The sequence below is a fragment of the Actinokineospora guangxiensis genome, assembly GCF_042657845.1.
Lineage (GTDB): Bacteria > Actinomycetota > Actinomycetes > Mycobacteriales > Pseudonocardiaceae > Actinokineospora > Actinokineospora guangxiensis.
Genome location: NZ_JBHSKF010000004.1, coordinates 1 through 56,474, shown reverse-complemented (window position 1 = coordinate 56,474; position 56,474 = coordinate 1). Strand labels below are relative to the sequence as shown.

52 protein-coding genes and 2 tRNA genes (1 of these 54 running past the window's edge) are annotated in these 56,474 nt (G+C 72.4%); 23 read left to right on the top strand and 31 right to left on the bottom strand.

Annotated elements, in window-relative coordinates; genetic code table 11:
- The 7 genes from ACFPM7_RS10435 to ACFPM7_RS10405 all read right to left on the bottom strand — a co-directional run.
- Positions 1-211, bottom strand: the 5' portion of a protein-coding gene (locus tag ACFPM7_RS10435; protein ID WP_378246478.1) for a TetR/AcrR family transcriptional regulator. 443 nt of this gene lie to the left of the window's left edge; only the first 211 of its 654 coding nucleotides appear in the window; it begins with the start codon at positions 209-211; its stop codon lies off the left edge, out of view.
- Positions 208-618, bottom strand: a complete 411-nt coding sequence (gene ndk / locus ACFPM7_RS10430; RefSeq protein ID WP_378246476.1) for a nucleoside-diphosphate kinase — start codon at positions 616-618, stop codon at positions 208-210. Before ndk ends, ACFPM7_RS10435 begins: the two co-directional genes overlap by 4 nt.
- Before the next feature lie 85 nt (positions 619-703).
- Positions 704-1,093 (bottom strand): PaaI family thioesterase, encoded by a 390-nt coding sequence (locus ACFPM7_RS10425; RefSeq protein ID WP_378246474.1) that lies wholly within the window; start codon positions 1,091-1,093, stop codon positions 704-706.
- A gap of 9 nt (positions 1,094-1,102) precedes the next feature.
- On the bottom strand, positions 1,103-1,465 hold the full coding sequence (locus ACFPM7_RS10420) for a DUF4233 domain-containing protein (protein WP_378246472.1): 363 nt from the start codon (positions 1,463-1,465) through the stop codon (positions 1,103-1,105).
- Entirely contained in the window at positions 1,462-2,829 is a 1,368-nt protein-coding gene (gene folC, locus ACFPM7_RS10415; RefSeq protein ID WP_378246470.1) for a bifunctional tetrahydrofolate synthase/dihydrofolate synthase, read from the bottom strand. Before folC ends, ACFPM7_RS10420 begins: the two co-directional genes overlap by 4 nt.
- A 57-nt stretch (positions 2,830-2,886) precedes the next feature.
- Complete coding sequence (locus ACFPM7_RS10410) at positions 2,887-3,075, bottom strand: DUF397 domain-containing protein (RefSeq protein WP_378246468.1); 189 nt, start codon at positions 3,073-3,075, stop codon at positions 2,887-2,889.
- Between the two features lie 6 nt (positions 3,076-3,081).
- Positions 3,082-3,951, bottom strand: a complete 870-nt coding sequence (locus ACFPM7_RS10405; RefSeq protein WP_378246466.1) for a helix-turn-helix domain-containing protein — start codon at positions 3,949-3,951, stop codon at positions 3,082-3,084.
- Positions 3,952-4,058: 107 nt separating this feature from the next.
- Between ACFPM7_RS10405 and ACFPM7_RS10400 the strand changes: the two genes are divergently transcribed.
- Positions 4,059-4,391 carry a hypothetical protein gene (locus ACFPM7_RS10400; RefSeq protein WP_378246464.1) on the top strand — a complete coding sequence of 111 codons (333 nt, stop codon included), beginning with the start codon at positions 4,059-4,061 and terminating at the stop codon, positions 4,389-4,391.
- A 4-nt stretch (positions 4,392-4,395) separates the two neighbouring features.
- On the opposite strand, the gene ACFPM7_RS10395 is transcribed toward ACFPM7_RS10400, so the two are convergent.
- On the bottom strand, positions 4,396-7,020 hold the full coding sequence (locus ACFPM7_RS10395; RefSeq protein ID WP_378246462.1) for a valine--tRNA ligase: 2,625 nt from the start codon (positions 7,018-7,020) through the stop codon (positions 4,396-4,398).
- Between the two features lie 69 nt (positions 7,021-7,089).
- Here ACFPM7_RS10395 and valS point away from each other — a divergent pair, with 69 nt between their 5' ends.
- Together valS and ACFPM7_RS10385 are read left to right on the top strand one after the other, a co-directional pair.
- The gene (gene valS / locus ACFPM7_RS10390) at positions 7,090-9,555 is read left to right on the top strand and encodes a valine--tRNA ligase (RefSeq protein ID WP_378246460.1); all 2,466 of its coding nucleotides are present in this window, start codon (positions 7,090-7,092) and stop codon (positions 9,553-9,555) included.
- A gap of 222 nt (positions 9,556-9,777) precedes the next feature.
- Entirely contained in the window at positions 9,778-10,746 is a 969-nt protein-coding gene (locus tag ACFPM7_RS10385) for a hypothetical protein (RefSeq protein WP_378246458.1), read from the top strand.
- A 14-nt stretch (positions 10,747-10,760) separates the two neighbouring features.
- On the opposite strand, the gene ACFPM7_RS10380 is transcribed toward ACFPM7_RS10385, so the two are convergent.
- Both ACFPM7_RS10380 and ACFPM7_RS10375 read right to left on the bottom strand, forming a co-directional pair.
- Complete coding sequence (locus tag ACFPM7_RS10380) at positions 10,761-11,996, bottom strand: hypothetical protein (protein WP_378246456.1); 1,236 nt, start codon at positions 11,994-11,996, stop codon at positions 10,761-10,763.
- A complete protein-coding gene (locus ACFPM7_RS10375; protein WP_378246454.1) occupies positions 11,993-12,169 on the bottom strand; it encodes a hypothetical protein in 177 nt (58 codons plus the stop codon). Before ACFPM7_RS10375 ends, ACFPM7_RS10380 begins: the two co-directional genes overlap by 4 nt.
- A gap of 46 nt (positions 12,170-12,215) precedes the next feature.
- On the opposite strand from ACFPM7_RS10375, the gene ACFPM7_RS10370 reads away from it, so the two are divergent.
- Positions 12,216-14,510, top strand: a complete 2,295-nt coding sequence (locus ACFPM7_RS10370; protein WP_378246452.1) for an FdhF/YdeP family oxidoreductase — start codon at positions 12,216-12,218, stop codon at positions 14,508-14,510.
- A 90-nt stretch (positions 14,511-14,600) separates the two neighbouring features.
- Positions 14,601-14,849, top strand: coding sequence for a mycoredoxin (locus tag ACFPM7_RS10365; RefSeq protein ID WP_378246450.1), 249 nt, complete (start codon positions 14,601-14,603; stop codon positions 14,847-14,849).
- A gap of 6 nt (positions 14,850-14,855) precedes the next feature.
- Here the strand turns inward: ACFPM7_RS10365 and ACFPM7_RS10360 are convergent, their stop codons facing one another.
- Genes ACFPM7_RS10360 through ACFPM7_RS10350 form a run of 3 tightly spaced genes read right to left on the bottom strand, consistent with a single transcriptional unit; the run spans position 14,856 to position 17,436 of the window.
- A complete protein-coding gene (locus ACFPM7_RS10360; RefSeq protein WP_378246448.1) occupies positions 14,856-15,134 on the bottom strand; it encodes an SCO4225 family membrane protein in 279 nt (92 codons plus the stop codon).
- Positions 15,131-16,639 carry a phytoene desaturase family protein gene (locus tag ACFPM7_RS10355; protein ID WP_378246446.1) on the bottom strand — a complete coding sequence of 503 codons (1,509 nt, stop codon included), beginning with the start codon at positions 16,637-16,639 and terminating at the stop codon, positions 15,131-15,133. The genes ACFPM7_RS10360 and ACFPM7_RS10355 overlap by 4 nt, the downstream gene beginning before the upstream one ends.
- Before the next feature lie 17 nt (positions 16,640-16,656).
- Positions 16,657-17,436, bottom strand: a complete 780-nt coding sequence (locus ACFPM7_RS10350; RefSeq protein ID WP_378246444.1) for an SDR family NAD(P)-dependent oxidoreductase — start codon at positions 17,434-17,436, stop codon at positions 16,657-16,659.
- A gap of 117 nt (positions 17,437-17,553) precedes the next feature.
- Here ACFPM7_RS10350 and ACFPM7_RS10345 point away from each other — a divergent pair, with 117 nt between their 5' ends.
- The 5 genes from ACFPM7_RS10345 to ACFPM7_RS10325 all read left to right on the top strand — a co-directional run bounded on the left by ACFPM7_RS10345 (position 17,554) and on the right by ACFPM7_RS10325 (position 23,360).
- A complete protein-coding gene (locus ACFPM7_RS10345; RefSeq protein ID WP_378246442.1) occupies positions 17,554-18,861 on the top strand; it encodes an alpha-lytic protease prodomain-containing protein in 1,308 nt (435 codons plus the stop codon).
- 185 nt (positions 18,862-19,046) lie between these two features.
- On the top strand, positions 19,047-20,381 hold the full coding sequence (locus ACFPM7_RS10340; protein WP_378246440.1) for an alpha-lytic protease prodomain-containing protein: 1,335 nt from the start codon (positions 19,047-19,049) through the stop codon (positions 20,379-20,381).
- A 65-nt stretch (positions 20,382-20,446) separates the two neighbouring features.
- A complete protein-coding gene (fdhD, locus tag ACFPM7_RS10335; RefSeq protein ID WP_378246438.1) occupies positions 20,447-21,268 on the top strand; it encodes a formate dehydrogenase accessory sulfurtransferase FdhD in 822 nt (273 codons plus the stop codon).
- Entirely contained in the window at positions 21,265-22,395 is a 1,131-nt protein-coding gene (locus ACFPM7_RS10330) for a CaiB/BaiF CoA transferase family protein (protein WP_378246436.1), read from the top strand. The genes fdhD and ACFPM7_RS10330 overlap by 4 nt, the downstream gene beginning before the upstream one ends.
- A 125-nt stretch (positions 22,396-22,520) precedes the next feature.
- A complete protein-coding gene (locus tag ACFPM7_RS10325; protein WP_378246434.1) occupies positions 22,521-23,360 on the top strand; it encodes an alpha/beta hydrolase in 840 nt (279 codons plus the stop codon).
- A 324-nt stretch (positions 23,361-23,684) separates the two neighbouring features.
- Here ACFPM7_RS10325 and clpX read toward each other — a convergent pair whose 3' ends face one another.
- The 5 genes from clpX to ACFPM7_RS10300 all read right to left on the bottom strand — a co-directional run bounded on the left by clpX (position 23,685) and on the right by ACFPM7_RS10300 (position 29,047).
- Positions 23,685-24,977, bottom strand: a complete 1,293-nt coding sequence (gene clpX / locus ACFPM7_RS10320) for an ATP-dependent Clp protease ATP-binding subunit ClpX (protein WP_378246432.1) — start codon at positions 24,975-24,977, stop codon at positions 23,685-23,687.
- Between the two features lie 258 nt (positions 24,978-25,235).
- Positions 25,236-25,850: an ATP-dependent Clp protease proteolytic subunit gene (locus ACFPM7_RS10315; RefSeq protein ID WP_378246430.1), complete on the bottom strand. Its 615-nt coding sequence runs from the start codon at positions 25,848-25,850 to the stop codon at positions 25,236-25,238.
- Between the two features lie 14 nt (positions 25,851-25,864).
- Positions 25,865-26,467: an ATP-dependent Clp protease proteolytic subunit gene (locus ACFPM7_RS10310; protein WP_378246428.1), complete on the bottom strand. Its 603-nt coding sequence runs from the start codon at positions 26,465-26,467 to the stop codon at positions 25,865-25,867.
- A gap of 129 nt (positions 26,468-26,596) precedes the next feature.
- A complete protein-coding gene (gene tig, locus ACFPM7_RS10305; RefSeq protein ID WP_378246425.1) occupies positions 26,597-27,940 on the bottom strand; it encodes a trigger factor in 1,344 nt (447 codons plus the stop codon).
- A gap of 72 nt (positions 27,941-28,012) precedes the next feature.
- Positions 28,013-29,047: an LLM class flavin-dependent oxidoreductase gene (locus ACFPM7_RS10300; RefSeq protein ID WP_378246423.1), complete on the bottom strand. Its 1,035-nt coding sequence runs from the start codon at positions 29,045-29,047 to the stop codon at positions 28,013-28,015.
- Between the two features lie 143 nt (positions 29,048-29,190).
- Between ACFPM7_RS10300 and ACFPM7_RS10295 the strand changes: the two genes are divergently transcribed.
- Complete coding sequence (locus ACFPM7_RS10295) at positions 29,191-29,583, top strand: SCO5389 family protein (RefSeq protein ID WP_378246421.1); 393 nt, start codon at positions 29,191-29,193, stop codon at positions 29,581-29,583.
- A 19-nt stretch (positions 29,584-29,602) separates the two neighbouring features.
- Here the strand turns inward: ACFPM7_RS10295 and ACFPM7_RS10290 are convergent, their stop codons facing one another.
- Complete coding sequence (locus ACFPM7_RS10290; protein ID WP_378246419.1) at positions 29,603-30,004, bottom strand: NUDIX hydrolase; 402 nt, start codon at positions 30,002-30,004, stop codon at positions 29,603-29,605.
- Positions 30,005-30,178: 174 nt separating this feature from the next.
- Positions 30,179-30,249: transfer RNA gene (locus ACFPM7_RS10285), tRNA-Gly, on the bottom strand.
- 66 nt (positions 30,250-30,315) lie between these two features.
- Between ACFPM7_RS10285 and ACFPM7_RS10280 the strand changes: the two genes are divergently transcribed.
- The 3 genes from ACFPM7_RS10280 (at position 30,316) to ACFPM7_RS10270 (ending at position 32,556) form a co-directional block, all read left to right on the top strand.
- Positions 30,316-30,389 (top strand) — tRNA-Pro (locus tag ACFPM7_RS10280).
- Positions 30,390-30,461: 72 nt separating this feature from the next.
- Positions 30,462-31,691 carry a GNAT family N-acetyltransferase gene (locus ACFPM7_RS10275; protein ID WP_378246417.1) on the top strand — a complete coding sequence of 410 codons (1,230 nt, stop codon included), beginning with the start codon at positions 30,462-30,464 and terminating at the stop codon, positions 31,689-31,691.
- 58 nt (positions 31,692-31,749) lie between these two features.
- Positions 31,750-32,556 (top strand): hypothetical protein, encoded by an 807-nt coding sequence (locus tag ACFPM7_RS10270; RefSeq protein ID WP_378246415.1) that lies wholly within the window; start codon positions 31,750-31,752, stop codon positions 32,554-32,556.
- Here ACFPM7_RS10270 and ACFPM7_RS10265 read toward each other — a convergent pair.
- Positions 32,553-33,374, bottom strand: a complete 822-nt coding sequence (locus ACFPM7_RS10265; RefSeq protein WP_378246413.1) for an Fpg/Nei family DNA glycosylase — start codon at positions 33,372-33,374, stop codon at positions 32,553-32,555. The genes ACFPM7_RS10270 and ACFPM7_RS10265 overlap by 4 nt on opposite strands.
- 10 nt (positions 33,375-33,384) lie before the next feature.
- Positions 33,385-33,864, bottom strand: a complete 480-nt coding sequence (locus ACFPM7_RS10260) for a ribose-5-phosphate isomerase (RefSeq protein WP_378246411.1) — start codon at positions 33,862-33,864, stop codon at positions 33,385-33,387.
- Between the two features lie 63 nt (positions 33,865-33,927).
- On the opposite strand from ACFPM7_RS10260, the gene ACFPM7_RS10255 reads away from it, so the two are divergent.
- Both ACFPM7_RS10255 and ACFPM7_RS10250 read left to right on the top strand, forming a co-directional pair.
- On the top strand, positions 33,928-34,644 hold the full coding sequence (locus ACFPM7_RS10255) for a 2-phosphosulfolactate phosphatase (protein WP_378246409.1): 717 nt from the start codon (positions 33,928-33,930) through the stop codon (positions 34,642-34,644).
- Positions 34,641-35,330, top strand: a complete 690-nt coding sequence (locus ACFPM7_RS10250; RefSeq protein WP_378246407.1) for an MBL fold metallo-hydrolase — start codon at positions 34,641-34,643, stop codon at positions 35,328-35,330. Before ACFPM7_RS10255 ends, ACFPM7_RS10250 begins: the two co-directional genes overlap by 4 nt.
- Here the strand turns inward: ACFPM7_RS10250 and ACFPM7_RS10245 are convergent.
- Both ACFPM7_RS10245 and ACFPM7_RS10240 read right to left on the bottom strand, forming a co-directional pair.
- On the bottom strand, positions 35,311-36,732 hold the full coding sequence (locus ACFPM7_RS10245) for an aldehyde dehydrogenase family protein (protein WP_378246405.1): 1,422 nt from the start codon (positions 36,730-36,732) through the stop codon (positions 35,311-35,313). The two genes, ACFPM7_RS10250 and ACFPM7_RS10245, sit on opposite strands and share 20 nt — an antisense overlap.
- Positions 36,733-36,826: 94 nt before the next feature.
- A complete protein-coding gene (locus tag ACFPM7_RS10240) occupies positions 36,827-37,438 on the bottom strand; it encodes a mycothiol-dependent nitroreductase Rv2466c family protein (RefSeq protein ID WP_378246403.1) in 612 nt (203 codons plus the stop codon).
- A gap of 216 nt (positions 37,439-37,654) precedes the next feature.
- Between ACFPM7_RS10240 and pepN the strand changes: the two genes are divergently transcribed.
- On the top strand, positions 37,655-40,219 hold the full coding sequence (gene pepN, locus ACFPM7_RS10235; RefSeq protein ID WP_378246401.1) for an aminopeptidase N: 2,565 nt from the start codon (positions 37,655-37,657) through the stop codon (positions 40,217-40,219).
- Positions 40,220-40,329: 110 nt separating this feature from the next.
- On the opposite strand, the gene ACFPM7_RS10230 is transcribed toward pepN, so the two are convergent.
- Both ACFPM7_RS10230 and ctaJ read right to left on the bottom strand, forming a co-directional pair.
- Positions 40,330-40,824 carry a DUF5130 family protein gene (locus ACFPM7_RS10230; protein WP_378246399.1) on the bottom strand — a complete coding sequence of 165 codons (495 nt, stop codon included), beginning with the start codon at positions 40,822-40,824 and terminating at the stop codon, positions 40,330-40,332.
- Positions 40,811-41,065, bottom strand: a complete 255-nt coding sequence (ctaJ, locus tag ACFPM7_RS10225) for an aa3-type cytochrome oxidase subunit CtaJ (RefSeq protein ID WP_378246397.1) — start codon at positions 41,063-41,065, stop codon at positions 40,811-40,813. Before ctaJ ends, ACFPM7_RS10230 begins: the two co-directional genes overlap by 14 nt.
- A gap of 491 nt (positions 41,066-41,556) precedes the next feature.
- On the opposite strand from ctaJ, the gene ACFPM7_RS10220 reads away from it, so the two are divergent.
- Complete coding sequence (locus tag ACFPM7_RS10220; protein ID WP_378246395.1) at positions 41,557-42,213, top strand: hypothetical protein; 657 nt, start codon at positions 41,557-41,559, stop codon at positions 42,211-42,213.
- A 50-nt stretch (positions 42,214-42,263) separates the two neighbouring features.
- On the opposite strand, the gene ACFPM7_RS10215 is transcribed toward ACFPM7_RS10220, so the two are convergent.
- Entirely contained in the window at positions 42,264-42,899 is a 636-nt protein-coding gene (locus ACFPM7_RS10215) for an HNH endonuclease (RefSeq protein WP_378246393.1), read from the bottom strand.
- A 179-nt stretch (positions 42,900-43,078) separates the two neighbouring features.
- Here ACFPM7_RS10215 and ACFPM7_RS10210 point away from each other — a divergent pair, with 179 nt between their 5' ends.
- The 5 genes from ACFPM7_RS10210 to ACFPM7_RS10190 are packed head-to-tail and all read left to right on the top strand — an operon-like array spanning position 43,079 to position 47,985.
- Entirely contained in the window at positions 43,079-44,056 is a 978-nt protein-coding gene (locus ACFPM7_RS10210; RefSeq protein WP_378246391.1) for a mechanosensitive ion channel family protein, read from the top strand.
- Positions 44,057-44,077: 21 nt separating this feature from the next.
- Positions 44,078-44,470, top strand: coding sequence for a globin (locus tag ACFPM7_RS10205; protein WP_378246389.1), 393 nt, complete (start codon positions 44,078-44,080; stop codon positions 44,468-44,470).
- A 54-nt stretch (positions 44,471-44,524) separates the two neighbouring features.
- A complete protein-coding gene (locus tag ACFPM7_RS10200) occupies positions 44,525-46,108 on the top strand; it encodes a glycoside hydrolase family 13 protein (RefSeq protein ID WP_378246387.1) in 1,584 nt (527 codons plus the stop codon).
- Between the two features lie 40 nt (positions 46,109-46,148).
- Complete coding sequence (locus tag ACFPM7_RS10195; RefSeq protein WP_378246385.1) at positions 46,149-46,874, top strand: MerR family transcriptional regulator; 726 nt, start codon at positions 46,149-46,151, stop codon at positions 46,872-46,874.
- Positions 46,875-46,890: 16 nt separating this feature from the next.
- Positions 46,891-47,985 carry an alpha/beta hydrolase family protein gene (locus ACFPM7_RS10190; RefSeq protein ID WP_378246383.1) on the top strand — a complete coding sequence of 365 codons (1,095 nt, stop codon included), beginning with the start codon at positions 46,891-46,893 and terminating at the stop codon, positions 47,983-47,985.
- Between the two features lie 333 nt (positions 47,986-48,318).
- On the opposite strand, the gene ACFPM7_RS10185 is transcribed toward ACFPM7_RS10190, so the two are convergent.
- From ACFPM7_RS10185 to ACFPM7_RS10170, 4 genes are all read right to left on the bottom strand, one after another.
- Positions 48,319-48,951, bottom strand: a complete 633-nt coding sequence (locus tag ACFPM7_RS10185) for a DUF8010 domain-containing protein (RefSeq protein WP_378246381.1) — start codon at positions 48,949-48,951, stop codon at positions 48,319-48,321.
- Between the two features lie 29 nt (positions 48,952-48,980).
- Positions 48,981-49,412, bottom strand: coding sequence for an acyl-CoA thioesterase (locus ACFPM7_RS10180; protein ID WP_378246379.1), 432 nt, complete (start codon positions 49,410-49,412; stop codon positions 48,981-48,983).
- Between the two features lie 106 nt (positions 49,413-49,518).
- Entirely contained in the window at positions 49,519-54,453 is a 4,935-nt protein-coding gene (locus ACFPM7_RS10175; protein ID WP_378246377.1) for an NAD-glutamate dehydrogenase, read from the bottom strand.
- A gap of 328 nt (positions 54,454-54,781) precedes the next feature.
- Positions 54,782-55,315: a hypothetical protein gene (locus tag ACFPM7_RS10170; protein ID WP_378246375.1), complete on the bottom strand. Its 534-nt coding sequence runs from the start codon at positions 55,313-55,315 to the stop codon at positions 54,782-54,784.
- Positions 55,316-56,474 lie beyond the last annotated feature (1,159 nt).

The following is a 56,474-nucleotide window of genomic DNA, read 5'->3' as shown; positions in this document are numbered from 1 at the left end:
CCCGCGCCCGGCGCACGACCTCGGCGACCCCGACGTCGGCGTAGCCCAGCTCGGCGCTCGCGGCGATCATCGCCCGGATCAGCCGGTCGCGGTGCGCGGACCCGACCTCGTCGGCCGGGAGCCCGCTGCGCCCCCTGGGCAGCCCAGGCCGGTCCGCGTGGGTGCGGGCGAGCGAGCCGCCCGCGGTGGACGGCTCGCCCGCGCCGGTCACAGCTCCGAGAACCAGATCTTGATCTCGCGCTCGGCGGACTCCGGCGAGTCCGAACCGTGCACCAGGTTGTACTGGACCTCCAGGCCGAAGTCCCCGCGGATCGTGCCCGGGGTGGCCTTCTCGACCGGGTCGGTGCCGCCCGCCAGCTGGCGGAACGCGGCGACGGCGCGCTCGCCCTCGACCACGGCGGCCACGACGGGCCCGGAGGTGATGAAGTCGAGCAGGTCCCCGAAGAAGGGCCGCTCGGCGTGCTCGGCGTAGTGCTGCTCGGCCACAGACCTGTCGACGGCGCGCAGCTCCAGCGCGACGAGCTTGAGGCCCTTGCGCTCGATGCGCGAGAGGACCTCGCCGACGAGCCCACGGCTCACACCGTCGGGCTTGACCAGGACCAGGGTGCGCTCACTCACGGCTTTCCGTACTCCATTCCCTTTTGCTGGCCACACTCGTCTCGGCAGGCCGTGTGAGCAGGGTAACGGGGCCGGGTGGCGGGCTTCAGCGCAGGACCATCTGGGTCTGGGTGGTGCGGGAGATGTGCTTGCCGTCGGCGTGCAGGTCGGTCTGGACGACGATGGTGGACGAGCCGATGTGCACCGGGCGCGAGATCGCCTCGACGTCGGCGCGGGCGGCGCGGAAGAGGTTGGTCTTGGTCTCCAGGGTGCTGGTGCCCTTGGCGCCGTCGGGGAGGTTGAGGAAGGCGCAGACGGCGCCCGCGGAGTCGGCGAGGGTGATGAGCGCGCCACCGTGCAGGACGCCGCCGAGGGTGCAGCGGTCGGCGTGGAAGGGAAGGGTGGCGCGGACTTCCTCGGGACTGGCCGCAGTGATCGCCACCCCGGCGGCCACGGCGAAGGGCATCGACTCGGTGAGCTGCTCCGGGGTGAACATGGCTCGACCCTAGTCCTGCTGCTGGCTCGGGAGCCTTCCTTCGGCCATGCGCTTGGCGACGTCGTTGCGCATCCAGGTGACCCAGGCCCAGGCGAGGGTGAAGAGGACGCCGACGATGCCGATGGCGGGGGTGATGAAGAAGCCCAGGAGGAGCAGGCCTTGCAGGCCCAGGGCCGCGCCGAGGGCCCAGGGCTTCGTGGCCACCCCGCAGAGCAGGATCATGGCGACGCCGATGGCGGCGACGATCCACGTCTCGGCGGTGGTGATGTCGTCGCGCCGGGCGAGGAGGAGGACGGCGAGGAGGACGACGATGGCTTCGAGGATGAGCATCGCGGACATGACGCCGCGGAAGCCCTTCATCGGGTCGGTCACGCGGGCTCCTTGCCGAAGAGGGTGCGCGCGTCGCCCGCGGTGACGACGGAGCCGGTGATGACGACGCCGCCGCCCGCGACGGGTTCGTTCGGGTCGTCGGTCTCCTCGGCGAGGCCGACGGCGACCTCGATGGCGTCGTCGAGGCGGGGGGCCACGACGACGCGCTCGTCGCCGAAGATGTCGATGGCCAGGCCGGCGAGGAGGTCGGGGTCCATGGCGCGCGGGGAGCTGTTGGTGGTGACCACCAGGTCGGTGAAGACCGGCTCCAGCGCGGTGAGGATGCCCGCGACGTCCTTGTCGGCCATCACGCCGACGACGCCGACGAGGCGGCGGAAGTCGAACTCGCCGTCGAGGGCGGCGGCGAGGGCGGCCGCGCCGTGCGGGTTGTGGGCGGCGTCGATGAACACGCTGGGGGCGGTGCGCATGCGCTCCATGCGGCCGGGGACGACGAGGGTGGCGAACGCCTCGCGGACGGCCTCGATGTCGAGCATCCGGTCCGCGCCCGCGCCGAAGAAGACCTCGACGGCGGCGAGGGCGCGGGCGGCGTTGTCGGCCTGGTGGGCGCCGTGCAGGGGCAGGAAGATGTCGGTGTAGACGCCACCGAGGCCTTGCAGCGAGACCATCTGCCCGCCGACGGCCACGTCGCGGTGCTCGACGCCGAACTCCAGGCCCTGCCGGGCGACGGTCGCGTCGACCTCGGCGCAGCGCTCCAGCAGCACGCGGGCCACGCCCGGGTCCTGCTCGGCGAGGATGGCGACCGACCCCGCCTTGATGATCCCGGCCTTCTCGGCGGCGATGCCCAGCAGGTCCGGGCCCAGGTACTCGACGTGATCGATGCCCACGGGCCCGACGACGGCGACCTTGGGGATGATGATCGACGTGGCGTCCCAGGACCCGCCGAGACCGGTCTCCACCACGGCGACGTCGACGGGGGCGTCGGCGAAGGCGGCGTAGGCCATGGCCGTCAGCGCCTCGAACTTGGTGATCCGCACCTCGGAGTTGGCGTCGACCATCTCCAGGAACGGCTCGACATCGCGGTAGACCTCGACGTAGCGCTGCGGATCGATGGGCGCGCCGTCGATGCCGATGCGCTCGGTGACCAGCTGCAGGTGCGGGCTGGTGAAGCGCCCGGTCCGCAGGCCGAGCCGGGTCAGCAGGGCGTCGATCATGCGGGTGGTCGAGGACTTGCCGTTGGTGCCCGCGATCTGGATGGCGGGGTAGGTGACCTGGGGGTCGCCGAGGAGGTGGGTGAGCGCGCTGATCCTGGTCAGCGACGGCTCGATCTTGGTCTCCGGCCAGCGGGTGTCCAGCTCGGACTCGACCTGGACCAGTTCCGCCAGGACATCGGCATCGGCGGCGGGCACACGCGCTCCTCGTGGACGACCGGGGCTGTACCCGGCGAGTCTACGCGGCGGCCCGCCTCACCCGATGACCGAGCGCACCGCCTCGGTGAACGCGACGACGGGAAAGACGAGAACCGGACCGGCAGGGTTCTTGGAATCCCTGACAGCGGCCAGTTTCGGCGCGTGGGCCACTTCGACGCAGTCGGCGTTCGTGCCGCTGAAGCTGGACTTGCGCCAGTGGATGGCCAACGGGTCCACCGCGTCCATGACGCCTCACTCTCGATCGTGCTCCTGTGCGATCGCGGCAACGAGGTCCGTCGATTCCGACGGGCTCAGAGCCAGCTCCAGAAGCCTATCCGCCTCCCTCCGGTAGAACGCCACCTGATCCGGTTCCTCCAGGAACAGGCCTGAAATCTTGTGGTCGAGGTAGACGACGGATTTGAACCGCTCGAAATCCAGCATGGTGAACGAACCGTCGAGACCGGGGTGGCCGTGTAGCGACAGCGGCAACACCCGGAACGTCACCTGGGGCCGCTCGACGGCTTCGAGGACGTGCCGGAGCTGGCGGACCATGAGCCTGGGACTGCCCAGAACCCTGCGGAGCGCGCCCTCGTCCACGATGAAGGTCAGGGAAGGCGGATCGCCCTTGGTCAGAACCGATTGCCTGGCCAGGCGCGCGGCGACGCGAGCATCGCCGTCGGACTCGGGGACTTGGCCCGCCGCCATGAGCGCGCGGACATAGTCGCCGGTCTGGAGAAGGCCTGGGACCAGCAGCGGCTGGAAGGTGACGATCGCGGTGGCATCGCGTTCCAGCCGGATGAGGGTCTTGGATTCCGTGGACAGGGCCGAGGTGGCTTCCCAGAAGCCCAAGTCGTCGGTGCGCTCGGCGAGTTTGAGCAGGCGGTCGCGCTCCTTGCCGACGACGCGGTAGACCACCAGCAGCGAGGCCAGGTCGGCCAACCTGATCTGCTGGATACCGGTCTCCATGCGCGAGACCTTCGAGGCGTTCCAGCCCAGCTGCTCGCCCACCTGACGACAGCTCATCTCCGCCGTCTCGCGCAGGACGCGCAATTCGTCGGCGAGTCTGCTGCCCGAGACGGTGGACTTCTTCGGATACGGCATGATTCCTCCCCGCTCCAGCATGCCGTGATCCTTGCTCCCCGGCATTCACACGATCGAGTCATTGAAATTCCCGTGATTCCGCTGCCACCATCGAAGGCGGGAGTAGCAACGTTGCGACGGGAGAAACGATGACCGCGATTCCCCAGGTGCGGTTCGATGAGCGGGGCAAACAGCTCCCGTTCACCGAACAGGAGGTCGACACCCTCATCCCCCTCGTCACCGAGCACTACGCGCCGCGCCGTTTCGCGCTGTGCCAGGTGGTGCGCGATGACGAGGGGCACGCGTTCGACGTCTCGATCGTCGCCTGGGGCATCGAGAGCGACGACTCGGCCTCCGTCGTCGGCTACAGCGACGCCTACGGGCAGCGGATGCGCGGCACGTTCCAGTCGGCGGAGGACGCCGTCAGCCTGCTCGCCGCAGGCGGCGACCTGCGACTGGCGTGGGTCGATGCCGCCGACTGACCTCTCAGCCCTGGGGCAGCGCCGTCAGCCGAGCCTGGATGCGCTCGATGTCCGCCGCCGCCGTGTCCCGGCGGACGCGGATCTTGCCGACGACCTCTTCCGGCGCCTTGTCGGTGAACTTGGGGTTGCCCAGCTTGGCCTCGCACTGGGCGAGTTCCTTCTCGGCGACCGACAGGTCCTTGGTCAGGCGCTTGCGCTCGGCGGCCACGTCGACCGTGCCCGAGAGGTCCAGCTCGACGGTGACCGTGCCGCCGGGGAGGGCGACCTCCAAGGAGGCGCTGGCGGCGAAGTCGTCGGTCGGGGCCTGGAGTCGGGCCAGGGCGGTGATGGCGTCGGTGTGCGCGGCCAGGTCGACGGCGTCCACTCCGGACAGGCGCGCGGTGACGCGCTGGCCGGGCTTGACGCCCTGGTCGGCCCGGAAGCGGCGGATCTCAGTGACCAGCTTCTGCACACCCCGCACCCGCGCGCCCGCCGCGGGGTCGGCGACGGCTCCCGACGGCGACGGCCACGACGCCACGACGACGGACTCGCCGCCGGTCACGGCCTTCCACAGGACCTCGGTCACGAAGGGGATCACCGGGTGCAGCAGGCGCAGCAGCACGTCCAGCACGTGGCCGAGGACGGCCCTGGTGGAGTCGGCGCGCTCGCCGCCCGCGGCGATCTGGACCTTGGCCAGCTCCAGGTACCAGTCGCAGAATTCGTCCCACGTGTAGTGGTAGAGCGCGTCGCAGATCTTGGCGAACTGGAAGCTCTCGAACAGCTCGTCCACTTCGGACGTCAGGGCGTCGAGGCCGTCGAGGACCCAGCGGTCGGCGTCGGTCAGCGACGCGCGGTCGGGGACCGGCACGGCCGTGGTCGCGCCGTTCATCAGGGCGAAGCGGGTGGCGTTCCACAGCTTGGTGTTGAAGTTGCGCGAGCCCGCCGCCCACTCCTCGGCCAGCGCCATGTCGTTGCCGGGGTTGGCGCCGCGGGCCAGGGTGAAGCGGCAGGCGTCGGCGCCGAAGCGGTCGAGCCAGTCCAGCGGGTCGATGACGTTGCCGCGGCTCTTGGACATCTTCTTGCCCTGCGCGTCGCGGATGAGCCCGTGCAGGTACACGTGGTCGAAGGGCTGCACGCCATCCATCGCGACCAGGCCCATCATCATCATCCTGGCGACCCAGAAGAAGAGGATGTCGTAGCCGGTCGACAGGACGCTGGTCGGGTAGAAGCGCGCCAGGTCGGCGGTCTTCTCCGGCCAGCCAAGGGTGGAGAACGGCCACAGCGCCGAGGAGAACCAGGTGTCGAGGACGTCCGGGTCCTGGGTCCAGCCCTCGGGGGCCCGCTCGTCCGGGCCGACGCAGACGGTCTCGCCGTCGGGGCCGTAGAAGACCGGGATGCGGTGGCCCCACCACAGCTGGCGGCTGATGGTCCAGTCGTGCATGTTGTCGACCCAGTCGAAGTAGCGCTTGGCCAGCTCCGGCGGGTGGACCTGGGTGCGGCCGTCGCGCACCGCGTCGCCCGCGGCGCGCGCCAGCGGCTCGACCTTCACCCACCACTGCAGCGACAGGCGCGGCTCGACCACGGTGTCGCAGCGCGAGCAGTGGCCGACAGCGTGCACGTAGGGACGCTTCTCGGCCACGATCCGGCCGTCCTCGCGCAGCGCGGCGACCACGGCGGGCCGGGCCTCGAAGCGGTCCAGGCCCTCGAACGGGCCGTGCGCGGTGATCACGCCGGACTCGTCCATGACCGTGATCGACGGCAGGTCGTGGCGGCGGCCGATCTCGAAGTCGTTGGGGTCGTGCGCCGGGGTCACCTTGACCGCGCCGGTGCCGAACTCGGGGTCGACGTGGGGGTCGGCCACGACCGGGATGCGGCGGCCGGTCAGCGGCAGCTCCACCTCGGTGCCGATGAGGTGCTGGTAGCGCTCGTCGTCGGGGTGCACGGCGACGGCGGTGTCGCCGAGCATCGTCTCCGCTCGGGTCGTGGCGACGACGATCGAGGCGTCACCGGAGCCGTAGCGGATGGACACCAGCTCGCCGTCGTCGTCGGAGTGCTCGACCTCGATGTCCGACAGCGCGGTGCGGCAGCGCGGGCACCAGTTGATGATCCGCTCGGCGCGGTAGATCAGGCCCTCGTCGTAGAGCTTCTTGAAGATCGTCTGGACGGCCCGGGAGAGGGCGTCGTCCATGGTGAAGCGCTCGCGGGACCAGTCGATGCCGTCACCGAGGCGGCGCATCTGGTCGAGGATCTTGCCGCCGTACTCGGCCTTCCACTCCCAGACACGCTCGACGAACTTCTCCCGGCCGAGGTCGTGGCGGGAGAGGCCCTCGGAGGCCAGTTTGCGCTCCACGACGTTCTGGGTCGCGATGCCCGCGTGGTCCATGCCTGGCAGCCAGAGCGCCTCGTAGCCCTGCATGCGGCGGCGGCGGGTCAGCGCGTCCATGACGGTGTGGTTGAGCGCGTGGCCCATGTGCAGGCTGCCGGTGACGTTCGGCGGGGGCAGCACGATGCAGAACGGCGGCTTGCCGCTGTCGGGGTCGGCGGTGAAGTAGCCGGCGTCTACCCAGCCCTGGTACAGCTCCGCCTCTACCGCGGCGGGCTCCCAGGCCTGCGGAAGGTCGGTGGTCTGCGGGGCGGGGGTTTCAGTCACGGTCGAAGAGTCTACGAACCCCGCGAAATCCGGTGGAGGCGGGAGCTGACCAGCCCCTACCGTCTCGGCATGGAGCGACCTTCACTCGACGGGCTAGAGGCGATCTGGGCGCGGCGCTGGGCCGAGTCCGGCGTCTACCGCTTCCGCGGGACGGGCCCCCGCGAGTCGGTCTTCTCCATCGACACTCCCCCGCCGACGGTCAGCGGACGCCTGCACGTGGGCCATGTGTTCTCCTACACCCACACCGACGTGATCGCGCGCTTCCAGCGCATGCGCGGGATGGACGTGCTCTACCCGATGGGCTGGGACGACAACGGCCTGCCGACCGAGCGCCGGGTGCAGCTGCACTACGGCGTGCGCTGCGACCCGTCCCTCCCCTACGACCCCGGGCTGGCCCTGGACGGCGGCGGTGCCCGGAGCACCCGGCCCGTGTCGCGGCGCAACTTCGTGGAGCTGTGCGAGCGGCTGACCGAACAGGACGAACAGGCCTTCGAGGAGCTGTGGCGGCGGCTGGGCCTGTCGGTGGACTGGTCGCGCACCTACACCACGATCGGGGGACGTGCGCGGGAGCTGTCGCAGGCGTCGTTCCTGCGGCTGCTGGCCACGGGCGAGGCCTACCAGGCCGAGGCGCCGACGCTGTGGGACACCACCTTCCGCACCGCCGTGGCCCAGGCCGAGCTGGTGGACCGCGACACCGAGGGCGCATGGCACACCATCGCCTTCGAGACCGCCGACGGACCCGCCGAGGTGGAGACGACGCGGCCGGAGCTGCTGCCCGCCTGCGTGGCGCTGATCGCCCACCCGGACGACGAGCGGCACAGCGCGCTCATCGGCACGCGGGCCCGCTCGCCGCTGTTCGGGGCCGAGGTGCCCGTGCTGGCGCACCCGGCCGCCGATCCCGAGCGCGGCAGCGGACTGGTCATGTGCTGCACCTTCGGCGACCTGACCGACGTGCTGTGGTGGCGAGAGCTGGGTCTGCCCGCGCACACCGTGATCGGCCGCGACGGCCGCTTCCGCGCCGAGGCCCCGCCGGGGGTGGCGGCCGGGCCGTACGCCGAGCTGGCCGGCCTGACCGTGCGCAAGGCGCGTGAGCGGGTGGTGCAGCTGCTGGGGCTGAGCCCGCGCCCGGTGACCCGGCCGGTGAAGCACTACGAGAAGGGCGAGCGGCCGCTGGAGATCGTCTCCAGCAGGCAGTGGTTCATCCGGTCGACCCGGCACCGCGAGCGGCTGCTGGAGCGCGGCAGGCAGCTGCGCTGGCGGCCGGAGCCGATGCTGGCGCGCTACGAATCGTGGGTGGGCGGGCTGGCAGGCGACTGGCTGATCAGCAGGCAGCGGTTCTTCGGCGTGCCGATCCCGCTCTGGTACCCGCTGGACGCCGACGGCGAGCCCGACCACTCCCGCCCGCTGACCCCGGACGCGCTGCCGGTGGACCCCGCGAGCGACGTGCCGCCGGGCTACCGGCCCGAGCAGCGGGACCGGCCGGGCGGGTTCACCGCCGACCCGGACGTGATGGACACGTGGGCGACGTCCTCGCTGTCGCCGCTGCTGGTGTGCGGCTACGGCACCGAGCTGTTCGCCAGGACCTATCCGATGGACCTGCGCCCGCAGGCCCACGAGATCATCCGGACCTGGCTGTTCAGCACCGTGCTGCGCGCGGAGCTGGAGACCGGCGCGCTGCCCTGGCGCACCGCGGCGATCTCCGGCTGGGTGATCGACCCCGAGCGGCGCAAGATGGGCAAGAGCGCGGGCAACGGGCTCAGCCCCGACGCGCTGCTCGACCGCTACGGCGCGGATGCGGTGCGGTACTGGGCGGCGTCGGGTCGGCCGGGGGTGGACACCGCCTTCGACGAGAGCCGGATGCGGGTGGGTCGCAGGCTGGCGACCAAGCTGCTCAACGCCAGCCGGTTCGTCATCGGATTCCCCGAGCCCGAGTCCGACGCCCGGGGCAGGGCCGAGCCGCTGGACCTGGCCATGCTCGGCGCCCTCGACGCGGTGATCGCCGAGGCGACCGGCGCGCTGGCCGACTACCGCTACACCGACGCCCTGGAGCGCGTGGAGCGGTTCTTCTGGACCTGGTGCGACGACTACCTGGAACTGGTGAAGGACCGCGCGTACGGGGACCTGCCGGGCGCGGAGTCGGCTCGGGTGGCGCTACGGGCGGCGCTGTCGGCGCTGCAGCGGCTCCTCGCGCCGTTCCTGCCTTTCGCCGCCGAGGAGACGTGGTCCTGGTGGCAGGAGGGGTCGGTGCACACGGCCGCGTGGCCGGAGCCGGGTGGCCGCGCCGACACCGGGGCGCTGGCGGCGGCGGGTGCTGTGCTGGCCGAGGTGCGCGGAGCCAAGACCCGGGCGAAGGTGTCGATGCGGACCCCGGTCGCCCGGCTCGCGGTGACCGCGCCCGCCGATGTGCTCGCCGCGCTGCGGTCGGTGGAGTCCGACCTGCTCGCGGCGGCGGGGGCCGAGGCCGTCACCTTGGGCGAAGGCGCGGACACGACAGTGGATGTGACGCTGGCCACCCCGCCTGACACGGGCGGTTGAGGCCGAACGGCCCAGGGCGGCAGGGCCGGATGGCCGGACGTGCGGCCATCCACCCGTCAGCCCTGACCGTTGGACTGTGCAAGCCTGCCGTTCATCGCACGATCGGCGGTGAGCACCCGTGGAACTGTTAACACCGAGGTCGGCCGCATCGATGTCGTGGTCACCGGAGCAGCAACGACATCAGCGGGCGGGCGGGACAGCCCAGGCGCCCTTGGGGGGGCAGTGGACCATCGGGAGCACGGCGACAGCGCCGCGGTAGAGGACGCCGAGTGGCGCAGCCGCGTGCGTGAGTCGGCGCGGGCCGACGTCCGCGCCATGCTGCGCGCCAGCCGCAGGCGCAAGGCCGAGCGCTGGCTGGTCACCGCGACCGTCCTGGTGGCGATCGTCGCGGTCCTGATGCTGCTGGTCGGGGTCGGCATGTTCGACGGGCAGGACCGCTCCGCCGCCCGGCCGACGCCAGACCAGGGCCAGCAGCTGGTCCAGGCCGTCGACTTGGACGCGCCCTTCGCGGGCACGCCCGCCGAGGGCTGGGCGGACGGCGCCAAGGGCATCACCGCGCCCGCGCCGATGCAGGTCGGCGAGTTCTCCGCGGGCGAGGTCGCCGCCGCCACCGACACGGTCCGCGACGCGCTGATCGCCAGTCGCATCGACCGCACGATGCTCATCGATCACAACCCCGACTCCTACCTGCGACTGCTGGCCCCCGACGCCAGGAAGCTGCTCAAGCCCCTGTTCGGCACCGGACGCGAGCCGCAGGCCCAGGCGCTGGTCAGCCTGATCGCGCAGGGCCACCCGCTGCTGGACGTCGAGCCCAAGGTCACGGGCACGATGACGGTGGAGGCGGGCGCGCCCAACCAGCTGATCATCCACACGAACTACCTGTTCGCCTACGCCTTCGAGCCCGCGGACCCGAGCGCGGTCACCGACCCGATGGACCTGATCGTGCTGGTCCGCGCCCAGGTCGACTACCGGCTGCTCAAGGAGGGCTTCACCGAGGACAGCCTGGGGCTCTGGTACGGCCACGTCGGCGGTTTCGGCTACTCGATCGCCTGCGACTGGTACAAGAAGGGCTTCCTCGCGCCCGCGGCGCGCGACCAGTCGGCCACCCATGTGCAGCGCCCCGGCCACGACCGCGCCTCGTTCTTCGACCCGAAGGCCGAGCTGCCCGCCGAGAGCGGCTGCCCGTCCTGAGCGGACCGCCCGGCCTAGCCCGCCCGCTCAGCTCCGTCGGGCAGGACGACGGCTTGCAGGTGCGGAAAGCCGAGGGCGGCGCGCAGACCCCCGCTGAGGAAGGCGCTGTCGGGCACGGCGACCGTGCGGCCCGCGGTGGGCTCGAACACCAGCACCGAGCCGTCGTGGTGGCCGACGGCCAGCACGTAGTGGCGGGGCACCAGCGCGCCGACCAGCAGCGGGACGGCGAACCCGTCGTCCACGGCGGCCAGGGTGCGCCGCAGCGCGGCCGACACCGAGCGCGGGTCGCGGTCGTCCACCAGCCGCCAGCGGTGGCGCGCGCCGACGTGCCTGCTCAGCCAAACGGCCATCCCGCGCGGTGAGGTGCCCGCGAACTGCGGGTACCAGCGGTTGGTCTCGTCGTGGACGGCGGCGCGCGCGTCCCGGAACGCGGTGGCGAAGTCGCCGGAGGTCAGGGTGAGGGCGTAGCGGGGGTCGTGCTCGGCGCGGGCGACGATGAGGCTGGTGGTGCCGCAGGTCGTGGCCTCGTACTGGCGCACGGCGGCGCCGAGCCGGGTCTGCGGGCCGGGGGCGTGGCGGTCGATGAGGGTCAGCCGCTCGGCCAGCCAGGGCTCGGGGCGCCCGCGGACGGTCTCGGCGAACTCGGCGACGCCCGCGAGGTCCGGTGGGGCCGCGGCGATGGCCTTGACCAGCCAAGCCCGCTCGACCGGTGAGCCCGCCCGGTCCAGGAGACCGTCGGCACGCGCCCGCGCGGACGGGCCGAGTCCAGCGAGCCGGGCGGCCGCGGCGCGCAGGTGGCGGGGACCGAGGACACCGGAGTCGTAGCCGCGCCGGGCGGCCGAGGCGAGCGCGTCGGCCTCGGCCGCGGGCAGGCCGGACAGCACGCCCGTGCCCAGGACCGCGCGTCCGGCCAGGTCGGCGCAGCGGATGGCGAGCAGGTCGGCGGCGCGCGCGGCGGCGGTGTGCGCCTGGACCCGGCCGCGGGCCAGCGCGGTGATCGGCCGCGTTGCGGCGTGTGCGGCCTGGGCGGCGGCCAGCGCGGCGGCGTACTCCCGCAGCGCGGCGGCGGCGCGGGTGAAGGCGGCGGGGGTCTCGCGCAGGGGCAGGGCCTCGGCGGCGGCGCGGTAGGCCTCGGCCAGCGCGAGCGCGCCCGCCGGGTCACCGGCGGGGGCCGAGCGCACCTCGGCGAGGCGTCCGCCGACGCGGGCGAGGCGGCGCAGCGCGAGCAGGACGGCCGTGAGTTGGGTCATGGGAGCTCCCGGGAGGCGGCCAGCTCCGCGGCCCACACTCGCCGCATCCGCTCGTGGGCGTCGGCGGCATGGCCCAGGGCGGTGCTGTCCTCGGTCGCGGACAGCCACGCCGCGATCGCGGCGTCCGGCCCGGGAAGTGCTGTGGGCCCGGGGGGCTCAGGGGGCTCGGCCACAGGGGTCCTCCTCGCTTCCGGATCGATGGTGCCGCAGGATGGGGGCATGACGCGCGAGGCACCCGACGCGGATGTCACCGAAGAGGACCTGACCACCGGCCCGCCCAAGACGTACGCGGCAGGCCTGCCCGGCATCGCGGCGACGATGCGGCACAGCATCGCCCAGATGGGCGTGGCGCGCACGGCGCGCACGCTGCGGGTGATCAACCAGCGCGAGGGGTTCGACTGCCCCGGCTGCGCGTGGCCGGAGGGCCAGGGTGAGCACCGCAAGGCGGTCGAGTTCTGCGAGAACGGCGCGAAGGCCGTCGCCGAGGAGGCGACGCTGCGCCGGGTCGGGCCGGAGTTCTTCGCCGCGCACCCCGTCGCCGACCTCGCCGAGCGCACCGACTACTGGCTCGGCCAGCAGGGCAGGCTCACCGAGCCGATGGTCCTGCGCCCGGACGCGAGCCACTACGTGCCGATCGGCTGGGACGAGGCGTTCGCGCTGATCGCCGAGCACCTGCGCGCTCTGTCCACACCGGACGAGGCGGTGTTCTACACCTCCGGGCGCACCAGCAACGAGGCCGCGTTCCTCTACCAGCTGCTCGTGCGCTCCTACGGCACCAACAACCTGCCGGACTGCAGCAACATGTGCCACGAGTCCTCGGGCGCGGCGCTGTCGCAGACCACCGGCATCGGCAAGGGCTCGGTCAGCCTGGCCGACGTCGAGCAGGCCGACCTGATCGTCGTCATCGGGCAGAACCCGGGCACCAACCACCCGCGCATGCTCTCGGCGCTGGAGGCGGCCAAGCGGGGCGGGGCGAAGATCGTCGCGGTGAACCCGCTGCCCGAGGCCGGGCTGATGCGGTTCAAGAACCCGCAGAACGCGCGCGGGCTCGTCGGCAAGGGCACGGCGCTGGCCGACGAGTTCCTGCAGGTCCGCCTCGGCGGAGACCAGGCGCTGTTCCAGGCTGTCGGCAACCTGCTGCTGCGCTGGGAGGACGCGCGTCCCGGCACGGTCGTCGACGGTGAGTTCGTGGACACCAGGACCGTCGGCTTCCAGGAGTACGCCGCCCACGTGCGCGAGGTGGACTGGGACGCGGTCTTCACCGCCACCGGGCTGCCGCACGAGCGCGTCGAGCGCTTGGCGCGGCTGATCGCCGACGGGCAGCGGGTCATCTTCTGCTGGGCGATGGGGCTGACCCAGCACAAGCACGCGGTGGCCACCATCCGCGAGATCGCCAACGTGGCGCTGGTCCGCGGCATGATCGGCAAGCCCGGCGCGGGCCTGTGCCCGGTGCGCGGGCACTCCAACGTGCAGGGCGACCGCACGATGGGCATCTGGGAGAAGATGCCGGAGGCGTTCCTGTCCGCCCTGGAGACCGAGTTCGGCGTGCCGATCCCGCGCAAGCACGGCCACGACACCGTTGACGCGATCCGCGCCATGCGCGACGGCCGGGCATCGGTGTTCATGGCCGTCGGCGGCAACTTCGCCTCCGCCACACCCGACACCGAGGTCACCGAGGCCGCGTTGCGCGGCTGCGACCTGACGGTGCAGGTCTCGACCAAGCTCAACCGCTCGCACGTGGTGCCCGGGCGCACCGCCCTGATCCTGCCGACCCTGGGCCGCACCGAGCGCGACCGGCAGTCCTCCGGCGAGCAGTTCGTCACCGTCGAGGACTCCATGTCGGTGGTGCACCGCTCGCGCGGCAGGCTCGACCCGGCGAGCCCGCTGCTGCGCTCGGAGGTCGCGATCGTGTGCGGGATCGCGCGGGCCCTGCTCGGCCCGGAGCACCCGGTGCCGTGGGAGGAGTTCACCGCCGACTACGACCGGGTGCGGGAGAGCATCTCCCGCGTCGTGCCCGGCTGCGAGGACTACAACGCCCGGGTCCGCACGCCCGACGGTTTCGTCCTGCCGCACGCGCCGCGCGACGCCCGCGAGTTCCGCGGCACGGAGAGCGGCAAGGCCCTGTTCACGGCCAACACGCTGACGGTGCTCTCCGTGCCGCCGGGCAGGCTGCTGCTGCAGACGCTGCGCAGCCACGACCAGTACAACACCACGATCTACGGACTGGACGACCGCTACCGCGGCGTCAAGGACGGCCGTCGGGTGGTGTTCGTCAGCCCCGAGGACCTGGGCGCGCTGGGGATCGCCGACGGGACGGTGGTCGACCTGGTCAGCGAGTACAGCGACCGGGAGCGGCGCGCGCCGCGGTTCCGGGTCGTGGCCTACCCGACGGCGCGGGGATGCGCGGCGGCGTACTTCCCCGAGGCCAACGCGCTGGTGCCGCTGGACTCGGTCGCCGAGGGCTCGGGGACCCCGACGTCGAAGTCGATCGTGGTGCGGCTGGAGCCGGTGTGATCGTGGCCGCGCGATCGTGCCGGCGATCAACGGGCATGATCCGGACCTGGCTAGCGTTAGGACTGGCAGACCGACGTTTCGGAGGAACCGATGACCGCTCCCGCCACGCTGACGATGTACTCGACCACCTGGTGCGGGTACTGCCGCAGGCTGAAGACGCTGCTCGACCGCGAGGGGATCGAGTACGTCGAGGTGGACATCGAGCAGGAGCCTGACGCGGCGGACTTCGTCATGAGCGTCAACGGCGGCAACCAGACCGTGCCGACGCTGCACTTCCCGAACGGCAAGGCGCTCACCAACCCGAGCCTCGCCGACGTCAAGGCGACCCTCGGGGCCTGACGCCGCTCAGCGCCGCTGCCTGGCCCCCGCGACCGCCCTGACCAGCAGGTACAGCAATCCGGCCTGCACCAGCGCGATGAGCACGAGCACCGCGAAGGACGCGAGCGGACCGATCTCGGGGAACGCGAGCACGGCGAGGGAGCCGGGCAGCGCGGCGGCGATGGCCCAGACGGGCGCCAATGACGCGTCCGGGCCATCGTGGACGCCGTGCAGCACCGCCACGGCGATGATGGCCACGCTGACCACGGCGAAGTAGATGGCGGCCACGCGGGCGGGGAGCGTCATCGGCTCAGCACCGCCATCGCGGCGTTGTGCCCGCCGATGCCGCTGACGCCGCCGCCCCGGGTGGCGCCGCTGCCGCACAGCAGCAGGTTCGCCGTGTCCGTTTCCACTCCCCATCCGTGGCCATAGGGCCACGATAGGTCTCCGTGGAAGATGTTGCCGCCTGGCATCGCCAGGTCGGACTCGATGTCCTGCGGGGTCTTGGCCTCGACGCACGGGCGGCCGTCGGGGGTGCGGGCGAGGCAGTCGAGCAGCGGTTCGGCCAGGTAGCGGTCGACCCCGGCGAGGTAGCGCTCGACCAGGGTGTCGCACAGCGTCGGGTCGGTGAAGAGCGGCGTGGGCAGGTGCAGGCCGAAAAGCGTCAGGGTGTGCCGGTTTCCGTCCACGATGGACGGATCGGTCAGGGTGTGGCAGTAGGTCTCGCCCGGTGGCCGCGGCGGGGCGGTGCCCGCGGCGGCGCAGTGGTAGGCGGCTTCGAGTTCCTCGAAGGACTCGTCCAGGTGGAAGGTGCCCGCGAAGGCGGTCGCGGGGTCGATGCCGCTGCGCAGCCGGGGCAGGCGGTCGAGCAGCACGTTGACCTTCAGCTGCGCGCCCACCGGCAGGGTCTCGGGAGCGCGGCCGCGCAGCCGGTCCAGGACGGCCGGCGCAACGCCCGCCAGGACGTGCCGCGCGCCGATGACGTGTTCGGCGTCGCCGTGCCGGTAGGTGACCTCGGCTGAGACGCCGTCGGCGTCGACAGCGGTCACCTCGGCGTCGGTCAGGACCTTCGCGCCCGCTTCCACCGCGGCGCGCAGCAGCTCGGCGGTGACCGAGCCCATGCCGCCCGCGGGCACCCGCCACTCGCCGGTCCCGTTGCCGATCACGTGGTAGAGGAAGCAGCGGTTGGCGGCCAGGCCCGGGTCGAACAGCGAGGTGAAGGTGCCGATCAGGCCGTCGGTGGCGACGATGCCACGCACCAGGTCGTCGGCGAAGGACTCGGCGATGGTGGCGCCGAGTGGCTGCTCGAAGAACCGCTCCCACACGCGGCCGCCGATGAGCGCGCGCACCTCGGCGGCCGACGGGAGCGGGTCCAGCAGGGTGGGCGCAAGCGCTTTCGCCAGGCCGTCGACCTCGGCGTAGAACTCCCGCCAGCGGGCCAGCTCGGCGTCGGAGCCGGTCAGGGCGCGGAAGGAGTCGGCGGTCGCCGGGCCGGGATCGCGCTCGACCAGCAGGCCGCCGTGGCGGCCGTCGCGCACGTACGGGGTGTAGGAGGAGACCGGGCGTGAGCGCAGGTCCAGGCGCAGGCCGAGGTCGGCGACGACGCGGTCGGGCAGCAGGCTGACCAGGTAGGAGTAGCGCGAGAGCCGCACGCCGGGGAACGGGCTCGCGCTGACCGCGGCGCCGCCGGTGTGCGGCAGCCGCTCCAGCACGAGCACCGAGCGCCCGGCGCGCGCCAGGTAGGCGGCGGCGACAAGTCCGTTGTGGCCCCCGCCGACGACGACGGCGTCATAGCTCCCGTGATCGGTCACCCTTCGGACCCTAGGGGTCAGGTCCGCAGGTAGGAAGCGCCGTTGAGGTCCAGGATCGTGCCGGAGGCCCACAGCGCCTCGCGGGAGGCCAGGTAGACCACGGCGGCGGCGACCTCGCTGGGCAGCGCGACCCGCTCGAAGGGGCTCTGCTGGGCGATCGCGCGGCCGCCGTCGCCTGCGAGCCTGTCCTCGACGCGGTCGGTGCGCACGAAGCCCGGCGCGACGGTGGACACCGCGATCCGGTGCTTGGCCAGCGACACCGCCAGCGACTGGCCCATCGAGTGCAGCGCCGCCTTGCTCGCGCCGTAGGCGGGGTGCTCGGGCTCGCCGCGGAACGCCCCGCGCGAGCCGACGTTGACGATCCGCCCGCCGATGCCCTGCTCGACCATGCGGGCCGCGACCTGGTGGGTGATGGCGGCGGTGCCGAGGACGTTGACCTCGAAGGTCGTGCGCCACGCCTGCTGCCAGTCGGCGAAGTCCGTCGACACCGGGTGCGCGGGGGTGACGACGGCGGCGTTGTTCACCAGCACGTCGATGCCGCCAAGAGCGTCCACAGTGGCCTGCACGACGGTCGTGGAGCCGGTGGCGATGTCGCCCTCGACCACGACGTGCCCGTCGCCGCGCAGTTCCGCGCGCACGGCGTTCGCCTTCTCCCGCGCGGAGTTGCAGTGCACGGCGACGCGGTCGCCCAGCTCGGCGAAGGCGTGCGCGACGGCGGAGCCGATGCCGCCGGACGCGCCGGTCACCAGGACGCGACGACGGGGGACGCGGCCACCGGGGGCAGGAGTGTTGTCCATGCCCTCACCTTGCCACGAGCGGCGGTATGACCCGATTGGTATGTACCAATACCGGTGACCGGCCTCATACCGTCGCAAGGAGATTCCCCCCTGCACGCCCTCGAGGAGAGAGCGGAAATGAATCGCAAGCACATCGCCGCGGCCACCGCGGCCATCACGGCAGCGGGCCTGGCCACAGCCATCGCCATGGTGCCGTCCGCGACCGCCGGGCAGCACGCCCCCGCGGTCGAGGAGACCCAGTCATCGATCCTGGCCGCCATGTCCCGCGACCTGAGGATCAGCCCCGAGCAGGCCCAGCGCAGGCTCGCCACCGAGCACTCGGCCGCCCGCACCGACGCCGCGCTCAAGTCCCTGCTCGGCGCGGGCTACGGCGGCGCGTGGATGGACGCGACGGGCAGCACGCTGACCGTCGCGGTCACCGACGCCCGCCACGCCGGGAAGGTCCGCGCCCTCGGCGCGACGCCCACGACCGTCACCCGCAGCGCCGCCCAGCTCGACAAGGCCAAGGCGTCCCTCGACGCCAAGGCGAGCGGCGCGCCGGAGTCGGTGCCCGGGTGGTACGTCGACGTGACCGACAACCAGGTCGTCGTCCTGGCGCACAAGGGCGGCGAGTCCGCCGCCGCGGCGTGGGCCAAGGGCGCGGGCGTCAGCGCGAAGGTGCTGACCAGCACGGAGGACCCGCGGCCCTACATCGACGTGATCGGCGGCAACAGCTACAGCTTCGGCGGCAGCCGGTGCTCGGTCGGGTTCTCCGTCGAGGGCGGATTCGTCACCGCCGGACACTGCGGCGGCACCGGGACCAGGACGTCGAACCCGGGCGGGACGGTGGCCGGGTCGAGCTTCCCCGGCAACGACTACGGCTGGGTCCGGGTCGACGCGGGCAACACCCCGCGCCCGCTGGTCAACCGCTACCCGGGCACCGTTCCGGTCGCGGGCTCGCAGGAAGCCCCGGTGGGGGCTTCGGTCTGCCGCTCCGGGGCCACCACCGGGTGGCGGTGCGGGACGATCCAGCAGAAGAACGCCACGGTGAACTACCCGCAGGGATCGGTGACCGGGCTGACGCGGACCAGCGCGTGCGCGCAGCCGGGTGACTCCGGCGGGTCGTGGCTGGCCGGGGACCAGGCCCAGGGGGTCACCTCGGGCGGGTCCGGCAACTGCACCTCGGGCGGGACGTTCTACTTCCAGCCCCTGGCGGAGATCCTGCAGGTCTACAACCTGCGCCTGATCACCTCCGGGTCCACCCCGCCCACCACCACGCCGCCGACCAGCAACCCGCCCGGCGGCGGGACCTGGGCCGCCTACACCCCGTACGCGGTGGGCGCCCAGGTCACCTACGGCGGCGCCACCTACCGGGCCCTGCAGGCGCACACGGCGATGCCCGGCTGGGAGCCGCCGAACGTTCCGGCTCTGTGGCAGCGCGTGTAGCTGCCCTCGGGTCCGGGCACCGCGCAGGGGTGCCCGGACCGCGCCGCCCCCGACGTGACGCAGGCGTCGGGGGCGGCGCCCTGCCGCAGACCGCGTCACCGGCGATATGCCCGATTGGTATGTACCAATATGGGTGATTCCCGGCCTACCGTTCGAGGGCATTCACCCTGCAGCAAGGAGCGGACATGAACCGCAGAATCGTCGCCGTCGCGTCAGCGGCGGTCATCGCGACCGGGGTGGTGACCGCGCTCGTGCTGACCCCGAGCGCCACCGCCGCCGACAAGGAGGAATCCGCCATGGTCACCGCCATGGCCAGGGACCTCGGCATCAGCACCGACCAGGCGCAGCGCCGCCTGGTCAGCGAGAAGCTCGCCGGGCAGAAGGACCTGGCGCTCAAGGCGAGGCTGGGCAGCGCCTACGGCGGATCCTGGTTGGACAGCACCGGCACCACGCTGACCGTCGCGGTCACCGACGCGAAGCTGAGCGGCGCTGTCGAGGGCCAGGGCGCGATCGCGGCCACCGTGCGGCACAGCGTGTCCACGTTGGACAAAGCCAAAAGCCGTCTTGACGCCAAGGCCGCCGCCGCCCCCGACGCCGTCCCCGGCTGGTACGTCGATGTCCGGGCCAACCGCGTCGTCGTGCTGACGCACGCGGGCGCTGAGGCCAAGGCCAAGGCGTGGGCCGCGGGCGCCGGGCTCAGCGGTGACGTGGTCGCGTTCGAGGCCAGCACCGAGGACCCGAAGCCGCTGATCGACATCATCGGCGGCAACGCCTACACCTTCGGGTCGGGGCGATGCTCCATCGGCTTCGCCGTCGAAGGCGGATTCGTCACGGCCGGGCACTGCGGGCGGGCCGGGACGCGGACGTCGAACCCGAGCGGGTCCGTCGTCGGGTCCAGCTTCCCCGGCAACGACTACGCCTGGGTGCGCGCCGACGCGGGCAACACCCCTCGGGCGCTGGTGAACCGCTACCCGGGCACCGTGCCGGTCGCCGGATCGCAGGAGGCCCCGGTCGGCTCCTCGGTGTGCCGCTCCGGGTCCACCACCGGATGGCGCTGCGGCACCATCCAGCAGAAGAACGCCTCGGTCACCTACCCCGAGGGCACCATCACCGGGCTGGTCCGCACCAACGCCTGTGCCGAGCCCGGCGACTCCGGCGGCTCGTGGATCACCGGCGACCAGGCCCAGGGCGTCACCTCCGGCGGTTCGGGCAACTGCCAGACCGGCGGCACGATCTACTTCCAGCCGCTGCTGGAGATCCTGCAGGTCTACAACCTGCGCCTGGTGACGACCGGCACCCCGCCGACCTCCACCACCCGCCCCACCACGACCACCACCCGCCCGACGGACCCGACGACCACCACGACGGTCCCCCCGGGCGGCACGTGGGCGCCGTACACCTACTACGCCTCCGGCGCCCAGGTGACCTACGGCGGGTCGAGCTACCGCGTCATCCAGCCGCACACGTCCCTCCCCGGCTGGGAGCCGCCGAACGTTCCGGCGCTCTGGCAGCGGATCTAGCCCGCCGTACCCGCCGCCCCCGGTCGGTCCCTCGACCGCCGGGGGCGGCCTCGTACATTGGACGCATGGGACGAGTGACAGTGCGCAGGCCCGTGTGGCGCGTGGGCGCGGACGGGCGCAGCCGGGTCCCGGACGCGCTGGCCGCCGAGGAGCCGATGGAGCTGCGGGTCGGCGGCAGGCCGCTGGCGGTGACGATGCGCACACCCGGCGCCGACGTCGAGCTGGCGCACGGGTTCCTGCTGACCGAGGGCGTCATCGCCGACCGCGGCGACGTCGCGCTCGCCCGCTACTGCGACGGCGTCGACGACGAGGGCCGCAACACCTACAACGTGCTCGACGTCGCGCTCGCGCCCGGTGTCGCGCCGCCGTCGGCCGGGGTGGAGCGCAACTTCTACACGACCTCCTCGTGCGGGGTGTGCGGCAAGGCGGCCCTGGACGCGGTCCGGCTCAAGACCCGCTTCTCCCCCGCCGAGGACCCCGTCGCGGTGCCGGTCGGGGTGCTCACCGGGCTGCCGGACGCGCTGCGCGCCGCGCAGAAGGTCTTCGAGTCGACCGGCGGCCTGCACGCGGCGGGGCTGTTCACCGCGACCGGCGAGGCGCTGGTGGTGCGCGAGGACGTCGGCAGGCACAACGCCGTCGACAAGGTGCTGGGGTGGGCGCTGCTGCGCGACCTCGTGCCGCTGGCCGGGACGGTGCTGATGGTGTCCGGGCGGGCGTCGTTCGAGCTGGCGCAGAAGGCCGCCATGGCGGGCGTGCCGGTGCTGGCCGCGGTGTCGGCGCCGTCCTCGCTGGCCGTGGACCTGGCCGACGAGCAGGGGATCACCCTGGTCGGCTTCCTGCGCGGGACGTCGATGAACGTCTACACGCGACCGGAGCGGGTGGCGTGAGACCGCTCGACGGGGTCCTGGTCCTCAGCCTGGAGCAGGCCGTCGCCGTGCCCTACGCGACCCGGCTGCTGGCCGACCTGGGCGCGCGGGTGATCAAGGTGGAGCGGCCCGGCGGCGGCGACTTCGCCCGGCACTACGACGCGGCCTGCGGCGAGGTGTCGAGCTACTTCGCGTGGACCAACGTCGGCAAGGAGTCGCTGGCGGTCGACCTCAAGGACCCCGACGGACGGGCGGTGGTGGACGAGCTCATCGCCAGGGCGGACGTCGTCACCTGCAACCTCTCCCCCGGCGCGGCGCGTCGGCTGGGCCTGGACGCGGACAGCCTGCGCGCCCGGCACCCGGCGCTGGTGGTCGCCGAGCTGTCCTCCTACGGCCAGGACGGTCCGTACCGCGACCGCAAGGCCTTCGACGCGCTGGTGCAGTCCGAGACCGGGCTGGTCGCCGCGACCGGCACCGGGCAGGACGCGGCGCGCGCCGGGATCTCGGTCGCCGACATCGCCGCGGGCGTCCAGCTGCACGCCGCCGTCCTCGCCGCGCTCCTGCACCGGGGCCGCACCGGCGAGGGCGCGACCTTGCGGCTGACTCTCCTGGAAGCCCTGGCCGAGTGGATGCACCAGCCGTTCCTCTACGCCCACGGCACCGGCGCCGACCCGGTCCGCGCGGGCGCGCACCACCCCACCATCGCCCCGTACGGACCAGTGCGGTGCCGGGACGGCGCGATCCACCTGGCCGTGCAGAACGATGGGCAGTGGCGTCGCCTGTGCGCCGCCGCCAACCGCCCTGACCTGGCCGAACACCCCGACTATCGGACGGTGGCGAGTCGGGTGGCGCACCGGGCGGCCGTGCACGCCGAACTCCAGCCGTACTTCGACGGCGTCGACGCCGACACCGCCCTCGCCACCCTGGACGCCGCCGACGTCCCCGCCGCCCGCACCCGCGGCGTCGGCGAGCTGGCCGAGCACCCCCAGCTGGCCGCGCGGGACCGCTGGACCGAGGTCGCCGTCCCCGGCGGGGTCGCGCCCGTCCTGCGCCCGCCGGTGGACGGCCTGACGTGGACGGGCGGCGTGGTTCCCGCCGTCGGCGAGCACAACGACGCCATCCTCACCTGGCTCCGCGACGGACGGTGATCAGTCGAGTTCAGTGCGTCTACCTGCGGAAACAATCTCCCAGATTCACACGATGAGGTGACTGAGGACCGCGCCGTCCGGGGACTTCCGGTAGACCGGAAGCAGGTGCGGACCGCGGAGGAACCATGGTCGGCAGGCGAGCGGTGCTGGCCACCAGCGCGGCCACCGTCGCGGGGGTCGCCGTTGGGGCGGCTACCGCGACGCTGAGCAGGCTCGTGGAAGCGGCGGGGCAGCGGGTGCCGGAGCCGATCGTGCGGGCTGAGCGGGTGTACTCGGTGGCGCGGGGGCGAGAGGTGCGGCTGGTGACCGTGCTGCCGATCGAGATGCCGATCAAGGATCTGCCGGTGTGCCTGTTCCTGCACGGATTGCGGAGTACGGCGGCGGGCGCCATTCCGGCGTCGGTGGTGAATTTGCTGGTGCGGTCTGTGGCGCATGACCGGATTCCGCCGTTCGCACTGGTGGCGGTGGACGGCGGGGATAGTTACTGGCATGAGAATCGTCCCGGGGACGATCCCATGCGGATGTTGCTCGCGGAATTGCCCGCGTGGTTGCGGGCTCGGCATCTGGGGACGGTGTTCGCGGCGTCGGGGTTCTCGATGGGCGGGTTCGGGTCGCTGTTGTACGCGCGGCGGCGGGCGGAGCGGGGGGATGCGCTGCGGGGGGTGGTGGCGGTGTCGCCGGGGTTGATGGAGTGGTCGGAGATGCGGAAGCGCGGGGCGTTTCGGGATGAGCGGGAGTGGGCGGGGTTGGATCCCCGGAACAACGTGGGGGCGTTGGGGGGAACCTCGGTGGCGGTGTGGTGTGGGGCGCAGGATGCGTTCGCGGCGGGGACGCGGGAGTTCATCTCGGCGGCGCGGCCGCGGGTTGGGCGGATACTTCCTGGGCGGCATGACGGGAAGTTCCAGGATCTGGTGGCGGAGGATCAGGTGGAGTTCTTGGGGGATGTGTTGTCGGAGGGGCGGTGAGGTGGTCGGCTGACCGACGGCACTGAAGTGACTGGGGACCGTTCGGCGGGCCGCTATCGCCGCAGGTCAGGCAGTGTCGCCCCCCGCGCAGGCGGGGCTGGACCGTCCTCGCGCCGGATGCGCAGCTCCGTCACGCGGTAGTCCCCGCACACGCGGGGCTGGTTTGCGCTGGCCATCGCACCTGCCGCCGGCAGCGTGAGCGTCCGGCCCCCCGCCGCCAGGTTATCGATGCGGGACGTGCCGGGGCCAGTCGGGAATCCAGGCTGTGGATGAAAGCACCGAGGCCCCCGCCGGAAAGGGCGGGGGCCTCGGTGCAGAGCTGGGTCAGGCGGACTTCTCGCGGCGTTCGCGGCGGGTGGGGGCGCGGGAGACGATCGTGGGGTTGACGTTCTCGCGGACCGTCTGTTCGGTGATGACGACCTTCGCCACGTCGGTGCGGGAGGGGATGTCGTACATGACCGACTGGAGGACTTCCTCCATGATGGCGCGCAGGCCTCGGGCGCCGGTGCCGCGGAGGATGGCCTGGTCGGCGACGGCGTCCATGGCGGTGTCGGTGAACTCCAGTTCGACGCCGTCCATCTCGAAGAGCTTCTTGTACTGCTTGACCAGGGCGTTGCGCGGCTCGTTGAGGATGCGGACCAGGGATTCCTTGTCCAGGTTCGTCACGCTCGCCACGACGGGGAGGCGGCCGATGAACTCCGGGATCAGGCCGAACTTGATCAGGTCCTCGGGCATGGTGTCGGCGAAGATGGCGGCGGCGTCGTTGTCGACCTTGGAGCGGATCTCGGAGCCGAAGCCGAGGCCGCGCTTGCCGACGCGGTCCTGGATGATCTTCTCCAGGCCCGCGAAGGCGCCCGCCACGATGAACAGGACGTTCGTCGTGTCGATCTGGATGAACTCCTGGTGGGGGTGCTTGCGGCCGCCCTGCGGGGGCACCGACGCCGTCGTGCCCTCCAGGATCTTGAGCAGCGCCTGCTGCACGCCTTCGCCGGAGACGTCGCGGGTGATCGACGGGTTCTCGCTCTTGCGGGCGATCTTGTCGACCTCATCGATGTAGATGATGCCGGTCTCGGCGCGCTTGACGTCGTAGTCGGCGGCCTGGATCAGCTTCAGGAGGATGTTCTCGACGTCCTCGCCGACGTAGCCCGCCTCGGTCAGCGCCGTGGCGTCGGCGATGGCGAAGGGCACGTTCAGCAGCTTGGCCAGGGTCTGGGCCAGGTAGGTCTTGCCACAGCCCGTGGGGCCGAGCAGCAGGATGTTCGACTTCGCCAGCTCGATGGTCTCTTCGCGGCCCTCGCGCCCCTCCGGCCGGGCGCGCTCGCCCGCCTGGATGCGCTTGTAGTGGTTGTAGACCGCGACAGCGAGGGACCGTTTGGCGTCGTTCTGCCCGATGACGTACTGGTCGAGGAACTCGTGGATCTCCAGCGGCTTCGGCAGCTCGTCGAGCTTGACGTCGCCCGCCTCGGCCAGCTCCTCTTCGATGATCTCGTTGCAGAGATCAATGCATTCGTCGCAGATGTAGACGCCGGGGCCGGCGATGAGCTTCTTCACCTGCTTCTGGCTCTTCCCGCAGAAAGAGCACTTGAGCAGGTCTCCGCCATCACCGATACGTGCCATGGTCGCTGACCTCTGTCCCCTCCGGCGCGCCGGGTGGCGTGCCTGGCTGTCCGACCGTCCGCACCCGCCCTGTCGTTGCCGCGCGTGCACGCACCAGGCCGGTCGCGTCCGTTGCTATCGACGGTACCTTCCTACCCCCGTCTAGCGGGAGAACCTGTACCCCGACGCGGCCGAATTGCTCCAGACCCCCACGATAGGCCCTCGGGGCCCGGCGTGTCGGTCGCTTTCGTGCTGCCTCGGCCGCGTCGGGGAGGAGGTCTACTTCGAGAGCTTGCGGTACGGCAGGACCTCGTCGATGATGCCGTACTCCACCGCCTCGGCGGCGGTGAGGATCTTGTCGCGCTCGATGTCGGTGCGGATCTTCTCCTCGTCCTTGCCGGTGTGGCGGGACAGGATGCCCTCCATCTGGCGGCGGACGCGCTGGATCTCGGCGGCCTGGATCTCCAGGTCGGAGACCTGGCCGTAGGTGCCCTCGGTCGCGGGCTGGTGGATCAGCACGCGGGCGTTGGGCAGGGCCATGCGCTTGCCGGGGGTGCCCGCCGACAGCAGCACCGCGGCGGCCGAGGCGGCCTGGCCGAGGCAGAACGTCTGGATGTCCGGACGCACGTACTGCATGGTGTCGTAGATGGCCATCAGCGAGGTGAACGAGCCACCCGGGGAGTTGATGTACATCGTGATGTCGCGGTCGGGGTCGGCCGACTCCAGGTAGATGAGCTGGGCCATCACGTCGTTGGCCGAGGCGTCATCGATCTGCACGCCGACGAAGATGATGCGCTCTTCGAACAGCTTGTTGTACGGGTTGGACTCTTTGACCCCGTAGCTGGTGCGCTCCACGAACGAGGGGAGCACGTAGCGGGACTGGAGGTTGCTCACGGCGGTGCTCCTGTTCAGTTCGCGGTGCGGCCGACGCGGGACACCACGAAGTCGACGAAGCCGTACTCCTTGGCCTCCTCGGCGGTGAACCAGCGGTCGCGGTCGGCGTCGAGGGTGACCTTCTCCACCGTCTGGCCGGTCTGCTCGGCGGTGATGACCGCCATCTCGTACTTCCACTTCGCGTAGACCTCGGCGCGGATGGCGATGTCCGAGGCCGTGCCGCCGATGCCCGCCGACGGCTGGTGCATCATCACCCGGGTGTGCGGCAGCGCGTAGCGCTTGCCCGGGGTGCCCGAGGCCAGCAGGAACTGGCCCATCGACGCGGCCAGGCCCAGGCCCCAGGTCGCCACGTCGGGCTCGATGAGCTGCATGGTGTCGTAGATCGCCATGCCTGCGGTGACCGAGCCGCCCGGGGAGTTGATGTAGAAGGTGATGTCCTTCTCGGGGTCCTCGGCGGCCAGCAGCAGCAGCTGCGCGGTGATCCGGTTGGCGATGTCGTCGTCGACCTCGGAGCCGAGGAAGACGATGCGTTCGCGGAGCAGCCGCTCGTAGACAGAGTCGTTCAGGTTGAGCCCCGCGGTCGCCGACCGCATGTGGGGCGAGGGGTGCTGCGTCACGTCTGCCTGCCTTCTCCCAAGTCCTTCAGTGCCATAACCGGAGATCTACCGACGACATTAACGAAGGCGGGCGGTGCCGACTGCCCGACACCGCCCACTTTCGCTCACAGCGTCAAAGGACGCTCTCACTCACTCGGCCGCGGGCTCATCCGCGGGCTTGCCGAACAGCTCCGACAGGTCGACCTCGGCGCCGCTCTCGGTGGTGACGGTGGCCTCGCGCACGACCGCGGCCAGCGCCTTGCCCCGGCGCACGTCGGCGAAGATCGCCCCGAGCTGGCCGGACTGCTGGGCGCGCTGGACGTACTCGTCCGGGCTGACGCCGAAGCGCTGGGCCTGGTAGATGATCCGCTCGGTCAGCTCGGCGTCGTTGACCTGGACCTGCTCGGTCTCGGCGATGGCGTCGAGGACCAGCTGGGTCTTGACCGACTTCTCCGCGTCGGCGCGCAGGTCGGTGTCGAACTCCTCGCGGCTGCGGCCCTGGGACTCCAGGAACTCCGTCAGCTTGGCGTCGTCGTGGTCGAAGGAGTGCACGGCGTCGTGGTGGCGGTTGTCGACCTCGCCCTGGACGACCTTATCCGGCAGCGGCACGTCGACCGCCTCCAGCAGGGCGTCCAGCACCTTGTCGCGCGCCTGCACGCCCTGCTGCATCTTCTTGACCCGGCCGAGCCGCTCGCGCAGGTCGCCGCGCAGGTCCTCGATGGTGTCGAACTCGCTCGCCAGCTGGGCGAAGTCGTCGTCGGCCTCGGGCAGCTCGCGCACCTTGACCGACTGCACGGTCACGGTGACCTCGGCGTCCTTGCCCGCGTGGTCACCGGCCACCAGCGAGGTGGTGAAGGTGGCGGACTCACCGTCGGACAGGCCGACCAGCGCGTCATCGATGCCCTCGATGAGCTGGCCGGTGCCGACCTCGTAGCTCAGGCCGGAGGTCTTGGCGTCCTCGACCTCGGCGCCGTCGACGGTCGCCGTCAGGTCGATGGAGACGAAGTCGCCGGTCTCGACCGGGCGGTTCGCGCCGGTGAGCGTGCCGAAGCGGGCGCGCAGCTCGTCCAGCTGCTCGGCGACCTCCTCGTCGGTGACCTCGACGTCGTCCACGGTCACCGCGAAGCCGTCGTAGGCCGGGATGGTGATCTCCGGGCGGACGTCGACCTCGGCGGTGAACTCCAGGCTGGTGCCGTCCTCCAGCTTGGTCAGCTCGATGTCGGGCTGGCCGAGGGCCTTGATCTCGCTCGCGGTGAGGGCCTCCATGTACTTGGCCGGGATCGCCTCGTTGACGACCTCGTCCAGGATGGGGGCGCGGCCGACGCGCGACTCGATGACGCGGGCGGGCGCCTTGCCCGGGCGGAAGCCGGGGATGCGGATCTGGCCCGCGAGCTTGCGGTATGCGCGGTCGAAGTTGGGCTTGAGTTCGTCGAACGGCACCTCGACGTTGATGCGTACCCGCGTCGGGCTCAGCTGCTCGACGGTGCTCTTCAACGTGGTCTCCTTGCGACTGACTTGAGGGAACAGCCCGCGGCGCAGCTGGCCGACGGGAATCAGCGCCCGAGTCTAGGCGAGCTTGCCCAGGTCGGACGCGCCGGGTCGCACCGGGCCGAGCCCGGAGCCCGCGCGGCGCAGTGCGCCGAGGGCGGCGACGTCGCGCAGCGTGTGCGCCGGGTCGCCGGTCGCCTCCACCATCGCGATCACCCGGCGCACCCCGGTGCGCTCGGCCGAACGGGCCAGCCGGGCGGCGCAGTAGTCCAGGTCGCCGACGGGGTGCAGGTCGCAGAGGTGGCGGGCGTAGGCGTGCGGGTCGCGGGTCGGGCCGGGGCGCCCGTCGACCGGGACGTGCGCGGCCAGGCCCGCCCGCAGCCAGCCGGGCGCGGCCGCCATGACCTCGGCGACGGCTTCGCGGCGGCGGTCGGCGACGTGCAGGACGACCGCGGAGACGTGCGGGGCGTCGGCGGGGCCGCCGCTGTCGCGGTAGTGCTCGACCATGCCGCGCTTCTCCTCGTCGCCGACGTGCATGCCCAGCAGCAGCGGCAGGCCGCGCGCGGCGGCCACGGCGACGGTGTCGCGGGAGGTGGCGGCCACGGCGACCGGCGGGTGCGGGCGGGTGGCGGGCGCGGGCACGACCGGGACCTCGCGGAACGGGAAGCCGGGCGTTCCGGCGACCGTCGGGCCGGTGGCGGCGCGCAGCAGCAGGTCGATGGCTTCGGTGAAGCCGTGCTCGTAGCGCTCCAGGCCCGCGCCGAAGACCTCGAGGTCCAGCCACGGGCCGCCGCGGCCCACCCCGAGGTGGAAGCGGCCGCCGGAGAGGTTGTCCAGCAGCAGGGCGCGCTCGGCGATGGCGACCGGGTGGGCGGTGGTCAGCACGCTGACGGCCGTGCCGACGGCGACCCGCCGGGTGCGGCCCAGCGCCAGCGCGGCGAAGGTGAGGGCATCGGGGCACACGCCGTAGGGCATGAAGTGGTGCTCGGCGATCCAGACCTCGTCGAGGTGGACGCGTTCGGCGGCGTCGACGGCCGCGAGCGCGCGGTCGAGCGCGACGCGGTCGGTCTGGCCGGGGAAGCGGGGGGCGAGCAGGAAGACTCCGTAAGGCACACGGGCGGCCTACCGGTGCGCGCGGAGTGCCCGCAACCGCAGGCGGGCCATTTCGACCATTCCGGTGGTGAGGGTTGATCACCGTTCCGCGCGGCGGGTAGGCAGGGATGCGGATCGAGCCCCGCTACCCGTGGAGGAAGCAGATGTCTCTCGATGTGCCCGCCGACCTGCTCAACCGTGCCGAGCGCGGACCGGTGGACGACGCCGAGTTCGTCGACTGCGTGCGGACCTCGCTGCCCTACGCGTGGCGGGTGATCTCCCAGGTGGCCTCGTCGGCCCCCGGCAGCGCCGAGGGTTTCGCCGACCACGAGGTGCCCCCGCCGAGCGAGGCCGAGCGCGGGCAGCTGCTGCGCGCGCTGGCCTCCGACGCGATCCGCGGCGGCCTGGAGCGCCACTTCGGGGTGAAGCTGGCGTTCCAGAACTGCCACCGGGTGGCGGCGTTCACGCCGTCCCAGGTCGACAGCGACCGCTACCGCGCGTTCATCAGCCCGCGCGGGCAGCTGCTCAACCAGTCCCCCGAGCTGCGCGACTGCTGAGGCGGACCGAACGGGCCGGCTACCCGAAGTAGGCGGCCCGCTCGGCCAGCACGTGCTCGACCCGCCTGCGGTCGGCCTCGTCCACCGGCAGCTCGCCGAGGCGCTCGGGCTCGACCCACTCGGCCCGCTCGCCGAGGTCCCCGCCGACCGGACGGGCGCGGAAGCAGACCCCGAACCCGGGCGAGCTGCTCACCCCCACCAGGTCGCAGACCTCGACCCGCACCCCGGTGCTCTCCTCGACGACCCGCACGATCCCCACCGCCGCCTGCTCGCGGGCCAGCAGCGGCCCGGCAGGCAGCGCGAGGCCGGCCCCGGTGCGCACCATCAGCACCAGCCCGGCGTCGTCCACGACGACGGCGTCCAGCTCGACGGCGGCTCTGCTCACGTGAGTCCTGGCGTTGGCGACGGCGTTGCTCGACATGCCACCCGGTCTACCGAAACCGACCGGCGGCGGCCACGGCGTTCACGGTAAAGACCGCTCTTCTTAAGGGGTTTCACCCGCCTGGCTGTGGTGAGCGACACTCAGCTCCACCCGTTCGACCGGAACTCCCGACCCCGGACACACGACGCGCCGCCCTGCGGGGGCGGCGCGCGGAGCGGGCGACGGGAATCGAACCCGCGTAGCTAGTTTGGAAGACTAGGGCTCTACCATTGAGCTACGCCCGCGTGCGCCGGTCTCGACCGGCACAGCAAACAGCTTAGCGCCTAGCGCTACGCTTATCGGGACGGCCCCGGGCTGTGGCGCAGCTTGGTAGCGCATCCGCTTTGGGAGCGGAGGGTCGCAGGTTCAAATCCTGTCAGCCCGACGGGGGCGGCGCGGTCCGCGTCGCCCCGGTATCTCGGTGGCGGCCGTCCGGTGGCGCGGGTAGACAAGTTGTGTGACGGACTACACAGCGGGCCGCGAGACCCGGGTCATGACCGAAGACGACCACGCGGCGCACCTCGACCTGGTGCTGACGGCCTTCCTCTCCACCGACCACGGCGAAGAACTGCGCGGCAGCATGGACATCCAGCTCGCCGACGGCCGCAGGCTGGGCGAGTTCATCGACGGCAGGCTGGTGGGTTCGGCGTGTGCGACCGTGCGGGAGTTGACTGTGCCCGACGCGGTCGGGGTCCAGGCGCTGGCGGTGTCGTGGGTGGCGGTGGCGCCCGACCAGCGCAGGCGCGGTGTGCTGAGCGGGCTGATGCGCAGGCAGCTGAACGACGCGCACGAGGACGGCGGGCCCGCCATCGCGGCGCTGTGGGCCTCGGAAGCGGCGATCTACCAGAGGTTCGGCTACGGCTGCGCCACGACGAAGGTCGACTACCGGGTGTCGGCCAAGGCGGCGTTCCGCCCGGAGATCGACCTCGGTGACGACCGGGTGCGCGAGGTGGCGCCCGAGGAAGCCGTGGCGATCGCCCGCCCGCTCTACGACGCCTACGCCGCGCAGCGCACGGGCTGCTGGCGGCGCACCGACCGCGACTGGCGCTACCGGGCCTACGACCCGGCCGGGCTGCGCGCGGGCAGGACGGCCCAGCGCTGGGCGGTGCACCCCGACGGGTTCGCCTCCTTCCGCGCCAAGCACAACTGGACCGAGCGCGGCCCGGACTACACCATCTCGGTCAACGAGCTGATCGCCACCACTCCCGCCGCGCACGCGGCCCTGCTGCGGTACCTGCTCGACATGGACCTCAGCGGCTGGCTGACCGTCTCCGGGGCCACCGACGACCCGATGCCGGTGCTGCTGCACAACTCCCGGGCCGCGATCGGCACGCCCACCGACGCCCTCTACATCCGCGTCATCGACCTCGACCGGGCGTTGGCCCAGCGCCGCTACCACGCGCCCGTCGACGTGGTCATCGAGGTCGCCGACGCGCTGTGCCCGTGGAACGAGGGCCGGTGGCGGCTCAGCGCCGACGAGAAGGGCGGGGCTGTGGTCTCCCGCACGAACGACCCGGCGGACCTGGCGACCCGCGGCACGGAGCTGGGCGCGGCCTACCTCGGCGGCACCCGGCTGACCACGCTCGCCGACGCCGGCCTGGTGACCGAGCACACCCCGGGGGCGGTGGCGGCGCTGTCGGCGGCGCTGCTGTCGCAGCGCGCGCCGCGCACACTGGACGTCTTCTAGGGAACCAATCGGACAGCCTCCCGCGTTGTCCTGGTAACCCGGTTCGAGGAGGACACCGATGGAGGTCGTGCTGATCCTGCTGGTCGTGGGCGTGGTGGTGGTCGGCCTGCTGGCCGCGCGCAACGGCGCCAACACCCGCCGCGCGCAGCTGGAGGACGCCAAGGCCGAAGCGCGGCGCTGGGTCGAGCGGCTCGGCGGCCAGGTGATGAACCTGACCGGGACCACGACAGCGGCCCAGCAGGCCATGGCCGACGCGGCCGAGCGCTACACCGCGGCCGGGTCGCAGATGGACCAGGCCACGACGGCCGAGCAGTGCAAGCTGGTCACCAAGACCGCGCTGGAGGGCCTGTACTACGTGCGGGCCGCCAGGGTGGCCATGGACCTGGACCCCGGGCCCGAGCTTCCGGTCGACCCGGACGCCGCCCGCGCGGGCGAGGTCACCGAGAACCGCAGGGTCGCCGTCGAGGGCCACAACTACGCGGCCTCGCCCGACGCCAGCCAGGGCACGCCGTACTACTACCCGGGCGGCCGGGTGGCGGGCCGGTCGGTGCCGCGCGGCTGGTACAGCGAGCCGTGGTGGCGTCCCGCCCTGGTCGCGGGCGCGTGGGGCGTCGGGTCGATGCTGCTGTTCAGCACGATGTTCGCCGGGATGGCCGGTATCGCCTCGGCCGACGCGTGGGCGTCGGGCTACGACGCGGGCCAGGCCGACGCGGGCGCTGACGGCGGTGACGCCGGAGACGCCGGTGGCGATGCCGCAGACGCGGGCGGCGACATGGGTGGCGACTACGGCGGCGACGCCGGTGGTGGCGACTGGGGCGGCGGCGACTTCGGTGGCGGCGGCGACTTCGGCGGGTTCGACTTCTAGGCCGGGACGGGCATCCGCGCGGGCTGGCACACCGGGCACCAGAACAGGTTCCGGCCGACCAGCTCCTGGTGCGCGACCGGCGTCGAGCAGACCAGGCAGGGCTGTCCGGTGCGGCGGTAGACGTAGACCTCGCCGCCGTGCCGGTCCACCCTGGCCGCGCGGCCCATCGCCTTCGGCAGGTGCTCGTCGGCGACGGTGTCGATGCGGTTGCGGCGCACGCCGACGCGCATGAGCGCCACCAGGTCGGCCCACAAGGCCTCCCACTCCGCGCGGTCGAGGTCGCGGCCGGGCAAGAGCGGGTGCACGCCGTGGCGGAAGAGCACTTCGGCGCGGTAGACGTTGCCGACGCCCGCGATGACCTTCTGGTCCATCAGCAGCGCGCCGACGACGGTGCGCGAGCGGCTGATCCGCGCCCACGCCCGCTCGGGGTCGGCGTCGCGGCGCAGCGGGTCCGGGCCCAGGCGCCCGCGCAGTTCCTTGGCCTCGGCGGCGGTGATGACCTCGCAGGTGTTCGGGCCGCGCAGGTCGGTGTAGCGGTCGCGGCCCGCCAGTCGCATGCGGACCTGGCCGACGGGAACGGGCACGGGCGGCTCGCCGACGGTGAACGTCCCATACAGTCCCAAGTGGACGTGGACGACGGCGTCGGGGCCGTAGACGTGGAACAGGTGCTTTCCGTGCGCCTCGGCGCGCTTGAGCACGCGGCCGTCCACAAGCGACGCGGCGAAGCGGCCCTGCGGGCTGCAGACCGAGAGCGCCTCGCCCGCGAACCACTTGGTGTGGTCGCGGGCGAGGCGGTGCAGCGTGTGGCCTTCTGGCATCAGACCGGCGTCAGGGCCGAGCCGAGGGCAGAGCCGGGGGCTCGCCCGTGCGCTCGTAGTCGCTGATGAGGCCGATGCGGCGGGCGTGGCGGGCGTCGCCGGAGAACGACGTGGCGAGGAAGGCGTCGACGATGGCGGCGGCCTCCTCGGCGGTGTGCATGCGCGCGCCGATGGCCACGACCTGGGAGTCGTTGTGCTCGCGGGCCAGCTGCGCGGTCTGGGTACTCCAGGCCAGCGCGGAGCGGCAGCCCGCGACCTTGTTGGCGGCGATCTGCTCGCCGTTGCCCGAGCCGCCGATGACGACGCCCAGGCTGCCCTCGTCGGCCACCACGCGGCGGGCGGTCTCGATGCAGAACGGCGGGTAGTCGTCCTGCGCGTCGTACTCGGCCGGGCCGACGTCCACGACGTCGTGCCCCGCGGCCGCGAGGTGCTTGGCGAGGTGGCCCTTCAGCTCGTACCCCGCGTGGTCGGAACCCAGATAGACACGCACGCCGCGCAGTGTGCCATCCGAGTCAGCGAAACTCCGCACCGGATCGGGGCCAAGATGGAGCACGTGACGAACAACCCATACGCCCAGACGGGCTTCGAGGTCCGCCTGGACTGGGGGCCCGAGGGCATGGCCGCGCTCGCCGAGTGCCCGGTGGTGGTGATCGTGGACGTGCTGTCGTTCAGCACATCGGTCGACATCGCCGTGTCCCGCGGCGCGCGGGTGCTGCCGCTGCCGTGGCGATTCGCCGGTGCGGAGAAGGCCGCGGCGGCGCAGGCAGCGAAGGACGCGGGGGCGGTGTTGGCCGGCGACGGGCCGTGGACGCTGCGCCCGGCGTCGCTGACCTCGATCCCGGCGGGCACGCTGTTGGCGCTGCCCTCCCCCAACGGCGCGACGCTGTCGACGCTGGCAGGCGGGACTGTCCTCGCGGGCTGCCTGCGCAACGCCCCGGCCGTCGCGGCGGCGGCCAGGGCCGCGGGCGGTCCAGTCGCGGTCATCGCGGGTGGCGAGCGCTGGAGGCCGCAGAACACGCTGCGCCCCGCTGTGGAGGACCTGCTCGGCGCGGGCGCGATCGCCCACCACCTCGGCGGCGGCCTGTCGCCCGAGGCCCGCGCGGCCGAGGCCGCGTTCCTCGCCTACGGCGACGACCTGCCCGCAGTGCTGGCCGCCAGCGCGTCCGGCAGGGAGCTGACCGAGTGGGGTCACGCGGGCGATGTGGCGCTGGCCTCGGCGTACGGGGTGAGCGCGACCGTGCCGCGGCTGGTGGACGGGGTGTACTCGTGAGCGGCTGGATCGGCGTGGCCGAGGGCGTGCACGCCCGCCGGTACGCCGCGCTGGACCAGACGCTGGGGCTCGTCGTCGGCCACACCCGCGCGCTGGTGGTCGACACCGGCATGCACGAGGAGCACGGCGCGGAGTTCGCCGCCGCGGTCCGCGAGCTGACCGACCTGCCGCTGACCGTGGTGATCACGCACGCGCACTTCGACCACTTCCTCGGCACCGCGGCGTTCGTGGGCGCCCCGGTGTACGCGCACCCGCGCTGCGCCCCGGCGATGCTGGAGCGCGCGGACGTCGGCAAGTGGGCCGAGCACTACCGCGGGCAGGGCGACCCCGAGACCGGCGAGCGGATCGCGCGCGCCCGGGTGGTGCCGCCGACCCACGAGGTGCCCGACCGGCTCGACATCGATCTGGGCGGCAGGCGGGTCCGGCTGCTGCACCCCGGCCTCGCCCACACCGACCACGACCTGGCCGTGCACGTGCCGGACGTCGGCGTGGTGTTCGCCGGGGACCTGGTCGAGCAGGGCGCGGCCCCGTCGGTCGGGCCGGACGCGCATCCGGCGCGGTGGCCGGGCGCGCTCGACGTGCTGCTGGCCCTGCGCCCGGAGACCGTGGTCCCCGGGCACGGCGAGCCGGTCGGCCCGCGCTTCGTCGCCGCCCAGCGCGACGCGCTCAGCGCTGGATCGACTTGATCTCGGTGAACTCCTCCAGGCCGAAGCGGCCCAGCTCGCGGCCGTTGCCGGACTGCTTGTAGCCGCCGAAGGGGGCCAGCGGGTTGAACGCGCCGCCGTTGATGTCGACCTGACCGGTGCGCATGCGCTTCGCCACCGCCATGGCGCGGTCGCTGTCGGCGGAGAAGACGGCCCCGGACAGGCCGTACGGGGAGTCGTTGGCGATCGCCACGGCCTCGTCGTCGTCGCCGTAGGGCAGCACCGACAGCACCGGGCCGAAGATCTCCTCTTGGGCGATGCGCATGTCCGAGCGCACCCCGGCGAAGATCGTGGGCGCGACGTAGGCGCCGGTCGACGGCACGGCCGGGCCGCTGTAGGCGAGGGTGGCGCCCTCGTCCTGGCCGACGCGGATGTAGTCGAGCACGCGGTCGCGCTGGGCGAGGGAGGACATCGGGCCGATGCGGGTCGCGGCGTCGGTCGGGTCGCCGACGGTGTACTTGGCGGCCGCGGCGGCGGCCAGCTCGACGGCCTCGTCGTGGCGGGCCGCGGGCACCAGCAGCCTGGTCCACGCCGTGCAGGTCTGGCCGCCGTTGATGAAGGTGTTGGCCAGGCCGATCTTGACGGCCTGGCCGAGGTCGGCGTCGTCGAGGACGATGTTGGCGGACTTGCCGCCCAGCTCCAGCGCCACCCGCTTGACGGTCGCGGCGGCGACGGCCGAGACCCGCCTGCCCGCCGCGGTGGACCCGGTGAAGGACACCATGTCGACGCCCGGGTGGGCCGCGATCGCCTCGCCGACGACCGGGCCGGTGCCGTGCACCAGGTTGACCACGCCCGCCGGGACGCCCGCCTCGGCGAGGATCTCCAGGAACAGGTTCGCGGTGAGCGGGGCGACCTCGCTGGGCTTGAGCACCACGGTGTTGCCCGCGACGAGGGCGGGCGCGACCTTGGCGACGACCTGGTGCAGCGGGTAGTTCCACGGCGTGATCGCCCCGACCACGCCGATCGGCTCGCGCACGACCAGCGAGTTGCCGATCTCCTCGGTGAAGGAGTAGCCGTCGGCGACCAGCCCGGCGATCCCGGCGGAGATGAGGACGGGCATCGCGGCCTGCACCTTGGCGGAGAAGGTGATCGGCGAGCCCATCTCGGCGGTGATCGTGGCGGCCAGCTCGTCGCGGCGGGCCTTGATGCCCGCGGACACGCGCAGCACGGCCTCGGCGCGCTCGCCCGCGTCGAGCGCCGACCAGCCCGCCAGCGCCGCCGTCGCGGCCGACACCGCGGCGTCGACTTCGCCCGCCGTGCCCGCGGGGACGGTCGCGATGACCTCCTCGGTCGCCGGGTTCACCACCTCGATCCGGTCACCGGCCGAATCGATCAGCTCACCGCCGATGACGTGGCCGGTGCGGGTGGTGACGGGGGCAGCCATGGGTCCTCCAGCCGGATGTGACACCTACGGGCGAGTACGTGGGCCAGGGTGTCACATCCGGCCGCGGGCGCGCACGGCGCGGAAGGTCACACGGCTAGTCGAACGTCAGATCGCCGGTGCGGGTCCGCTTGAGCTCGAAGAAGTCCGGGTAGGACGCCAGCGCCCTGGCGCCGTCGAAGACCCTGACCGCGTCCTCGCCGCGCGGGATCGAGGTCAGCACCGGGCCGAAGAAGGCGACGCCGTCGATGTGGATCGTCGGGGTGCCCACCTCCATGCCGACCGGGTCCATGCCCTCGTGGTGGGACTTGCGCAGCGCGTCGTCGTAGTCGGTGGAGTCCGCGGCGGCGGCCAGCTCGGCGGGCAGGCCCAGCTCGGCCAGCGCCTCGGCGACCACGGCGGGGTAGTCGCTGTTGCCGCCGTTGTGGATGCGGGTGCCCACCGCCGTGTAGAACTCGCGCAGGACCTCCTCACCGCGCTCCTGCGCGGCGGCGATGGCGACCCTGACCGGGCCCCACGCCTTCTTCATGATCTCCTGGTACTCCTCGGGCAGGTCGCGACCGTCGTTGAGCACGGCCAGGCTCATGACCCGGAACCGCAGATCGATGTCGCGGTGCTGCTCGACCTCCAGAATCCAGCGCGAGGTGATCCAGGCGAAGGGGCAGACGGGGTCGAAGTAGAAGTCGACGCGGGGCTTGTCGGAGCTCATGCGCTGGTTTCTCCTGGGTCGCGGTCCGTTCGGCGGCCTGCGTACCGCCTGAGGAGTGCAACATCGGCCGCCGCGCGAACCTTCCCGCCCGGGTCCGCCCCCTGGTGCGACCGGACGTGATTGGATGCGTGATTGGATGCGATTGTCAGTTCCGAACCGCAGTTCCGACCCGCGAGGACCCCCTCGCCGCGAACCCGAACTCCCCCGAGGTGTCCCGTGCCCGCGCCCAATCTGACCCGTGACCAAGCCCGCGAGCGGGCCGCCCTGTTGGAAGTGGAGTCCTACCGCGTCGAGCTGGATCTCACCGACGGTCTCGGCCAGCCCGGCGAGGCGACCTTCGGCTCGCGCACGACCGTGCGCTTCACCGGCCGCGAGCCCGGTGCCAGCACCTTCATCGACATCGTCGCGCGCTCGGTGGAGTCCGCCGAGCTCAACGGCGTCGCGCTCGACGTCTCCGGCTACGCCGCCGAAGCCGGGATCGAGCTGCCGGACCTGGCCGCCGAGAACGAGCTGACGATCGTCGCCACCTGCGAGTACATGAACACCGGCGAGGGCCTGCACCGCTTCGTCGACCCGGTCGACAAGGGCGTGTACCTGTACTCGCAGTTCGAGACCGCCGACGCCAAGCGGATGTTCGCCTGCTTCGACCAGCCCGACCTCAAGGCCGCCTACACCCTGTCGGTGCTGGCGCCCGAGTCGTGGAAGGTCATCTCCAACGCCGCGGCCGAGACCACCGACGTGCCCGCGGGCGACAACCGCGCCGTACGCCACGACTTCGCCACCACCGAGCGGATGTCGACGTACCTGGTCGCCTTGGTCGCGGGCCCGTACGCCGAATGGCGCGACGAGTACACCGACGAGCACGGCACGATCCCGCTGGGCATCTACTGCCGCTCCTCGCTCGCGGAGTTCATGGACGCCGAGCGCCTCTTCACCGAATCGAAGCAGGGCTTCGGGTTCTTCCACCGCAACTTCGGCGTGCCCTACCCGTTCGGCAAGTACGACCAGTGCTTCGTGCCGGAGTTCAACGCGGGCGCGATGGAGAACGCGGGCTGCGTGACCTTCCTGGAGGACTACGTCTTCCGCAGCAGGGTCACCCGCTACGCCTACGAGCGCCGCTGCGAGACCGTGCTGCACGAGATGGCGCACATGTGGTTCGGCGACCTGGTCACCATGCGCTGGTGGGACGACCTGTGGCTCAACGAGTCGTTCGCGACGTGGGCATCGGTGCTGGCGCAGGCCGAGTCCACCGAGTACGTGCACGCCTGGACCAGCTTCGCCAACATTGAGAAGTCCTGGGCCTACCGCCAGGACCAGCTGCCCTCCACGCACCCGGTCGCCGCCGACATCCCCGACGTCGAGGCCGTCGAGGTCAACTTCGACGGCATCACCTACGCCAAGGGCGCCAGCGTCCTCAAGCAGCTGGTGGCCTACGTCGGCCTGGAGAACTTCCTGTCCGGGCTGCGGGTCTACTTCGGCAAGCACGCCTGGGGCAACGCGACCCTCGGCGACCTGCTGGCCGCGCTGGAGGAGGCCTCCGGGCGCGACCTGTCGTGGTGGAGCGCGCAGTGGCTGGAGACCACCGGCCTGAACTCGCTGCGCCCGCGCTTCGAGGTCGAGGACGGCAAGTTCACCTCGTTCGCGGTGCTGCAGGGCGGGGCGAAGCCGGGCGCGGGCGAGCTGCGCACGCACCGGGTCGCGATCGGCGTCTACGACGACGGCGGCGACGGCAAGCTGGTGCGCACGCACCGCGTGGAGATCGACGTCGACGGCGAGCAGACGCTGGTGCCCGAGCTGGTCGGGGTGCCGCGCGGCAAGCTGGTGCTGGTCAACGACGACGACCTCACCTACTGCACCATGCGCCTGGACCCGGGTTCGCTGACCACGCTGGTGGACCGCATCGGCGACATCACCGAGCCGCTGCCGCGCACGCTGTGCTGGTCGGCGGCCTGGGAGATGACCCGCGAGGCCGAGCTCAAGGCCCGCGACTTCGTCTCGCTGGTCAGCCACGGACTGGCCGCCGAGAGCGAGGTCGGCGTGGTGCAGCGGCTGCTGCTGCAGGCCCAGACGGCGCTGGCCTCCTACGCCGACCCGGCCTACGCGCCGAAGGGCTGGGCCACCTTCACCGACCGCGTGCTGGAGCTGGCCCGCTCGGCCGAGCCCGGCTCCGACCACCAGCTGGCCTACGTCAACTCGCTGACCGGCTCGGTGCTCGACGAGGCCAAGCTGGCCGTGCTGGCGGGCTGGCTGGACGGCTCGGCCCCGCTGGAGGGCCTGACCGTGGACACCGACCTGCGCTGGCGGCTGCTGCACGCGCTCGTCGCCCACGGCGCGGCCGACGACGACGCCATCGACGCCGAGCTGCGCGCCGACTCGACCGCGGCGGGCAACCGCCACGCCGAGCGGGCCCGCGCGCTGGTCCCGACCATCGCGGCCAAGAGCGAGGCGTGGCGCCGGGCGGTGCACGACGACGAGCTGCCCAACGCGGTGAACGAGGCGATCATCAACGGGTTCTCGCACCCGGCGCAGCGCGAGTTGCTGGCCCCGTACGCGGCCAAGTACTTCGAGGACGTGGCCGGGGTGTGGCAGCGCCGCTCCAGCGAGCGCGCGCAGTCGATGGTGCTGGGCCTGTACCCGGCGTGGTCGGTGACGGCGTCGACGGTCGAGGCGTCCGACACCTGGCTGGCCGACGACCACCCGCCCGCGCTGCGCAGGCTGGTCTCCGAGGGCCGGGCGGGCATCCTGCGGGCGCTGGCCGCCCGCGAGTTCGACGGCTCCTGAGGCGAGCGGCCCCGACCCGGCGGGTCGGGGCCTGTTCCCTCCCGGCGCAGAAGAAGGGCCCGACCCCTCAGGGGGTCGGGCCCTTCTTCTGTCGTGCTGTCCTGGAGTGCTTACTTGCGGGGGGCCGAGCCCGCCTGGTCGGCCAGCATCCGCAGGGCGCTGACCAGTCCGCCGGTGAGGTCGCCCTCCTTGAACGAGGCCACCATCGCCATCACGGCGAGGTTGCAGCCGCGGTCGGGGAGCCTGCGCGCTGCCTCGACGCCGGTGACGATCTCGACCTTGCGCTGGCCGGGCGAAACCGCTATGAGGACCGCTTCGGAGGAGTGCGCGCCGATCTCGGCGTGCAGCTGCTCGGCGCGGTCGCGGGTGTCCTCGCCCAAGGCGCCGAGGTAGATGCTGAAGGCCAGGCCGGTCGAGCGCGAGGACAGGGTCAGCGCCTCATCGAGCCTGGTCAGCTGCACCGTGGAGAACGGCAGCCCGGGCGGGACGGGCGTCCACTCCCTGGCCACGGACAGCCTGCCGCTCGCGGTCACGGCGACGCCGTAGCCGTGGTCGGCGTCCTCGACGGTGGGGTCGTGGCGGACAAGCGCCTCACCAGCTGCCACGGGCACCTCCCTTGGCAGTGCGCGCGAACGCGCCGTCAGTGGTCGCGGCGGTGACCGCGGAGTGGTCGGCGCCCAGGCCCGCGGGGTTGGCCGTCCACCAGACCGGGTCGTGGTCCCAGTCCTGGCCAGGGCGGTAGCGCGGGTTGCGGGCGAAGCGATCGCGCAAGGTCACCAGCGCGACGACACCGTAGATCGCCAGCGGAATGAGCGCGAACACGAGAAGGGTCTCGACGATCGTCACGGGGGCTACGGTAGCCCACAATAGACGCGGTACCCCTTTCAGCCCCACCGGCGCTCAAGGGGGTATCACCCTAAGTAAACGGTTGGTGCTCCCCTGGTAAGGCCGCTCGCCCGACCGCCGTCCGGTCGGGTAGCGCAAAGGGCGTACCAGCAAGAGGCGAACGGCCCTAAGTGGGCAGGCGAAGGACCTTGTGGTGGATTGACGTCTTGTCGGTTACCCACCAGGGTCATAGCTTTCACCTATACGGCCCTTGCGAACCAGCGCTCCCCTTGATTGATGTGTGACCGCTTCCGGGAGGACACTCCATGTACACCATCGCTTCCCTCAGTGAGGCAAGGATCTTCACCCAGATGGGCGAGTTCGCACACGAGCTGATCGGCGGTACCCGGGTCACCCGCGGTACCCGGGTCACCAGGGCCACTCGGGTTACCGCTGTGCATCCTGACACCACTTGGTCGTCTCGCACCAGACTCCACGCGGAGGGAATCCAGATGGGCACGCGCGTCACTCGCGGTACACGGGTCACCAGGGGAACCCGGGTCACCGCGGAGCTGGCGTGGATGGGGACGCGGGTCACCAGGGGCACGAGGGTCACCGGGGAGTTCGGCACGCGGGTCACCAGGGGAACCCGCGTGACCAGCGAGTTCGGCACCAGGGTCACCAGGGGCACGCGCGTCACCGGGGAGTTCGGCACCAGGGTCACCAGGGGAACCCGTGTGACCGGGGAGTTCGGCACCCGCGTGACCAGGGGAACCCGTGTCACCGGGGAGTTCGGCACCCGAGTCACGCGCGGCACCCGGGTCACCTCCGAGTTCGGCACGCGGGTGACGGCGGTCGACTTCGGCACCCGGGTCACCAGGGGTACCAGGGTCACCGGCGGTACCCGGGTGACCAGGGGAACCCGCGTCACCCGCGGCACCAGGGTGACCTCCGAGTTCGGCACCCGCGTGACCGCGGTCGACTTCGGCACCCGCGTGACCAGGGGTACCAGGGTCACCGGCGGTACCCGGGTGACCAGGGGAACCCGCGTCACCCGCGGCACCAGGGTGACCTCCGAGTTCGGCACCCGCGTGACCGCGGTCGACTTCGGCACCCGGGTCACCCGAGGCACGCGCGTGACCGGTGGCACCCGAGTCACCGCCGCATGACCTCATAACCCGAGCTTAGCGATCGGGCACGACAGAAGTCGCGCATTCGATCAAGCCGCGGGCTCGCCGAGGTACGGCAGCCACAGCGGATCGGCGTCCACGACGCCCGCCAGCAGGCGCCAGTGCGGGCCGCGCGGCGCCGACGGCACCACGCGCAGCCGCCAGCCCAGTTCGCTGAGCAGCTTGTCGGCCTTGCGGTGGTTGCACTTCGCGCAGCACGCCACGCAGTTCTGCCAGGTGTGCGTCCCGCCCCGGCTGCGCGGTACGACGTGGTCGATGGTCTCCGCCCGGCCGCCGCAGTACGCGCAGCGGTAGCGGTCTCGCAGCATCAGCCCGGCCCTGGTCAGCGGCACCCGCCCCCGGTAAGGGACGCGGACGTAGGTCGCCAGCCGGATCACCGAGGGCACCTCGACGCTCGACTTCGCCGAGTGCACCACCATGCCGGTCGGGTCGCCGTGCACGACCTCGGCCTTCCCGCAGACCAGCAGCACCACCGCGCGCTTCATCGGCAGCGCCGTGAGCGGCTCGTACGTGGCGTTGAGCAGCAGGACCCGACGCCGACCCCATGGTCCCGTCCTGGCCGGAACGCCGCCGGGATCAGGTGCGGGCGAGGGCTCCGGGCACAGCACGGCCATCGGCGCCTGCCCGTGGGCGACGCCGATGGGAGTCGGTTGTCGGTCTGGCACTCGACCACCTCCACCACCGGTGCGTGCCCTAGTCGACCACAAACGGGGCCGAATGCGCACGTGTGTTGTGTGACGTGTCCCGCATCAGGCCCGGAACGCCCGGTGAACACCGCCCACCCGGAGCAATCGGGCCGGGCGCTTTTCGACTACGGACCTGCCGCCGGCTATCGTCGGCGCCGATGATTGCCAACGCCTTCCCGCTGTCCCTGGAACCGCCGAAGTGCCACGGCGAGGTCGACTCCTGGTGCACCCAGGTCTACGACCTGACCCAGAACCCCTGGCTGGCCGCCTCGGCCGACTGGCTGCTCGCCAAGCCCATCAAGATCTTGCTGATCCTGGCGGTGGCGCTCTTCGTCCGGCTGCTGGCGCGCAAGGCGATCACCCGGCTCACCTCCGGCGACGGCAAGACGCCCCGGCTGCTGAAGCCGCTCAAGGAGCGCGCGCCGCAGGCGCTGGGGTCGATCCTGAGCGAGCGGCGGGCGCAGCGGGCCAAGACCATCGGCTCGGTGCTCAAGTCGATCGTCACCTTCGCGGTGTTCGGCCTGGCGTTCGTGCTGATCCTCGGTGAGCTGGGCATCAACCTGGCGCCGATCATCGCCTCGGCGGGCATCGTCGGCGTCGCGCTCGGCTTCGGCGCGCAGAACCTGGTGAAGGACTTCCTGTCCGGCATCTTCATGCTGCTGGAGGACCAGTACGGGGTGGGCGACATCGTCGACCTCGGCGAGGCCACCGGCACCATCGAGGCGGTCGGGCTGCGGGTCACCACGCTGCGCGACGTCAACGGCACGGTCTGGTACGTGCGCAACGGCGAGATCCTGCGGGTCGGCAACTCCAGCCAGGGCTTCGCGGTCGCCGTGGTCGACATCCCGGTCGGCTACAGCGCCGACGCGGGCCAGGTGGCCGAAATCCTGCGCCAGGTCAGCTCCGACCTGACCGCCGAGGAGGAGCACGCCGCGGACGTGATCGAGGCGCCCGAGGTGCTCGGCGTGGAGAAGGTCACCCCCGAGGGCATGACGCTGCGGGTCACCGTGAAGGTGCGTCCCGGCAGGCAGTGGGCGGTGCAGCGGGCGCTGCGGGCGCGCGCGATGGCCGCCCTTGAGGAGGCCGACGTGCAGCCGCCGCTGGGCAGGCTGTTCCCCCCGGCCCCGCCTGCCTGAGCCGTGGGGGAGGATGGAGCCGTGGCCACACCCGAGAGCTTCTTCGACGCGGTCGGCGGGGAGCAGACCTTCCGCCGGATCGTGCACCGGTTCTACGTCGAGGTCGCCGCCGACGAAGTGCTGCGCCCGATGTACCCGGAGCAGGACCTCGGCCCGGCCGAGGAGCGGCTGGTGCTGTTCCTCATGCAGTACTGGGGTGGCCCGCACACCTACTCCGACCAGCGGGGCCATCCGCGGCTGCGGATGCGGCACAACCCGTTCACCATCGGCCCGATTGAGCGCGACGCGTGGCTGCGCTGCATGAAGGTGGCGGTTGACTCCATCGGCCCCGCGGACATGGACGAGGAGCACCGGGCGCGGCTGTGGCAGTACCTGGAGATGGCCGCCAACAGCCTCATGAACACCTGGGTCTGACCGACGATCTCGGACTTCGGGGAGTCCGACCTGGCGTGCGAATGGCAGGAGAGCGTGCGACGTAACGCGCGAGCCGACGCGACCACGGAGGCGCAGGACGCCTGGTGGCGCGACGCGGTGTTCTACCAGGTCTACGTGCGGTCCTTCGCCGACGCGAACGGCGACGGCGTCGGCGACCTGGACGGGGTCCGGTCCCGGCTGGGGTACCTGGAGCTGCTGGGCGTGGACGCGCTCTGGCTGACCCCGTTCTTCCGCTCCCCCATGGCCGACCACGGCTACGACGTCGCCGACCCGCGCGACGTCGACCCGCTCTTCGGCGACCTCGCGGCCTTCGACCGGCTGATCGAGGAGGCGCACAAACACAGCATCAAGGTCACCGTCGACCTGGTGCCCAACCACACCAGCGACCAGCACGCCTGGTTCCAGGCGGCCCTGGCCGCCGGGCCGGGCAGCGCCGAGCGCGGGCGCTACCACTTCCGCGACGGCCGCGGCGACGCGCCGCCGAACAACTGGACCAGCGTGTTCGGCGGGCCCGCCTGGACGCGGGTGCCGGACGGGCAGTGGTACCTGCACCTGTTCGCCCCGCAGCAGCCGGACCTGAACTGGGACGCCTCCGACGTGCGCGTGGACCTGGTCGAGACGCTGCGGTTCTGGCTCGACCGCGGGGTCGACGGCTTCCGCATCGACGTCGCGCACGGCATGGCCAAACCCGCCGGGCTGCCGGACATGGACCCCGAGGCGGTCGCGGTGATGGCCGGGGCGCAGAACCCGGAGGTGCTGGACCCGCGCTTCGACGACGACGCCGTGCACGACGTGCACCGGCTGATCCGCAAGGTGCTCAACGAGTACCCGGGCACCATGGCCGTCGGCGAGATCTGGGTCGACAGCGACGACCGCTTCGCCCGCTATGTCCGCCCCGACGAGCTGCACCTCGGCTTCAACTTCAAGCTGGCACAAGCCGACTTCGACGCCGACGCGGTGCGCACCGCCATCGAGCGGTCCCTGGCCGCCACCGGCGACGCCCCGCCGACTTGGACGCTGTCCAACCACGACGTGGTGCGGCACGTGACCCGCTACGGCGGCGGCGACACCGGCCTGCGCCGGGCGCGGGCGATGGCGCTGGTCGAGCTGGCGCTGCCGGGCGTGGCGTACCTCTACAACGGCGAGGAGCTGGGCCTGCCCAACGTCGAGCTGCCGGACTGGGCGCGCCAGGACCCGATGTACCACCGCTCCGGCGGCGCGGAGAAGGGCCGTGACGGCTGCCGCGTCCCGATGCCGTGGGAGGGCGAGACGACGCCGTTCGGCTTCACCACCGGGGAGTCGACCTGGCTGCCGGTCCCGCAGGAGTGGGGTCCGCTGACGGCCGAGGCGCAGTTGGAGGACCCGGGCTCGATGCTGTCGCTGTACCGGCAGGCGCTGGAGATCCGCGGCGGGCACGCGTCGTTCAGCGGGACCGAGGTCGAGTGGTACGGCGCCCCTCCCGGCTGCTTCGCGTTCCGGCGCAAGGGCGGCGGGCTGATCTGCGCGCTGAACACCTCGGCGGCCTCGGTTCCGCTGCCGCCCGGGGAGATCCTGCTGTCGAGTGCGCCGTTGGACGGCGAGCTGCTGCCGCCCGATGCGGCGGTTTGGCTGGTCTGAGCTTGAACCTCACGCCACGTGAGGTCCTAGCCTCGGTGGCATGAACCAGCGATGGAGCGTGGGGGCGCTGGCCAGGGCGACCGGGCTGACCGTGCGGACGCTGCACCACTACGACGAGCTGGGGCTGCTGCGCCCCAGCGAGCGCACCGCGGCCGGGCACCGCCGCTACACCGAGGACGACCTGCGGCGGCTCTACCGCGTCCGCGTGCTGCGGCAGCTGGGCCTGTCGCTGGAGGAGATCGGCGCGGCCCTGGCCCGGCCCGAGGAGCTGGCGGAGCTGCTGCGGCGCAGGCGCGAGCGCCTCGACGACGAGATCTGGCGGCTGGGGGTGCTGCTCAGGCAGGTCGACGGCCTGCTGGAGCAGGTCGAGCCGGACTCCAGCGAGCTGCTGGCCCGCCTCGGCACGACGAGCATGTTCTACGACCAGCTCGACCGCAGGCAGCACGAGGTGCTGCACGAGTCCGCCGAGGCGCTCGGTCCCGATGGCCGCGAGGAGTTGGACCGGGAGTGGCCCGCGGTGCTGCGCCGCTTCGCCGAGCACTGCCGCGCCGACACCCCGGTGCAGGACCCCGAGGTGCGCGAGACCGTCGGCAGGCTCGTGGAGATCGTGAACCGGTACGCGGGCGGGGACGCCGAGCTGACGGGCCTGGTGGGCCGCTACTTCCGCTCGCACGGCGTAGGCGTGGTCCGCGACTACATCCCCGACATCGCCGACCTGGGCGACCGGCTGTTCGCCTACGTCAGCCGCGCCTATTCCCACTCCTGAGACGAAGGGACGCCTGATGAAACGCATTTCCCTGGCGCTGGCGGCTGCCCTCGTGGCGGTCGGCGCGCCCGCCGCCGCCTCGACAGCGCTGGTGCCGCTGCTGCCCGAGCCGTCCGGGCCGCACCGGGTGGGGGTGGTCGACCTGCACCTGGTCGACCACTCGCGGCTGGACCCGTGGGACCCCGCGCGCGGGGACCGCGAGGTGCCGGTGTCGGTGTACTACCCGGCCGCGCGCACGTCGGGGTATCCCGTGGCGCCGCACATGCCTCCCGCGCTGGCGGCCGCGTTCGGTGAGCTGCACGCGCGGTGGGTGGCGCCCGCGCTGCCGGACTCGGGGGTGGATTGGGCGGGGACAGTGACCCATGCTCACGCTGGTGCGCCGCCGGTCGCGGGGAAGCGGCCTGTGCTGGTGTACACCCCTGGCGGGGGTGATCCGCGGGTGCTGGGGACGGCGTTGGCGACGGATCTGGCCAGTCGGGGGTTCGTGGTGGTGACGGTGGACCACCCCGGCGATGTGAGCGTGGTGCGACTGGCGAGCGGGGAGGTCCGCATCGCCGACCCGGCCGCCGATCCGCGCACGCCGTCGGGCTACCGCAAGGTGCTGGGGGTGCGGGTGGCCGATGTGCGGTTCGTGCTGGGTGCGCTGGAGGGCCGGGACCTGGGGCGGGTCATGGATCTGCGGCGGGTGGGCGTCGTCGGGCACTCGATCGGCGGGTCGGCGGCGGCGCAGGTGTTGTTCGAGGACCGGCGGGTGGATGCCGCGGTGAACCTGGAGGGGTTTCTGGACTACACCGGGGGTGGGCTGCTGCCGGTGGCTGAGCGGGGGACGCGCAAGCCGCTGCTGCTGTTCGGGACGGACGGGTACTGGAATGAGCGGTACGCGCTGGGGTGGGGGGCGATGTTGAGGTCCGGGTGTCGGACGACGCAGCGGATGGTGCGGGGGGCTACGCACTGGGTGTTCACGGATCACGCCGCTGTGGTTCCGCAGTTGCACGGTGCTGGGTTGATGACCGTGGCGCAGCGGGATGAGCTGGTGGGGGCGATCGAGCCTGAGCGGGCGCTGCCGTTGGTGTGGGGTCAGGTGGCGGGGTTCTTCGGTTCCGCTCTGTGATCGGTGGTTCCGTGGCGGCGTCTTGTGGCGTGTCCGATGGGGTGGGCCTCTTGCGTGGCGGGGGTGATGGGGAGCTGTGTCCGGGAACGATTCGGGTGGCAGGGCGGACGCACCTACAAGGACACCGGTCCGGCGAGTTGGTACGCCCGCAAAGGACGTAAGGACTGTGAGCGGTTGATGGGTGATCTTGAGTCGGAGGCCGCATGACAAGTACCCATTCGCACCCAATCCGGGAACTTCCCGCCTGTGGACGACTCAGCTCCTCAGGCCCGCGCGGGGCGCTTGCCAGTCGGTGACACGCGGTCCCGCCTGCCGGCGCGTCTGGGCCCTGGGTCAGACCAGGAGGGGGAGGAGGGCGTGCCTGCGGCGGACCACGGCGCCGTAGCGGGCGTCCAGGCGCATCCAGGCGTCGGTGGCGGTGATGCGGATGTGGGTGTCGTCGGGTTCGGCGAGGAAGCCCATGCCGGACAAGGCGAACAGGCAGCGCAGGGGGACTTTGACGGCCAGGCCGTCGCCTTCGACGGTGAGGACGGTCTGGTCCAGCAGGGATGCGGGCGGGGTGCCCTGGGGGCCGACGTTCTCCCTGGCCACCGCGAGGCCCTTGTCGGCCAGTTCGGCGATCGTCTTGGCGGGGACGTGGTCGACTACCTGCCAGTGCTTGGCGGGGGGCAGCGGGGAGCGCCACTGCATGTCGCGGGGGTGGCCGGGGTCGATGCTGTCGTCGCGGGCGACGGCGAGGCCGGCGAGGAGGTCGGGGGCGGCGACGGTGACGTCGGTGGGGGTCAGTTCGGCGCGGGCGGAGCGGGTGGCCAGGACGTCGAAGGGGGTGGAGACCCAGGCTTCGACGGCGCCGTCGCCGCGGGCGCGCAGGCGCACGACGGCCTGCTGGTCGAGGCGGACCGCCCTGGCGACGAAGGCGCCGAGGTTCTCGCGCTCGGCGGGGTCGGTGAAGGTCAGCTCAGCCACGGTGGCTCCAGTCGCGGGCGGGGGTCGGTTCAGCCACGGCCGCCGCCGTTGTGCCAGGCGGCGAGGAAGTCGCGCTCGGCGTCGGTGATGCGGCGGGGTTTGCCCGCCGCGAGGTCGAAGGGGGCCAGCGTCGTGCGCGCGGTCACGGCGACGACGTCGTCCTGCGAGGGTCCACTGTGGATCGAATAATCGAGGATGAAGTACGCGGCGCGGATCTCGCGCACCGACACCGTGATGCGCAGGGCGCGGCCGTTGGCGTAGAGGGGTGCGTGGTAGTCCACCGTCAGGCTGGCCACCACGACGCCGCGCGCCAGGTCTTCGGCGCCGCGCAGTTCGGCTTCGTGGAAGAGCAGGTCGACGCGCGCCTCTTCCAGGAGCGTGACGGTGTTCGCGTGGTTGACGTGGCCGTAGGAGTCCATGTCCGACCAGCGCGGCCGCACCTCGGTGACGAATACGCCCAACGCAGCAGTTCCTTCCAGAAAGCCCGGCCCCGGCGCAACCCTATCCCGGCGGGCCGAGGCCCTGGGAACGGCCGCCCGCCCGGTGGGGCGGGCGGCCGTCGCGGACTCAGCGGGCCATGCTGCGCATCTGGCGCGCGGCCACCGACAGCGTCGCCAGATCGAGCCTGCCGGCATCCTGGATGTCCGACAGCGCCGCCCTGGAGCGGGCCAGGCGGGAGCTGTTGGCGTCCTCCCACACGGCGATCTTCTCCGCGGCGGGCGTGCCCGGGTCGCCGAGGCGCATCACGTCGAGGGTGATGGCGCGCAGCGAGCCGTACAGGTCGTCGCGCAGGGCCAGGCGGGCCAGGGCGTGCCAGCGGTTGCCGCGCTCCAGCTCGCTGACCGCGTCGAGCATCAGGTCGAAGCCCAGGTGGTCGCCGAGGGCGTAGTACAGCTCAGCGGTCTCCCACGGGGAGCGCTCGGCGTCCAGGCCCGCGTCGCGCTCGGACAGCTCGGCCACCTCGGTGATGTCGAGCAGCCCGTAGGACTCCAGCAGCGTCGCCACGCGCGCGGCGAGCTCGGCGGGCACGCCCGCGGCGAGCAGCGCCTCGGAGTCCTGCACGGCCTTCTCCTTGGCGCGCCCGCGCAGGAAGTCGCCGACGGCGGGGGCCAGCTGGGAGGCGACCTCGTGGAAGCGGGTGATCTCCGCGCCCACGGCCAGCGGCTGGGGCCGGTTGCTGAGCAGCCAGCGACAGGCCCGGTCGAGCAGCCTGCGCGTCTCCAGGACCATCAGGTCGGCGGTCTCGGTCGGCACCACGTTGTCGAGCGCGTCGATGTCGCGCCAGATGGCGGGCAGGTCATAGACCCTGGTGACCACGGCGAAGGCGCGCACCGCGTCGGTGGCCGATGCGCCGGTCTCCTCGGCCAGGCGGAAGGCGAAGGAGATGCCCGCGCCGTCGACGACCTCGTTGACCAGCAGCGTCGTGGTGATCTGCCTGCGCAGCGGGTGCTCGGAGATCGCCTTGCCGAAGCGCTCGCGCAGCTGCGTCGGGAAGTACTCGGGCAGCCTGCGCGCGAACACGTCGAGGTCGGGCAGGTCGGCGGCCAGGATCTCGTCCTTGAGCGCCAGCTTGACGTGGGCGAGCAGCACGCACAGCTCCGGGGAGCTGAGCCGGTCACCCGCCTTGTCCATGGCCTTGAACTGCGCGCGGGTCGGCAGCGCCTCCAGCGACCGGTCGAGGTCGCCGTCGGCCTCCAGCGCGTCGACCAGGCGCTGGTGCACCGACAGCATCGGCCCGGCGTGCGCCCGGCTGACGCCCATCACCGCGTTCTGGCGGTAGTTGTCGGCCAGGACCAGCTCGCCGACCTCGTCGGTCATCTCGGCCAGCAGCTCATCGCGCGAGCCGGGCTCCAGTTCCCCGGAGCGCACCAGCGCGTCGAGCAGGATCTTGATGTTGACCTCGTGGTCGGAGCAGTCCACGCCCGCGGAGTTGTCCAGGGCGTCGGTGTTGACCTTGCCGCCCGCGCGGGCGAACTCGATGCGCCCGCGCTGGGTCAGGCCCAGGTTGCCGCCCTCGCCGACGACCTTGACCCGCAGGTCGAAGCCGTTGACCCGCAGCGCGTCGTTGGCCTTGTCGCCGACATCGCCGTGGGTCTCGGGGACGGCCTTGACGTAGGTGCCGATGCCGCCGTTCCACAGCAGGTCGACCTCGGCGAGCAGGATCGCCTTCATCAGCTCCGGCGGGGACAGCTTCTGCGTGCCCTCGGGCAGGCCCAGCACCTCGGCGGTCCGCGGGCTGACCGGGATGGCCTTGAGCGAGCGCGGCCAGACCCCGCCGCCGTCGCTGATCTTGGCGCGGTCGTAGTCGTCCCAGGACGAGCGCGGCAGCGCGAACAGCCGCGAGCGCTCGGCGAAGGAGGTCGCCGCGTCCGGGTCCGGGTCGATGAAGATGTGGCGGTGGTCGAAGGCGGCCACCAGGCGGATGTGCTCGGAGAGCAGCATGCCGTTGCCGAACACGTCGCCGGACATGTCGCCGATGCCGACGACGGTGAACTCCTCGGTCTGGGTGTCCAGGCCCAGCTCGCGGAAATGGCGCTTGACGCTCTCCCAGCCGCCGCGCGCGGTGATGCCCATGGCCTTGTGGTCGTAGCCGACCGAGCCGCCGCTGGCGAAGGCGTCGCCGAGCCAGAAGCCGTACTGGCGGGCGACGTCGTTGGCGATGTCGGAGAAGGTCGCGGTGCCCTTGTCGGCGGCGACGACGAGGTAGGTGTCGTCCTCGTCGTAGCGCACGACCTCGCGCGCGGGCACGACGGTGGTGCCGTCGAGGTTGTCGGTCAGGTCGAGCAGGCCGGAGATGAACATCCGGTAGCAGGCCACGCCCTCGGCCTGGAACGCGTCGCGGTCCAGCTGCGGGTCGCCGACCGGGACCGGCGGGCGCTTGACGACGAATCCGCCCTTGGCGCCCACGGGCACGATCACCGCGTTCTTCACCGCCTGGGCCTTGACCAGGCCCAGCACCTCGGTGCGGAAGTCCTCGCGCCGGTCGGACCAGCGCAGGCCGCCGCGGGCCACCGAGCCGAAGCGCAGGTGCACGCCCTCCACGCGCGGGGAGTAGACGAAGATCTCGAAGCGCGGCCGCGGCTCGGGCAGGTCGGGGATCGCGCCCGGCTCCAGCTTGATCGCCAGGTAGGGGCGGGTCTGGCCGTCCTCGTCGCGCACGTAGTGGTTGGTGCGCAGGGTGGCGCGGATGACGGTGAGCAGGCTGCGCAGGATGCGGTCCTCGTCGAGGCTGGTGACCCCGTCGATCAGCTCGGTGATCTGCTGGACGCGGTCGTCGGACTGCGCGGCGCGGGTCTGCTCGGACTGGGCGGGGTCGAAGCAGGTCTCGAACAGGCCGATCAGCGCGAGGGCGATCGGCGTGTGGGCCAGCACCGCGTCCTCGATGTACTCCTGGGAGTACGGGGTGCCCGCCTGGCGCAGGTAGCGGGAGTAGGCGCGCAGGATCGCGGCCTGCCGCCAGCTCACCCCGCCGCGCAGGACCAGCGCGTTGAACCGGTCGACCTCGACCTCACCGCGCCAGGAGGCGGTGAAGGCGTCCTCGAAGGCGGTGGGCAGCCGGTCGATGTCGCCGCACGCCTCCAGCACCGCGGGGTCGATCCGCAGGCCGAAGTCGTAGATCCACCAGGGAGCGCCGTCCTCGCGGACCAGTTCGTAGGGGCGCTCGTCGAGCACCTCAACGCCCATGGCCTGCAGCACCGGCAGCACCTGCGACAAGGTGACCTTGGCGCCGGAGAGGAACAGCTTCAGCCGCCGCTCCCCCGGCTCCGCGCCCTGGGGGACGTAGAACTGCACGGCCATGTCGCCGGTGTCCAGCGCCATGACACGGCGCAGGTCGGCGAGGCCGTCGACGGCGTCGAAGTCCTCCTTGTAGGCCTCGGGGAAGACCTCGGCGTAGCGCTGGCCGAGCTCGGTGGCCGTCTCGGCGGCGGCGCCGTTGGCGCGCTCGGCGAGCAGCGCCTCGGCCATGCGGTCGTCCCAGGTCCGCACGGCCTGGGTGAGCCGCTCCTGGATGCGCGGGACGTCCGGCTCGGTGAGCGCGGAGGGGTCGGTGTGGATGATGAAGTACACCTGCGCCAGCGGCGACTCGCCCAGGCGCGTGCTGAACTCCAGGTTGGTACCGCCCAGCTCCTCGAGCAGGACTTCCTGCATCGCGATGCGGGAGGTGGTGGTGTAGCGGTCGCGCGGCAGGAACACCAGGCAGGTGAAGAACCGGCCGTAGGGGTCCTTGCGCAGGAACAGCCGCAGCCTGCGCCGGTCGGCCAGGGCGATGACGCCGGTGGCGGTGGTGTAGATCGACTCGGCGGTGGCGGAGAACAGCTCGGCGCGCGGCCAGTTCTGGATGACCTCCAGCATGCGCTGCCCGGAGTAGGACTCCATCGGGAAACCGGCGCGGTGGATCACGTCGCGCACCCGGCGGCGCACCACCGGGATGTCCAGGACGTCCTCGTGGAGGGCGTTGGTGGTGAAGATCCCTAGGAAGCGGTGCTCGCCGGTGACGGCGCCGTCGGCGTCGAAGGTCTTCACGCCGACGTAGTACGGGTAGCCTGCGCGCGCGACGGTGGACGGCGCGCTGGCCTCGGTCAGCACCAGCAGCTTCGGCGCGAGCGCGTGGCGGCCCGCGTCGGGCCCGGCGGTGAGGCTGCGCGCGGCGAGGCTGTCCTGGCGCAGGACGCCGAGACCGCTGGCCAGGATGGCGCGCAGGGCGGGCTCGCCGTCGCCGTCGTTGACCAGCTCGTAGTTGCGGTACCCCAGGAAGGTGAAGTGCCCGTCGGCCAGCCAGCGCAGCAGCGCGGCGCCCTCGGCCACCTCCTCGCCCGCCAGCGCGGGCGGGTCCTGCTCCAGCTGGTCGGCCAGCAGGCGGGCCGTCCCCGTCATCCGGTCGGTGTCCTCGACGACCTCGCGCACGTCGGTCAGCACCGAGTTCAGCACGGTCTCGATCTCCCGCGCCCGATCGGCGTCGGTCACCCGGTCGACCTCGATCGACATCCACGACTCGGTGAACGCCTCCCCCGGCGGCGCCTCGGCGTCGGCGGTGGGCAGCACCTCCTGCAGCTGCCCGGCCACGTCGCGGCGCACGACGACCATCGGGTGGATCACCCGCTGCACGTGCGCCCCCGTGCGCGCCAGCGCCGCGGTGACGGACTCGACCAGGTAAGGCATGTCGTCGGTGACCAACTGGATCACCGAACACGGCGAGGACCACTCGTCGGTCGTGGTCTCCGGGTTCAGCATCCGCACCGCGGGCCTGCCCCGCACCCGCTTCTCGGCGAGCTGCGTGTGCGAGCGCACGGCCCCCACGAGATCCCGCGGATCGTCGTCGAGGACTTCTTCGGGCGGGATGTACCGGTAGTACAGCCGAATCAGGTCGGCTATGTCGGCGTCCAACTCCGCGGCCCGCGCGACGATGTCGTCCCGGATCTGCTCCGGGCTCCGCGCGGGACCGTCCGAGCCGTCGACGCTGGCGGCTCTGTCGGTGCGGGACGGGGTACCAGTCGAGGTCATCTTCAGGTCGGCTCCACAGTCGATGTGCCACTTCGGTGTGCCACCCCCTCAGGGTAGTGCCGCCCTCCCGTTCCGCATGCCGCCCCCGGCGAGTTCACGCCCAGGGAACCGGCCCGTAACGGAACCGGAAAACCCGCGCCCACCAGGGATAACCTCGCCCTCTGTCCACAAGCTGCCACTGCACGTGGCGAGCGCGGTGACCCCCTCGATAACCTGGCGGCGGGGGCCGGATGTTTGGGCTGGTTGGGGGTTGTGGGGACGCCTCGGGTGCGCGTGGCAGGTTGGTGACGCGGATCTGGCTCCGGGGCGCCCGGAACGCTTGTGCGGTCTAGGCGCCGTCTACGTCGGCAGGGGCCCAGCCGGAGGAGCGGTGGCGTCCGCCGGGTTCGGTGTTCCAGGTCCAGCCCCGGCCCGGCGGGGGCGAGTCGGCCGGATCGGCGGCGCGGGCGTCGGCCGCCCAGTCACGGGGGCCCGCTTCCTCGCGGGCGCGGCGGGCGGCCCGGCGGCCGGGTGCCCAGGATTCCTCGTCGGTCTGTCGCCAGCCGAGGTTCGCCAGGTCGAAGCCGGGCTCATCCTCGGCGGCTCGGCGGCGGCCGCCTTCGTCGGAGCCGATGTGGTCGGAGATGGCGCGGCGGCCGGAGAGGGCGGCGTCGAGGGGGGATCGCTCGGCTTGGCCCGGTTCGGGAGCGGCACGCCTGCCGGACGCCTGCGAGTGCCCCTGAGCGGGGACGTCGGAGGCGGCGCGCCTGCCGGACGTTCGCTCCGCGGTGGGGGCGGCACGTCGTCCGGGCGTCTCGGGGGTGGGCTCGTCCGGGGCGGCGCGCTTGCCGGGGACGTCCGGGGCGGAGCGCCTGCCCGGCACGAGGCGATCGGTGGATGAGTCCGGGAGGGGAGCTGCGCGGCCGGTGGAGGTGCGGTCGGGGGCTGCTCGTCTGCCGGTCGCGGGGAGGTCGGGGGCAGCGCGCTTGTCTGCGGGAGGGAGGTCTGCGGCTGCACGCCTGCCGGCAGAGGGAAGGTCGACGGCTGCCCGTTTGCCAGCGGAAGGGAGATCTGCGGCCGGCCGCTCGCCGGCGGGAGGGAGATCTGCGACTGCACGCCTGCCTGCGGAAGGAAGGTCAGCGGCTGGCCGCACGCCTGCGGCGCGGAAATCGGCGGCTGCCCGCTCGCTGGCGGCGCGGAAGTCGGCGGCTGCCCGCTCGTCGGCGGAAGGGTCTGCGGCTGCGCGCCTGCCTGCGGAAGGACGGTCAGCGGCTGCCCGCTCGCCGGCGGCGGGGAGGTCGGGGGGCGTTCCTTCGCTGGCGGTGGCGCGCCTTCCCGAGGGTGTGACCGCGCCGGGAGCGGGGAGGTCGCCGGGCGCTGGCTCACCGGCTGTGGCGGGGTCGGGGCGCTTGCCCGAGGCTCGTGGGAGGGCGGCGTCGCGGCGGACCAGGCGTTCGCGGCGGCTGGTTGCCTGGCCCGCGGCGGAGAGGTCGATGGCGTCGGGCTCGGGGAGGTTGGGGGTGTCGGCTTCGTCGGGGGTGGGGGTCTGGGTTTCCTGGAAGGCGGCCAGGGCTTCGGCCAGGAGGTCGGCCAGGCCGCTGGAGGAACGTTCGCGTCTGCTGCCGGGGCGCTTGGGCTCGGGCGGGTCGGGGGTGGGGTCTGCCGGGGTGTCGATGTCGTCTTCCGGGAGAGGACGTCCGGCGCGGCGCAGCCACTCGGCCATGGCAGGGGTTGGCCGGGAGAGCGCCGCAGAATCGTTGCGGCGGCGTGGCTCCTGTGCGTCTACAGAGGAATCTCCGGAAACCAGCCTGCTCATGCGGTCGAGGAGGGCGGCAGCGGAGGGCTGATCGGGCTCGTCGTGGGGGGCGGCCACGGCGGCGAGGCCGATTCGCTGGGAGTGGGGCTCGCCTGGTGCGGGGGTGCGCCGGCTGGGGGGTGTGGGGGCGCTCGTCGCGGCGGGTGGGGTTTCGCCGTCGGTCGGCGGGGTGTCGGGGTTCGGGATGGGCGGGATGTCGCCGGGGTTCGGGGGTGCGGGCGGGGTG

What these genes read in the sequence shown, in the direction of transcription:
- ACFPM7_RS10175 (WP_378246377.1), bottom strand. Translation starts at nt 54,453, where the DNA reads ATGACCTCGACTGGTACCCCGTCCCGCACCGACAGAGCCGCCAGCGTC.
- ACFPM7_RS10195 (WP_378246385.1), top strand. Translation starts at nt 46,149, where the DNA reads ATGAACCAGCGATGGAGCGTGGGGGCGCTGGCCAGGGCGACCGGGCTG.
- ACFPM7_RS10340 (WP_378246440.1), top strand. Translation starts at nt 19,047, where the DNA reads ATGAACCGCAGAATCGTCGCCGTCGCGTCAGCGGCGGTCATCGCGACC.
- ACFPM7_RS10245 (WP_378246405.1), bottom strand. Translation starts at nt 36,732, where the DNA reads ATGGCTGCCCCCGTCACCACCCGCACCGGCCACGTCATCGGCGGTGAG.
- valS (WP_378246460.1), top strand. Translation starts at nt 7,090, where the DNA reads ATGGAGCGACCTTCACTCGACGGGCTAGAGGCGATCTGGGCGCGGCGC.
- ACFPM7_RS10365 (WP_378246450.1), top strand. Translation starts at nt 14,601, where the DNA reads ATGACCGCTCCCGCCACGCTGACGATGTACTCGACCACCTGGTGCGGG.
- clpX (WP_378246432.1), bottom strand. Translation starts at nt 24,977, where the DNA reads ATGGCACGTATCGGTGATGGCGGAGACCTGCTCAAGTGCTCTTTCTGC.
- ACFPM7_RS10210 (WP_378246391.1), top strand. Translation starts at nt 43,079, where the DNA reads ATGATTGCCAACGCCTTCCCGCTGTCCCTGGAACCGCCGAAGTGCCAC.
- ACFPM7_RS10400 (WP_378246464.1), top strand. Translation starts at nt 4,059, where the DNA reads ATGACCGCGATTCCCCAGGTGCGGTTCGATGAGCGGGGCAAACAGCTC.
- ACFPM7_RS10295 (WP_378246421.1), top strand. Translation starts at nt 29,191, where the DNA reads ATGTCTCTCGATGTGCCCGCCGACCTGCTCAACCGTGCCGAGCGCGGA.
- ACFPM7_RS10425 (WP_378246474.1), bottom strand. Translation starts at nt 1,093, where the DNA reads ATGTTCACCCCGGAGCAGCTCACCGAGTCGATGCCCTTCGCCGTGGCC.
- ACFPM7_RS10350 (WP_378246444.1), bottom strand. Translation starts at nt 17,436, where the DNA reads ATGGACAACACTCCTGCCCCCGGTGGCCGCGTCCCCCGTCGTCGCGTC.
- ACFPM7_RS10345 (WP_378246442.1), top strand. Translation starts at nt 17,554, where the DNA reads ATGAATCGCAAGCACATCGCCGCGGCCACCGCGGCCATCACGGCAGCG.
- ACFPM7_RS10270 (WP_378246415.1), top strand. Translation starts at nt 31,750, where the DNA reads ATGGAGGTCGTGCTGATCCTGCTGGTCGTGGGCGTGGTGGTGGTCGGC.
- ACFPM7_RS10360 (WP_378246448.1), bottom strand. Translation starts at nt 15,134, where the DNA reads ATGACGCTCCCCGCCCGCGTGGCCGCCATCTACTTCGCCGTGGTCAGC.
- ACFPM7_RS10290 (WP_378246419.1), bottom strand. Translation starts at nt 30,004, where the DNA reads ATGTCGAGCAACGCCGTCGCCAACGCCAGGACTCACGTGAGCAGAGCC.
- ACFPM7_RS10410 (WP_378246468.1), bottom strand. Translation starts at nt 3,075, where the DNA reads ATGGACGCGGTGGACCCGTTGGCCATCCACTGGCGCAAGTCCAGCTTC.
- ACFPM7_RS10405 (WP_378246466.1), bottom strand. Translation starts at nt 3,951, where the DNA reads ATGCTGGAGCGGGGAGGAATCATGCCGTATCCGAAGAAGTCCACCGTC.
- ACFPM7_RS10265 (WP_378246413.1), bottom strand. Translation starts at nt 33,374, where the DNA reads ATGCCAGAAGGCCACACGCTGCACCGCCTCGCCCGCGACCACACCAAG.
- ACFPM7_RS10370 (WP_378246452.1), top strand. Translation starts at nt 12,216, where the DNA reads ATGACGCGCGAGGCACCCGACGCGGATGTCACCGAAGAGGACCTGACC.
- ACFPM7_RS10240 (WP_378246403.1), bottom strand. Translation starts at nt 37,438, where the DNA reads ATGAGCTCCGACAAGCCCCGCGTCGACTTCTACTTCGACCCCGTCTGC.
- ACFPM7_RS10380 (WP_378246456.1), bottom strand. Translation starts at nt 11,996, where the DNA reads ATGACCCAACTCACGGCCGTCCTGCTCGCGCTGCGCCGCCTCGCCCGC.
- ACFPM7_RS10190 (WP_378246383.1), top strand. Translation starts at nt 46,891, where the DNA reads ATGAAACGCATTTCCCTGGCGCTGGCGGCTGCCCTCGTGGCGGTCGGC.
- ACFPM7_RS10220 (WP_378246395.1), top strand. Translation starts at nt 41,557, where the DNA reads ATGGGCACGCGCGTCACTCGCGGTACACGGGTCACCAGGGGAACCCGG.
- fdhD (WP_378246438.1), top strand. Translation starts at nt 20,447, where the DNA reads ATGGGACGAGTGACAGTGCGCAGGCCCGTGTGGCGCGTGGGCGCGGAC.
- ACFPM7_RS10325 (WP_378246434.1), top strand. Translation starts at nt 22,521, where the DNA reads ATGGTCGGCAGGCGAGCGGTGCTGGCCACCAGCGCGGCCACCGTCGCG.